Origin of the sequence: Occallatibacter sp., from assembly GCF_049510455.1 — a bacterium.
Taxonomy (GTDB): Bacteria; Acidobacteriota; Terriglobia; order Terriglobales; family Acidobacteriaceae; genus Telmatobacter.
The window spans coordinates 1-41,448 of sequence record NZ_JBEKYX010000025.1; the positions used below are offsets into that span (position 1 = coordinate 1).

Annotated in this window: 31 protein-coding genes; 19 read left to right on the forward strand and 12 right to left on the reverse strand. The window is 55.4% G+C overall.

What is annotated here, in order from left to right; translation table 11 throughout:
• The 14 genes from ABSG47_RS06585 to ABSG47_RS06650 all read left to right on the forward strand — a co-directional run.
• On the forward strand, positions 1 to 1,030 hold a 1,030-nt coding region (locus tag ABSG47_RS06585; RefSeq protein ID WP_424167982.1), incomplete at its 5' end, for a glycosyltransferase family 4 protein.
• A 272-nt stretch (positions 1,031 to 1,302) separates the two neighbouring features.
• Positions 1,303 to 2,682, forward strand: coding sequence for a polysaccharide deacetylase family protein (locus ABSG47_RS06590; RefSeq protein ID WP_424167984.1), 1,380 nt, complete (start codon positions 1,303 to 1,305; stop codon positions 2,680 to 2,682).
• 150 nt (positions 2,683 to 2,832) lie between these two features.
• Complete coding sequence (locus ABSG47_RS06595; protein ID WP_424167987.1) at positions 2,833 to 4,020, forward strand: FAD-dependent oxidoreductase; 1,188 nt, start codon at positions 2,833 to 2,835, stop codon at positions 4,018 to 4,020.
• Between the two features lie 126 nt (positions 4,021 to 4,146).
• On the forward strand, positions 4,147 to 5,262 hold the full coding sequence (locus ABSG47_RS06600) for a carboxylate--amine ligase (RefSeq protein ID WP_424167990.1): 1,116 nt from the start codon (positions 4,147 to 4,149) through the stop codon (positions 5,260 to 5,262).
• Positions 5,263 to 5,541: 279 nt separating this feature from the next.
• Positions 5,542 to 6,216, forward strand: a complete 675-nt coding sequence (locus ABSG47_RS06605; protein ID WP_424167992.1) for a hypothetical protein — start codon at positions 5,542 to 5,544, stop codon at positions 6,214 to 6,216.
• A 256-nt stretch (positions 6,217 to 6,472) separates the two neighbouring features.
• Positions 6,473 to 6,718: an acyl carrier protein gene (locus ABSG47_RS06610; protein WP_424167994.1), complete on the forward strand. Its 246-nt coding sequence runs from the start codon at positions 6,473 to 6,475 to the stop codon at positions 6,716 to 6,718.
• Complete coding sequence (locus tag ABSG47_RS06615) at positions 6,718 to 7,416, forward strand: acyltransferase (RefSeq protein ID WP_424167996.1); 699 nt, start codon at positions 6,718 to 6,720, stop codon at positions 7,414 to 7,416. Before ABSG47_RS06610 ends, ABSG47_RS06615 begins: the two co-directional genes overlap by 1 nt.
• A gap of 68 nt (positions 7,417 to 7,484) precedes the next feature.
• On the forward strand, positions 7,485 to 8,894 hold the full coding sequence (locus ABSG47_RS06620) for an ANL family adenylate-forming protein (RefSeq protein ID WP_424167998.1): 1,410 nt from the start codon (positions 7,485 to 7,487) through the stop codon (positions 8,892 to 8,894).
• The gene (locus ABSG47_RS06625; RefSeq protein WP_424168001.1) at positions 8,887 to 9,621 is read left to right on the forward strand and encodes an SDR family NAD(P)-dependent oxidoreductase; all 735 of its coding nucleotides are present in this window, start codon (positions 8,887 to 8,889) and stop codon (positions 9,619 to 9,621) included. The genes ABSG47_RS06620 and ABSG47_RS06625 overlap by 8 nt, the downstream gene beginning before the upstream one ends.
• Positions 9,618 to 11,423 carry a long-chain-acyl-CoA synthetase gene (locus ABSG47_RS06630; protein WP_424168003.1) on the forward strand — a complete coding sequence of 602 codons (1,806 nt, stop codon included), beginning with the start codon at positions 9,618 to 9,620 and terminating at the stop codon, positions 11,421 to 11,423. The genes ABSG47_RS06625 and ABSG47_RS06630 overlap by 4 nt, the downstream gene beginning before the upstream one ends.
• A 153-nt stretch (positions 11,424 to 11,576) precedes the next feature.
• Positions 11,577 to 12,836 (forward strand): pyridoxal phosphate-dependent decarboxylase family protein, encoded by a 1,260-nt coding sequence (locus ABSG47_RS06635; RefSeq protein WP_424168006.1) that lies wholly within the window; start codon positions 11,577 to 11,579, stop codon positions 12,834 to 12,836.
• Between the two features lie 92 nt (positions 12,837 to 12,928).
• Positions 12,929 to 14,212: an O-acetylhomoserine aminocarboxypropyltransferase/cysteine synthase family protein gene (locus ABSG47_RS06640; protein WP_424168009.1), complete on the forward strand. Its 1,284-nt coding sequence runs from the start codon at positions 12,929 to 12,931 to the stop codon at positions 14,210 to 14,212.
• A 45-nt stretch (positions 14,213 to 14,257) separates the two neighbouring features.
• Positions 14,258 to 15,337 carry a homoserine O-succinyltransferase MetA gene (gene metA, locus ABSG47_RS06645; protein WP_424168047.1) on the forward strand — a complete coding sequence of 360 codons (1,080 nt, stop codon included), beginning with the start codon at positions 14,258 to 14,260 and terminating at the stop codon, positions 15,335 to 15,337.
• 112 nt (positions 15,338 to 15,449) lie between these two features.
• Positions 15,450 to 16,709: a prenyltransferase/squalene oxidase repeat-containing protein gene (locus ABSG47_RS06650; RefSeq protein WP_424168011.1), complete on the forward strand. Its 1,260-nt coding sequence runs from the start codon at positions 15,450 to 15,452 to the stop codon at positions 16,707 to 16,709.
• 20 nt (positions 16,710 to 16,729) lie between these two features.
• Here the strand turns inward: ABSG47_RS06650 and ABSG47_RS06655 are convergent, their stop codons facing one another.
• The 3 genes from ABSG47_RS06655 to ABSG47_RS06665 all read right to left on the reverse strand — a co-directional run bounded on the left by ABSG47_RS06655 (position 16,730) and on the right by ABSG47_RS06665 (position 23,896).
• Positions 16,730 to 18,103, reverse strand: a complete 1,374-nt coding sequence (locus tag ABSG47_RS06655; protein ID WP_424168013.1) for an aminotransferase family protein — start codon at positions 18,101 to 18,103, stop codon at positions 16,730 to 16,732.
• A 221-nt stretch (positions 18,104 to 18,324) separates the two neighbouring features.
• A complete protein-coding gene (locus ABSG47_RS06660; RefSeq protein WP_424168015.1) occupies positions 18,325 to 21,408 on the reverse strand; it encodes a beta strand repeat-containing protein in 3,084 nt (1,027 codons plus the stop codon).
• An 808-nt stretch (positions 21,409 to 22,216) separates the two neighbouring features.
• Positions 22,217 to 23,896 (reverse strand): trehalase family glycosidase, encoded by a 1,680-nt coding sequence (locus ABSG47_RS06665; protein ID WP_424168017.1) that lies wholly within the window; start codon positions 23,894 to 23,896, stop codon positions 22,217 to 22,219.
• 950 nt (positions 23,897 to 24,846) lie between these two features.
• Here ABSG47_RS06665 and ABSG47_RS06670 point away from each other — a divergent pair.
• Together ABSG47_RS06670 and ABSG47_RS06675 are read left to right on the forward strand one after the other, a co-directional pair.
• Entirely contained in the window at positions 24,847 to 25,317 is a 471-nt protein-coding gene (locus ABSG47_RS06670) for a type II secretion system protein (RefSeq protein ID WP_424168020.1), read from the forward strand.
• 2 nt (positions 25,318 to 25,319) lie between these two features.
• Positions 25,320 to 27,671, forward strand: coding sequence for a polysaccharide biosynthesis protein (locus ABSG47_RS06675; protein WP_424168023.1), 2,352 nt, complete (start codon positions 25,320 to 25,322; stop codon positions 27,669 to 27,671).
• Here the strand turns inward: ABSG47_RS06675 and ABSG47_RS06680 are convergent.
• Together ABSG47_RS06680 and ABSG47_RS06685 are read right to left on the reverse strand one after the other, a co-directional pair.
• Positions 27,629 to 28,330, reverse strand: coding sequence for an urea amidolyase associated protein UAAP2 (locus tag ABSG47_RS06680; protein WP_424168025.1), 702 nt, complete (start codon positions 28,328 to 28,330; stop codon positions 27,629 to 27,631). The two genes, ABSG47_RS06675 and ABSG47_RS06680, sit on opposite strands and share 43 nt — an antisense overlap.
• An 85-nt stretch (positions 28,331 to 28,415) precedes the next feature.
• Positions 28,416 to 29,459, reverse strand: a complete 1,044-nt coding sequence (locus ABSG47_RS06685; protein WP_424168027.1) for a Vgb family protein — start codon at positions 29,457 to 29,459, stop codon at positions 28,416 to 28,418.
• Between the two features lie 508 nt (positions 29,460 to 29,967).
• On the opposite strand from ABSG47_RS06685, the gene ABSG47_RS06690 reads away from it, so the two are divergent.
• Genes ABSG47_RS06690 through ABSG47_RS06700 form a run of 3 tightly spaced genes read left to right on the forward strand, consistent with a single transcriptional unit; the run spans position 29,968 to position 34,875 of the window.
• Positions 29,968 to 31,890 carry a CRTAC1 family protein gene (locus ABSG47_RS06690; RefSeq protein WP_424168029.1) on the forward strand — a complete coding sequence of 641 codons (1,923 nt, stop codon included), beginning with the start codon at positions 29,968 to 29,970 and terminating at the stop codon, positions 31,888 to 31,890.
• A gap of 59 nt (positions 31,891 to 31,949) precedes the next feature.
• The gene (locus ABSG47_RS06695) at positions 31,950 to 34,325 is read left to right on the forward strand and encodes a tetratricopeptide repeat protein (protein ID WP_424168032.1); all 2,376 of its coding nucleotides are present in this window, start codon (positions 31,950 to 31,952) and stop codon (positions 34,323 to 34,325) included.
• A complete protein-coding gene (locus tag ABSG47_RS06700) occupies positions 34,312 to 34,875 on the forward strand; it encodes a hypothetical protein (protein WP_424168034.1) in 564 nt (187 codons plus the stop codon). The genes ABSG47_RS06695 and ABSG47_RS06700 overlap by 14 nt, the downstream gene beginning before the upstream one ends.
• A gap of 22 nt (positions 34,876 to 34,897) precedes the next feature.
• On the opposite strand, the gene holA is transcribed toward ABSG47_RS06700, so the two are convergent.
• The 7 genes from holA to ABSG47_RS06735 form a co-directional block, all read right to left on the reverse strand.
• Complete coding sequence (gene holA, locus ABSG47_RS06705) at positions 34,898 to 36,025, reverse strand: DNA polymerase III subunit delta (protein ID WP_424168049.1); 1,128 nt, start codon at positions 36,023 to 36,025, stop codon at positions 34,898 to 34,900.
• A 138-nt stretch (positions 36,026 to 36,163) separates the two neighbouring features.
• Complete coding sequence (locus tag ABSG47_RS06710) at positions 36,164 to 37,783, reverse strand: ArnT family glycosyltransferase (protein ID WP_424168036.1); 1,620 nt, start codon at positions 37,781 to 37,783, stop codon at positions 36,164 to 36,166.
• Positions 37,784 to 37,882: 99 nt separating this feature from the next.
• A complete protein-coding gene (locus tag ABSG47_RS06715; protein WP_424168038.1) occupies positions 37,883 to 38,170 on the reverse strand; it encodes a HigA family addiction module antitoxin in 288 nt (95 codons plus the stop codon).
• A gap of 2 nt (positions 38,171 to 38,172) precedes the next feature.
• Positions 38,173 to 38,454, reverse strand: coding sequence for a type II toxin-antitoxin system RelE/ParE family toxin (locus tag ABSG47_RS06720; RefSeq protein ID WP_424168051.1), 282 nt, complete (start codon positions 38,452 to 38,454; stop codon positions 38,173 to 38,175).
• 177 nt (positions 38,455 to 38,631) lie between these two features.
• The gene (locus ABSG47_RS06725) at positions 38,632 to 39,735 is read right to left on the reverse strand and encodes an ABC transporter permease (protein ID WP_424168040.1); all 1,104 of its coding nucleotides are present in this window, start codon (positions 39,733 to 39,735) and stop codon (positions 38,632 to 38,634) included.
• 143 nt (positions 39,736 to 39,878) lie between these two features.
• Complete coding sequence (locus ABSG47_RS06730) at positions 39,879 to 41,015, reverse strand: CPBP family intramembrane glutamic endopeptidase (protein ID WP_424168042.1); 1,137 nt, start codon at positions 41,013 to 41,015, stop codon at positions 39,879 to 39,881.
• Between the two features lie 58 nt (positions 41,016 to 41,073).
• Positions 41,074 to 41,331 (reverse strand): type II toxin-antitoxin system RelE/ParE family toxin, encoded by a 258-nt coding sequence (locus ABSG47_RS06735; RefSeq protein ID WP_424168045.1) that lies wholly within the window; start codon positions 41,329 to 41,331, stop codon positions 41,074 to 41,076.
• Positions 41,332 to 41,448: the final 117 nt, after the last annotated feature.

The following is a 41,448-nucleotide window of genomic DNA, read 5'->3' on the forward strand; positions in this document are numbered from 1 at the left end:
AGATGGAATTCATATCTACCGTCACCCTATGCCGAAAGAAGGAAACGGGGCATTTGCATATATATGGGAATATTTTTGTGCCCTGTTCTGGGAATTTTTACTCTCGTGGTGGATTTATTTCCGGCGCGGATTCAATGTGATACAGGCGTGCAATCCGCCGGATACTATTTTTCTGGTGGCGCTTCCGTTCAAGCTTTTTGGGGTAAAGTTTATTTTCGATCATCACGATGTAAATCCGGAATTGTATCTGGCGAAATACGAAAGAAGGGATTTTTTATATAAAGCTCTGGTGTGGCTGGAGAAAATGACTTTTCTAGTTAGCGACGTTGTTATCGCGACAAACGATAGCTACAAGGAGATCGCAGTGACCCGGGGCGGTAGAGCCCCCGAGCGTGTATTTGTGGTTCGCAATGGGCCGAACCTGGCGACGTTTCGTCCTGTCACGCCAAATCCCTCGTTAAAGTACGGCAAACCCTGCCTTGTTGGGTATGTTGGCGTTATGAGTGCTCAGGACGGCCTGGACATCCTTTTAGGCGTGGCTGAGTACATCAAGGCATTGGGAAGGCATGACGTTCACTTCACTTGTGTAGGCAGTGGTCCGGCCTTCACGGAACTACAGGAAATAGTCGCCGAAAAGAACATTGCCGATATTGTGAATTTCACAGGGAGGATTCCGGATAAGGATCTCCTTGAAATCCTTTCCACGGCGGATATCTGCGTCAATCCTGATAAACCCTGCCGTATGAATGATATTTCAACCATGATCAAGATCATGGAATACATGGCTATGGGAAAGCCGATTGTTCAGTTTGACCTTAAGGAAGGAAGAATCAGCGCTCAGGATGCGTCACTTTATTGCGACAAAGAGAATCAAGTCGCGGATTTTGCAGAGAAGATACTGTGGTTGGTTGATCATCCGGAAGAGAGGCGACGGATGGGAGAATTTGGGTATACGCGCGTGCAGACAGAGCTTGCTTGGAGCTATTCCGTTGGAAATTTACTTGCTGCTTATGAGAAAGCTTTTAGCTAAAAACGTCGAAAAAGTGAGTTTCAGAGTAGCCCATCGGGATTATAAATCGAGATTCCGAGCGCGACTGGAGCATAAATTGGATACGGGAACGTTTTGCAACTGAAGAGCAGTGGGACACAAAAATCTGGAGCTGATTAGGTCTGCTTTTTTTACCTGGTACCGGCCCGCGCGTGCGTCAATTGTCATTCAAGATGATGATGTAACGTTCCGATGAATTGCGTAACTATATTCACGGTGTCTATCTGAAGTAGTCATTGAGATCTGCTAACGAGATGAACAACTACCTAGCTGATTATTATCGCTGCCCGGAACAATATGCGCACCTTGCATTGAAAGAGAGTCCCCTGGTGTCACGCGGATACTTTCGTTTCGGAGACTGCGGCACATACTTCGGAAAATATTATGGGCGGCGACTTGCGTCACTTGTCACCGAGACGCTTCACGATGGTTTGATCGACGCTGCTATCGAAGGGGACTCAGTCTCTCTTTGTTTCGATCCAGCCGAAGTCATCGAAAATCTGCGCCAAGAACTCTATACGGATGATCGCAGCGAAGGAGCATCTTCTTTATTAGCACAGGTCTACTATTTTGTGCGACCATTGCTCCCTGTAAGCGTGCGGAGCAAGCTCCAGAAGTTCCGTCTAAGAGGATGGAACAAGCTGAAGTTTCCGCAGTGGCCGGTCGATTGCTCAGTGGATCTTCTGCTTGAGCGCTTATTACTGTTGTCGTTGCGGGCTAACAAAATCGAGCGAATCCCATTCATCTGGTTCTGGCCTGAAGGGAAATCAAGCTGTGCAATCATGACGCACGACGTCGAAACGAAGGTCGGAAGAGACTTCTGCTCAGTGCTGATGGATATCAATGATTCATTTGGAATCAAAGCATCCTTTCAGGTAGTTCCGGAAGAACGTTACGATGTCTCTAGAGAATTTCTGGACTCCATCCGCCAACGTGGATTCGAAGTTGTTGTACATGACCTGAACCACGACGGTCGCCTGTATAAGAGTCGCAAGCAGTTCCTGGAGCGCGTGGCAAAGATCAATTCCTACGGCAGACAGTTTGAGGCTAAAGGATTTCGTGCCGGAGTTCTGTATCGGAAGCAACCGTGGTATGACGCGTTCGAGTTCTCCTACGACATGTCTGTCCCGAATGTGGCCCACCTTGATCCGCAGCGAGGTGGCTGTTGCACGGTGATGCCATATTTTCTTGGAAATATCCTGGAGATACCTGTAACTACGATTCAGGACTACACACTATTCAACATTCTGCATGACTATTCGATCGATATATGGAGACAACAAATCAGTCTTATCATGGCGCGTCATGGACTGATGAGCTTCATCGTGCATCCAGACTATGTAATGGGACAACAAGAGTGCAGTATCTACCAGTCCTTGTTAAAGCACTTAGCAACATTGCGAGACGAAACATCTCTTTGGATTACCACACCTGGGGAAGTTGACAGTTGGTGGAGGCAGAGAGCGCAGATGCGAGTAGTCAAAGAGCAAGATGGTTGGAGCATCGAGGGACCCGGCAAGGAACGTGCCATTCTCGCATGGGCAAGCGAGAAAGACGGGCGACTTGTTATGAGTCTGGATGGCGCAAATCAATCCGGTTTGCAAAATCCCTCGAAAATGGCAGAACAGAGCTGACAGTCGGAAACGACTTCAAAATAAAATCCATTGTTCGTAGGTATTTTCCTCAGGCCGAACCTTTGCCATCCGATCTAACGAAAGTAAAGCTAGTTCAGATCGGGAGCAATACATCTCGTACGAAGCAGAGCGAGAGAGAAGGAAAGGGAGATGGCAGGTAGTTCACCAGACATTGATATCGCTATTATCGGCGCGGGCCCGTATGGATTATCTGCGGCAGCTCACCTGCGTGAAGCGGGGATAGACGCACGGATCTTTGGCAAACCGATGGAATTCTGGGCTGACAAAATGCCGGCAGGAATGCTTCTGCGGTCACCGAGGCCGGCTTCAACGATTTCAGATCCTCGGTCCAATTTCACCCTGGAGGCGTATGAATCGGCGAACAATATAACTCCGGCTCAGCGCACTTCATTGGAGACATTTGTAGGCTACGGAAAATGGTTTGGGCAACAGATAGGGTGTGACCTTGACCAACGGAACATAAATACGGTCCAAAAAGAGAATTCCTCATTCAAGCTAGTGCTTGAGGACGGTACCCAAGTCACGGCGCGCCGTGTCGTGGTGGCCGCAGGCGTTGGAAACTTCCGCAGGATCCCCGCGACGTACGCGAAATTATCCGAAAAGGCTTGCTCGCATTGCTATGACGGTCGCAAGTTAGTCGGACTGGGCAAGCGTGTGGCGGTAATAGGTGCGGGGCAGAGCGCTTTGGAATGCGCGGCTTTACTTGGCGAGGCTGGAGCGGAGGTGGAAGTGATTTCCCGAATTCCCGTGCTCCGCTGGATTGGAATGCATCCTAAGCTACATCGACTTGGGCCGATCTCCAAGATGCTCTATTCGAAGCATGACATTGGACCAATCGGGATTAGCCGGCTGGTTGCTTACCCGGATATGCTTTACCACTTTCCGCTGGAGTGGAGAGATCGCATCCGAACTCGCGCGGTACGCTCGGCCGGTGCGCCGTGGCTAATTCCAAGGCTTGGTAATGCAAAGATTACGACTGGGCGCAATATCGTCTCTGTTACCGAGATTGGGGATGAGGTGAAGCTCTTGCTTGATGACGGCAGCGAGAGGCGCGTAGATCACGTATTGCTGGGCACAGGGTATAGCGTGGATATCGCGAAATATAGTTTCCTCGCTCCGGATCTGATACAGGCGATCGAACAGTTCAAGTTCAGCGGATATCCCAAAGTTGGACGGGGACTGCATTGTTCGGTGTCTGGACTGCACTTCCTCGGAGCACCGGCCGCGCGGAGTTTTGGTCCACTACTTAATTTCGTTACCGGGACGGAATTTGCATCGAATGCGCTGGTCTCCAATTTATCCCGGAAGCTGAACTGAGGAGAGCACATTCAGAACTCGGATAAAACGGAGATTTTAGCGGAGAAGGCCGCGGGTGTTGTTGTTGTCGGTGGAGATCATTCCGGCCTGGCTATTGTGCGCAGTCTGGGTCGGCGCGGTATTCCTGTGTACGTTTTGGATAGTCAGTACTGCATCGCGTCGTGCTCAAAATATGCCACGCGCGTGGAGAAAACGCCCAATATCCTGGATGAGCGCGCGACTCTCGATGCTGTGTTGGAGTTGGGGCGGAGATTCCAACTCCAAGGCTGGGTTCTATTTCCCACGCGAGATGAAACGGTTGCAGCGTTTTCAAGGAATCGGAACGAACTCGCTGATTTCTACAGGGTTACGACCGGGGAGTGGGCAAGTGTGGAATGGGCCTGGGATAAAGCCAAGACTTACGAGTTGGCGGAGAAACTCGGTATTCCGTGTCCGCAGACCTTTGTTCTGAATGGGATCAATGAATTGCAATCGCTTAATTCGCGATTGCCGCTGGCGATTAAACCGGCCATTAAAGAAAACTTCTTTTATGCGACTGGTGCAAAGGCTTGGCGAGCAAATACCGCAAAGGAACTTGAGCAGCTCTACGAGGATGCGAACCGTCATATCTCGACACAAGAGATACTGGTGCAGGAGATCATTCCCGGGGATGGGCGTGAACAGTATTCCTACTGCGCTTTCTATCAGAATGGACGTCCACATAGTACGTTGATTGCGCGTCGTGCGCGGCAGCATCCGCGCGAGTTCGGGCGGGCCGCGACGTACGTGGAGACTGTCGAAAAGCCAGAAATTGAGGAAATCTCCGAAAGGTTTCTGGGGGCGATCCAATACCACGGCTTAGTGGAGATCGAGTATAAGCGCGATCCGCGGGACGGAAAGTACAAACTGCTAGACGTGAATGCGCGAGTATGGGGATTTCACGGTCTTGGGGCCGCATGCGGAGTAGATTTCCCCTACTTAGCGTACGCAGATCAGATGGGCTGGCCGATTGAACCGGCACGAGCGAAGTCCGGGGTAGGTTGGGTGAGGATTCTTACTGACGTGCCGACGGCGCTAGCTGACCTTGCGCATGGCTGCCTCAAGCTACGTACATATATGCAGTCCATGCGTGCCGCACGTACGGAATCTGTATTCAGCTGGGATGATCCATTGCCGTGGCTGGCCGAGATCGTTATGCTTCCATATCTCGTGTCTAAGAAATACGCACAAACAGCTCGCGATCTTTTCAGAGTGCCCGTGTAAATCATGCGCAATCGCCAATGTTCGACCAACATGCGGTATTTCTATTCAGTATCCCAGATCGAGAATCCATAACACTTTTCGGTAGTTGGGCTTTTGCCCTAAACGGGTTCATCATAGATATGGTTCAGACGGCACATTTCCGAGACGAAGGCGTGGCTATTGTTTCAAGTTCAGTCTTTGTAAGGTTCTGATACAGGAGAGTTTGCATCGGCTATTGCATGATTCATCGCGATGGCCTTTTATCCATAAGTTTCAACCAAGCCAAGGAGGCTTTTGCGTATGAGCACCGTTGCAACACCAGATCAACTGCAGGTTCAGGGACTTGAACTTGAAGTTCAGCAGAAGATTGAGAGCATTATTGATGAGATGATCGCTTCTCTGCCCGATGTCCACAAGCTAACCAGTGCTGAGCGGCGCGGAATCATTGCCCGCTATAGCTCTGTACTCGAAGGCAACTTCATCTATTGGATGACAGCAACCCTCATGGCTGCCAAAGCTGCGGAGGTGGCACCTATCCTTCTTGACAACCTTCTCGAAGAAGTGCGTGATGCTCATCCGAACATGTTGCGGAAGTTCGCGATCGCAGCGAATGCCTTCCCGAACGACCAGGATGCGCTCTCCGCGAATGAAGAGTTGATGGATGTTCGTATCTTCCTTGGCCGCCTGAATGGAGTTCAGTCCCTGGTAACGATGGGCTTCTTTGAAGGATTCATCCAGAAATTCATGCCGTTTCTAGCCAGTCTTGCAGCGGCAAATGGATCGACAGAGATGGAATATACGGATGTGCATGGAGTTTGCGACATTGAGCACACCGCAGGGCTTTTCCGGGCGCTCGGCTTGGAAATGGCAGTCAAACCGGCTGACCCAGGGACAGATTTATATGAGGGAGTCTATCTTCTTCGTACGCTGATTGAACGCACCATCGATCCCAAGTCAGCATCGGTTTCTGCTTAATTAGTAGATCAGAACCGATGATGTAGTTAGCAACGACGCAAAGTAGCCTCCGAACGAGAGAGCGGGTATTTTGCAAGGTTGTGCAAAGCTGATAAAGCGGCAACCTTGCAAAATACCCGCTCTGCGCGTTAGCTCGCGAGGCCAATACAGCCGGATTTCTGGCTTGGCGATGCTTCGTTGTCCTCAAACTTATGAATTGCTGTATCATAGGTTTCCTTGAGCGAATCAAATCTAAAACAAAAAAGAGGATTAGCCCGTGAGTACACGCGCTGAAATTGTCGAGCAGTTCGAAAAAGTTGCGCAAGAGCACAGCCGTTCAATACCTGCTCTGACTGATGATCTGCCGCTTGTCGGATGCGGACTGGACTCTCTCTGTTTCGCCATTATTGTCACCCGTCTGGAAGACAAGTTCGGCGTCGACCCATTCGCTGCCGAAGATACTCTCTTTCCGGTAACTTTTGGCGAGTTCATTCAGCTATATGACACTTCTGCGAGATCGTGATGAGCGCTTCTGCCGGGGAGTCGGTATTATCAAAGAATCATGCTGCTGAGCGCGACGGCCAGGCCAATGCTGCGTCGTCGGCGACACCCCCCGCTGGCGTAGAGAATAGTAACCAGGTCAGCTCCAAGATGGATGCGCTGCAAGAAATCAGTGGCGATTGGCAGGAACCTGAAGAGAGCTCGCTACGAGGGTCACTTGGGCGGATATTCCAGATTCTGGCTAGAAGCATGCCAGGAGCAAAGACTCTGCGCGTAATGCTGCATCGCGCCCGCGGGGTGAAAATCGGAAAAGGGGTATGGATTGGATACGATGTGATACTAGATACAGCCCGTCCTGACCTGGTCACGATCGAGGATGGCGTAGCCATTAGTATGCGCGCTACCATCATTGCGCACTTCAAGGAATTTCGAGGTGTCCGGATTGAGCGAGATGCATTTATCGGTCCAGGCGCAATTATTCTTCCCAATGTCGTGATTGGTCGTGGAGCAGTTGTTACAGCGGGAAGTGTAGTGTCTCAATCGGTGCCTCCGATGACTGTGGTGCAGGGAAATCCAGCGGTGCCAATTGCCCGTTGCGGAGTTGCATTCAGGCAGGATATCTCGCTGAAGAAGTTTTCAAGAAATCTCAAGCCGCTGGTTCCGCCAAAGCCGGTCTCGCCGAAGGATTCGGGCGGAACTCAATCCACTTCTGTAAAGTGAAGCTGTTGGAAAGATTTCCCGATTAAGCTGTATTTGATTCTCGCTATTTCCAGATTCTGGAGAAATCTATGTCCGTGACAACACCGCAAGGTAGATTTATAAGCTTATCCGGCCTGCTGCGAGATTCAGGGTGTGCGCCCGGCAACCTCATCCAGGACCCTGAGCAACGCATCGAGTGGTTAGATCTGCTTGAGGGGTCTGTCCTGTACAGCCGGGGTGATGAGCTTCAGGGTCGCTCTGTATTGATCGCTGTCCAGAGCCAACTGGCAACGATTGCCGCGTTGATGGAATTGGACGGCATTGCCCAGCGGGTCGTCTTATGTCCGCCTGATCTGCAATTCGAACACCTTCCCTATGTGATTGATACCGCGCAGGTGGATGGAATCGTCACCGATCAAGTGATGGCGCAACTGGGTAAGCCACGTTCTTTGCTTTTCAGTGCGCTGAGCCGCAGTATCCAGCCCCGCGAAAATTATGAACGGGAAGAAAAGGAGACGGAGTGGGTCCTGATGACATCTGGAACCACCGGCTTGCCAAAGCTTGTTGCCCATACTCTTGGGAGCCTGACGGCTGCAATTCAACCGCGAGGCACGATGAGTACCCAGGTGATCTGGAGCACGTTCTATGACATTCGCCGATATGGCGGACTCCAGATTCTGCTCCGTGCCGCTCGGACCGGTGCATCCCTGGTTCTTCCGGGTGCAGCTGAATCCACTGGCGATTTCCTGGGCCGCGCCGCCTCCTTCGGCGTAACTCATATTTCCGGAACGCCTTCGCATTGGCGACGAGCATTGATGTCCTCGGCAGCCCATCTTCTCAAGCCCAAATATGTCCGTCTCTCAGGCGAGGCCATCGATCAAGCCATTCTCAACAATTTGCGCTCCGCATATCCTGAAGCTCGGATCGTGCATGCGTTCGCGTCTACGGAGGCTGGAGTAGCTTTTGAAGTGACGGATGGAGCTCCCGGATTCCCGGAGGATATTCTGGAAGCCAATCCAAGTGTGGACATGCATGTGCAGGATGGCACGCTGAGAATTCGCTCGGCAGGAACCGCAAGCCGCTATCTTGGGGACAATGCACCGGTGCTGAAGGATCAAGATGGATTTGTAGATACGAACGACCTCCTTGAACTGCGGGAAGGGCGATACTATTTCGCCGGTCGACGTGACGGCGTGATTAATGTGGGCGGCCTCAAGGTCTACCCTGAGCAGGTAGAAGCCGTCATCTCCAGGCACCCTGATGTACAAATGTGTGTTGTCCGGGCGCAGAAAAGCCGCATTACGGGCGCGTTGGTTGTTGCGGATGTGGTTTTGCGAAAAGATTGTACGCCGATTGAGCATGACGAGTCCCTGATTCAAGCGGATATTCTGCAGCTTTGCCGAGAGCAGTTACCTGCCTACAAGGTGCCAGCAACCATCAATATCGTTCCGATGCTGGGACTAGGCGGGGCTGGGAAGGTTTTGCGCCGGAATGCGTAATGTACTGGTGACGGGCGCGAGTCGAGGTTTGGGGCTTGGGATTGCCCGCCTACTTGTTTCTGAGGGATATCGAGTCATTGGTGTTGCTCGTAATGACAACAGCGAGTTTGCTGAGGCCCGAGCACAGGCAGAAGCCTTCAATTCCGGCTCCTTTGTTTTTCGCTGCTTTGATCTTGCCGAAGTTGAGAAGATTCCATCTTTCGTGTCGCAGTTGCGCAAGGATCATGGGCCAATCTATGGGCTCGTAAATAATGCAGGCATCAGCTTCGAGGGCGCATTAGCTATGATGCCGACGGCACAGATAGAGCGGCTCGTGCGCCTGAATACTCTTTCGCCAATGGTGCTCACAAAATATGTTGTCCGAAGCATGATGAGCCAGGGTGAAGGCCGCATTGTGAACTTGTCGTCGATTATCGCGACCACGGGCTACAAGGGACTTTCTGTTTACGGCGCAACAAAATCCTCTCTTCTCGGCTTTTCCAGATCGCTGGCGCGTGAGGTCGGCGAGATGGGCATCAATGTTAATTCGGTAGCACCGGGTTTTGTTGATACCGAGCTTACGCATAGCCTTGACCAGGAAAGCCGGAACAAGATCGCGCGGCGCAGCGCTCTTCGCCGATTGAGTGAAGTGAAGGATGTGGCGAACGCCGTGGAGTTTCTTCTGAGCGATAAGGCGAAGAACATTACCGGAACTGTGATCACGGTGGATGCTGGGAGCACGGCGTGACCCAAAGCGCTTTTGCTGCATCCGAACAAGCAGAAAAGCCGGCGCGGGCATGGTTGCGGGCTCTTGAGCGGACTGCGGACATTCCTCGTAATCCCCATCGTCTGCTGTCATCGATCCTGGAGGGACTTGCCGACAGATTCGGGGATGCTCCTGCTCTGCTGTCGGATCGGGAGAGCTTCACTTACTCGGAAGTGCTCGCAAGAGCAAACCAGTACACCCGGTGGGCACTCGAGCAAGGCCTGAAAAAAGGCGAGGCCGTGGGTCTGTTGATGACGAACCGGCCAGAATATTTTGCTTGTTGGCTTGGAGTTGCAGCGGCAGGTGGTGTTGTGGCCTTGCTTAACACCAACCTTATCGGCTCGTCGTTGTCCCATTGCATCAACGTTGTGCAGCCCAGGCACTTGATCGTAGCGGGCGAATTCGTCGAATCCATGACGTCAGCGATGGCGGGTCTTTCGTGTGAACCGCAAATCTGGATTCACGGAGTTAGCTGCGGATCGCTCCCGCGTATCGATCATCACATTCAGCAGTTGCCGGCCAGCAATCTGACGGATACAGAGCGGCCAAGGCTTTCCATCGATGATGTTGCGCTCTACATCTATACGTCTGGCACAACCGGCTTGCCGAAGGCTGCTAATGTCAGTCACGCGCGTATTCTGCAGTGGTCCCAATGGTTTGCTGGAATGCTCCATGTTCAGCCGGATGACCGAATTTACAATTGCTTGCCGATGTATCACAGCATTGGAGGTGTACTCGTTCCCGGCGCCGCGTTGACAAGCGGAGCCAGTGTTGTGGTTCGCGAGTCTTTTTCGGTCAGCCAGTTTTGGGATGATGTGGTCCGTTGGGATTGCACGATGTTTCAGTATATCGGGGAGTTCTGCCGCTATCTGCTTCACGGATCGCGGGTACCGAACGATCTGAATCATCGCATCCGGATAGCCTGCGGTAACGGCATGTCGGCAGATACCTGGCGCGCGTTTCAGGAGCGGTTTCATATCCCGAGAATTCTAGAATTTTATGCTTCCACTGAAGGCGGGTTGTCCCTATTCAACGTAGAGGGAGAACCAGGTGCAATTGGCCGCGTCCCGCCCTACCTGGCGCATCGATTCTCGCCGGTCCTGGCTACATTTGATTCTGAGCGCGCGGAGCTTGTGCGCAATGCACAGGGTTTCTGCATTCCGTGCGCGTCCAATGAAGCGGGAGAAGCTCTTGCCCGGATGGTCAAAGATCCATCGCAGGTGGGTAGCCGCTTTGAAGGCTACACGGACGCAGATGCATCTGAAAGCAAGTTGTTGCGGGATGTATTTGAGCCTGGTGATGTGTGGTTTCGCACTGGCGATCTGATGCGGAAGGACGAAAAGGGGTTTTTCTACTTTGTCGATCGCATCGGCGAGACATTTCGATGGAAGGGCGAGAATGTTGCAACGACTGAAGTCGCAGAAGTTCTTCGTGCATTTCCCGGCGTCAAGCATGCAATTGTTTATGGTGTAAAAATTGCGGGCGCAGAGGGTAGGATCGGCATGGCTGCGCTTACTGTCGATGGCGTTCCGGACCTGGAAGCACTTCGGCAACACTGCGCGGAGCGCCTCCCATCCTACGCGCGCCCGGCATTCATTCGTCTTCAGGAGGACTGCGAGACAACCGGAACGTTTAAGTATTCGAAGAACGAATTGATACGCCAGGGGTATAATCCAGACCTGACATCTGATGCCATCTATTTCGGCAATCCTGAGACGCAAGCATTGCAGCTACTCGACAGGGATATGTACGAGCGCGTACAGGCCGGGCAGATCCGTCTGTGACTAAAGCTTGCTTTCTCTGCTTAGTGGTAGCTTTGTCAATTTAACTATTCCATGTTTATTGATCCAATTCGACGTGAGTTTGAAGCAACGCAGGCCCTTATCGATCAAGGGCAGGTTTGGCCAGATGTATCTCCTGAAGAAATTCGAGAGCATTTGGCGGCTCGATACGATTTCAGTCGTGCGATTCCTCTGGAAGAGGTTGCCGCTGATGTAGAGGAAATGTTGCGCCACTGGCAGGTGCAGATCACGCACCCTCGCTATCTGGGCTTATTCAACCCAAGCGTCACTTTCGCTTCCGTTGTTGCGGATGCGCTGGTGGCTACCTATAACCCACAGCTTGCAGCATGGCGGACTGCTCCCGCGCCGAACGAAATTGAGCGGCATACGCTTGGCTGGCTTACTACCAAGTTTGGCCTACCTTCCAATGCGATCGCCACCTTCACAAGCGGTGGGGCGGAGGCGAACCTGTCTGCTGTCGTCACGGCGTTAACCCATGCGTTTCCCGACTACGGTGACGATGGTCTGAGAAGCCTGACTGCTACTCCCGTCATTTATCTTTCCGCTGAAGCGCATCATTCCTTCAGCAAAATTGCTCATATAGTGGGTTTGGGGCGCAAATCCGTGCGAGTGGTACCGGCCGACTCCGATCTGAAGATGAGTTCTCGCGAACTCGCTAGCAAGATCAGCGAAGATCGCGCGAACGGATTTGCTCCTCTGATGGTGGTTGGAACCGCCGGCACAACGGCCGCGGGCGCGATCGATCCCTTGCAGGAAATAGCTAAGCTCTGTCGAGATGAGGGAATGTGGTTTCACGCGGATGCTGCATGGGGTGGGGCGGCAATTCTCTCGCCTTCGTTGCGAAATCACATTGCCGGCATTGAATTCGCGGATTCGATAACGTGCGATGCTCACAAGTGGTTCTCTGTCTCGATGGCCTGCGGAATGTTCTTTTGCCGTCATCCAGAGACAGTGGCGCGGGCCTTTCGAGCAGCCGCCTCTTATATGCCGGGCAGCGCCGGATCGACCACTTTTGATCCATATACAAATTCAGTTCAGTGGTCACGCAGATTCACCGGACTGAAACTCTTTATGAGCCTCGCTGAACGTGGTGAATCCGGTCAGGCAGCCATGATCGAGCACCAGTCTCGAATGGGCGAAATTCTGAGAGAATCGCTTTCCGCCGCAGGTTGGCGAATCGTAAACAATACGCCATTGCCGGTGGTCTGCTTCACAAGGGATGGTCTCGATGTCGCAAGTCTTCTGGCAGATCTTCGCCAGGAACAGACAGCCTGGATGTCTGAGGTCCAGATCAATGGTTCTTCTGCGGTGCGCGCATGCATTACCAGTTTCAAAACCACGGAGGCCGAGATACAGGACATTGTTCGTGATATCACTCGCCTCATCGCAAAATAAGATGTTCGCGCTGGTCAGTAATCTCCAGCGCTTCGGCCAAAGACAACGACACGCTACAAACGACGCTCTCTTTTTTGCGTGCAGGAATGAAGATGAAACCAGAGACTATCGCTATTCACAGCGGCTATCAAGTGGATCCGACAACAAAGTCCGTTGCCGTCCCAATCTATCAAACTGTGGCATATGCATTTGACAGCGCCGATCATGCTGCGGCGCTTTTCAACCTGGAAGCAGAAGGATATCGATATACCAGAATCGGAAATCCGACGACAGATGTTCTGGAGCGGCGCATTACCGCCCTCGAAGGAGGCGTGGCAGCACAGTGTCTCGCCAGTGGGCAGGCGGCTGTCTCGTATGCACTCTTCAACGTAAGCTCGCTCGGCACCAACATTGTCTCTGTGCCCCAGTTGTATGGCACCACACACACGCTGCTTGCCCACCTGCTTCCACAGCAGGGAACTCAGGTGCGCTTTGCGAGTTCCGATCAGCCGGAAGCTATCGAATCTCTGATCGATGAGCAGACTCGGGCAGTCTATTGTGAGAGTGTCGGCAATCCCGCTGGGAATGTCTGCGACATTGAGGCGTTAGCTGAAGTGGCTCACGCGCATGGCGTGCCGTTGATCGTCGATAACACAGTGGCAACGCCCATCCTTCTTCGTCCGATTGATTATGGCGCCGATATCGTAGTGCATTCACTTACGAAATTTCTCGGTGGCCACGGAACGACGCTCGGTGGCGCGATTGTAGACGGCGGAAATTTCCCCTGGAAAGAACATGCGGCACGGTTTCCGATGTTCACGCAGCCCGATGCCTCTTATCACGGTCTGGTTTACACCGAGCACTACGGAAAGGCAGCCTTTATTGGACGCTGCAAGAGTCTTTATCAGCGAACTACAGGTGCGGTGCTCTCGCCCTTCAGCGCATTTTTGCTGTTGCAGGGGATTGAAACAGTTGCGCTGCGAGTGGAACGCCATGTAGAAAACGGACGGCGTGTCGCAGAGTTTCTGCGCGATCACCCGCAGGTGGAATGGGTGAATTATCCAGGCTTCCCTGAAAACCGGTATCACCTTCTGGCGAAAAAATATCTGGGCGGACGTGCGTGTTCACTCATATCCTTTGGAATCAAGGGCGGCTTTCCCGCTGCAGTCAAATTTCATGACGCGCTCAACCTGGTCACCAGGCTGGTGAATCTCGGCGATGCCAAGTCTCTCGCTTGCCATCCGGCTTCCACAACGCACCGTCAGATGTCGCCTGAAGAACAACGCAGCGCAGGTGTTACACCGGAGATGGTACGCCTCAGTGTCGGCATTGAGCACATTGACGATATCGTTGCCGATCTCGAGCAGGCGCTCGAAGCTGCGGCGCAGCACAGCTAATTACAAGTCTTTCTGCAGCCTCAGGAGAACCTCATGCCAGTTACGATGGCTCTACCTTCTTCGAACGCGAAATATTCACGCTGTAGCACGGGTTGCGACAGCCCGTCTGCTCAGTGCATCGAAAGCGAGAGCAGAAATCTGGCAATTGGGCTGGTAAATAACATGCCGGATGGAGCTCTTCTTGCCACGGAGCAGCAGTTTCTCTCCCTGCTGAATGCCGCCTCTGGCGAGTTCTCTGTCAGCCTTTCGCTCTACTCGCTTCCGAATATTCCGCGCGGTCCATCGGCGCAGAATCACATCGATCAGAATTACAAGAGCGTTGAATCGCTTTGGGATACGGAACTGGATGGACTGATTGTCACGGGCAGAGAACCAATTGCCGCCAATCTCTCTGACGAGCCTTATTGGCCGAACTTTGTGAATCTTCTTGAGTGGGCTCGCGAGAAGACCTATTCCACAGTCTGGTCATGTTTGGCAGCGCATGCCGCCGTTCTGCATATAGACGGTATTCAGCGTGTGAGAAGCGGCCAAAAGCATAGCGGAATCCTCGATAGCACCGGAGTCGCAGGGCATCCGATCACAGCAAATCTTCCCGCGCAGTTTCGACTGCCACACTCACGCTGGAATGGCTTGCAGGAGACAGACCTCACCAGTTCGGGATACCAGGTACTTATCCGGACTGACGGAAATGGTGCCGACTGCTTCATCAAGCAGGAGCAGAGTTTGTTCCTTTTCTTTCAAAGTCATCCTGAATATCAATTAGATTCTCTTCTGATGGAATATCGTCGCGATGCAATCCGCTTTATCCGGGGGGAAACGGGTAACTATCCGAATTTTCCTCAAGCCTACTTCGATCTTCAGACTGAGCAAGCGTTATTGGATATGCAACGCGAGATCCCCGCGCGACCGCATGAGGGAGACTTTGCACGGCTTGAAGAAATCCTGTCCTCAGCCCAAATAGAGAACAGTTGGCACGGGGTTGCTGAGACCCTTTACAGCAACTGGCTGCAATATATTTCCGCTGAGAAAAGGGCATGTATGCAGAAGAAGCATGCCGAAATGGAGACGCTTTTGAGTTCATCGAAGCAGTTAACGCTGGACCCGGCGGCGCTTATTTCGCTATAGTAGGAAATTTCTTTCAACAAGTAATACTATGGAGTCTCGGGCCTCATGATTTTTGTTGCCGTACTGGCGAAAATCATGGGGCATTGATTTTTGGGGTACACACGGGGAAAGCATGAAGCGAATACTTCTCTACACAACTTCGATCGTTGTTCTTGGCGTTCTGGGGCTGGTTCTGTGGGCCGCCTTTCGCGTCCGCGCTTCGTCAACGCATGCTGACGGCTCCGGCCGTAACGAGTGGAGCCCTGCAGCAGCAGCAAGCTATCTCGACGATCGAGAAGCCTGGTGGCAGGCATGGGAGCCTGCACAACTGGAGAAGGGAACAGTCTGTATTTCCTGTCATACAGTTGTGCCGTATGCGTTCGTTCGTCCGATGCTCCGTCGGCAGTTGGGCGAAGCAGCGTTGACGCCTTATGAAACGAAAATGCTTGGAAGCATTGAGACCCGGGTCAATGAGTGGCCTCGGATGAAGCCGTACTATACCGACGCTGCTCACGCTATGCCCTCGCACTCCACGGAAGCCGTGCTCAATGCAGTGATTCTGGCGGCATACGATCGCGGAAATCAGAAGTCTGACCCGTTGGTTCGCCGGGCTTTTGACAATGCATGGGCGTTGCAGAAAACAGGTGGTGAAAACATTGGAGCCTGGGACTGGCAGGACTTTCATGAAGCGCCGTGGGAGTCATCCGAATCCGGATACCAGGGAGCAGCGATGATGGCAATCGCTGTGGGAATGACGTCGGAGCAGAATAGCAACGACAATGCAATACGCCATCATGTCGAGCGCCTGCGCGATTACTTGCTCAGGAACTATTCCGCTCAGCCTGCATTGAATCAACTCTATGTTTTGTGGGCTTCCGCTGAGATGCCTGGACTCCTCAGCGATGTTCAGCGCAAAGACTTAATTCAAAAAGTTGCCAGTCTGCAAAATGCGGACGGCGGATGGTCATTGTCGGTTCTGGACCGGCAGGAGGCTCTGAAGCCTGCAGTGCTTGGCCTGTTCAAGCGCGCGGATCGTGTGGATGGCAGCGACGGATGTGCCACTGGCCTTGCTGTCCTGGGCATGAAGAAGGCGGGCGTCAGTTCGACGGATGCTGCTTTGCAGCGCGGGCTGGAGTGGCTCAAATCACATCAGTCGCAGAAGGGCAGTTGGTGGGCTTCCTCCATGAACGGATTTCGCGATCCGGCCAGCGGCATGGGGCATTTCATGAGCGACGCTGCAACTGGATATGCGGTTCTGGCGTTGGAAGATGCGGAAGACCAGACGATCAAGCCGAATTCCACTCACAGCGGAGATGCCACGGATATGGGCACAACTGCAACATTGCAGCAGGCCGTGCATATTTCAAAGCATGTTTCAAGGCTATCGATGTAAGGGAGGCACGGACCCGGCGGCTAGCGGCGAAGCACGGTTTCGACTGACTCCTTTGTCACTGCGACCATGTGATGGATCTGCTCTTCATTGATAATCAGCGGCGGCGCAAAGAGTACCTCGTCGCCCGGTAGTGGATGCTCGCCAATAACGGGGCGGGTGCGTGTGAGGACCCCTCGATCTATCATCTCTATCCGAAGCTGCGCGCCAAAATCTTTTTGGGCAGAGAAATTCTTCCGGGTTTTGCGATCCTCCACAAACTCCACGGCAGCTAATAACCCTTTTCCTCCGCGAATATCGCCCGCATTCGGATGATCCTCGAACGCATCCTTGAGTGCTGTGAGCAGAAGATCGCCCATTTTTGCTGTGTTTTCGAGCAGGCCCTCACGCTCGATGATTTCGATATTCCGGAGAGCGACCGCACAGCACGGCGGATGGCCTGAATTTGTATAGCCATGCATCCAGCGGTTTGCCGGTTCGACGGAATCGAGCGCGTCCTTGATCTTCTGATGGACGATAATTCCGCTGAGCGGCAGGTATCCGGAGGTCACGCCTTTCGCGAAGGATAGGATGTCTGGCTTGACGTTCCAGTGCTCCAGTCCAAACCAGCGGCCCGTGCGTCCAAATCCCGTAATAATTTCATCCGCAATCATCAGCACGTCGTAGCGTGTGCATATTTCGCGTATGCGCGGCCAGTAATCGTCTGTGGGATAGATTGCGCCGCCCGCGCCGTGAATCGGCTCGCCGATGAAGGCAGCAACGGTATCGGGTCCCTCCCGAAGGATCGCTTCTTCCAGTTCGCGCGCTGCGGCCTCGCCAACTGTTACGCCCGATTCAACAGCTTCGAAACGGAATGGATAGCAGGTGGGGATATGAATGAAGCCGGGCACGTGAGGGCTAAACATCTTCTTGTAACTCGCCATGCCCGTCGCGGTCATCGCCTGCAAGGTAACTCCGTGATAACCATGGATGCGGGAGATGATCTTGACCTTTTCAGGTTTGCCGGAGACTTTCCAGTAATAGCGAGCCGTTTTGAATGCCGATTCATTTGCTTCGGCTCCGCCTGAGCTGAAGAACACCGCTCCCATTGAGGGCGCCAATTGAATCAGGCGTTCCGCCAGTACGATCGAAGGTATTGTTGTCGATCCCGCATACCCTGAGTAGTATGCCAATCGTTTCATCTGGTCGGCAGCAACATTCGCCAACTCGTCCCGCCCATGACCTACATTGACATTCCACAGCCCTGAAAGGCCGTCGAGATATTCCCGGCCCTCCGTGTCTCGAACGTATATTCCGTTTCCACTCTCAAAAATCAAGCTGTCAGTGGTTTCAACCGGATGATGTAGTGAGTGAATCTGATGCTGCCGATCCAAACTTGCCAAGTCCTTGGTAAGCATTCAGCAAACCCCTTCTTCTACCTTGTACTGTGGCGATAATACTAGGCTAATCCGTTATTCGTTGGGCAATTATTTGAGTCATTGCAGAAGTTCTCAGTTGAGCGGCCGGCTCTGTCGAAAAGGAGGAATTCTTGTTCAGAATTTTCAGGCAGATGGCGATTGCAAAAAAAATGGCAGGGACTGTTCGTGAGAACCGTCCCTGCCGTGAGTGAAATCAGCGTTTACGGAATTAATGCGTTGAATGTGCTGGAGGGCACGCTCTGGTTGCCTTCCGCATCGACGCTTACGACGTAGTACATGTAAGAACTTCCATCCGCTACGGTGGTATCTGTATAGGCGGTTGAGGCATCCAAAGACGGATTCACTATGCTGTAGGAAGAAGTGCCGGAGTTTGCGCGGTAGACGTTATAGCCAACCACTGGGATGGAAGAGCTTCCCGGCGCGTCCCAGGTAAGGGAGACTTCGAACGGTACTGCCTGACCTGTCCCGCTCAAGGCGACGGTCGAGGTGGTTCCAGTCGAAGAGTTGCTGGTCAGAACTACCGAGCCGGTTGTCGCGCCTGCGGTAGTGGGATCGAAGCTGATTGCGAGGGTGGTTGTCTGTCCTGCAGTAAGCGTTAATGGAAAGCTTGCCCCGGAGAGAGTGAAGCCGGTGCCGTTCACGGATGCGCCGCTTATCGTCAGCGAAGCCGTACCCGATGACGTCAGAGTCACTGACTGAGAGGTAGTCGAGGATACGTTTATGGTTCCGAAGTTCACGCTGGCTGAGCTTATGGTCAGTGTGGCCGCCGTCGCGCCCAGGCTGAGCGAATAACTCTTTACCGTACCGGCGACACTCGCCGCCAGCGTTGCCGTCTGTGCCGAGCCTACAGATGAGATCGACGCCTGGAAGCTGGCGCTGGTTGCGCCGGCTGTCACGGTCATCGAAGTCGGCACTGTTACCGCCGTCGAGCTGCTCGACAGGGTGACTGCCTGGCCGCCGGCCGGCGCGGCGGCGTTGAGGGTCACTGTGCAGATATCCGTCGTTGCGCCTGTTACCGAAGCGCTGGCACAGCTCAAGCCGCTCGGCACCGCTTGCCCTGTTCCGCTCAGAGCGATGGTTGAGGTCGTTCCCGTGGAGGAGTTGCTGGTCAGGATTAACGAGCCGCTGGCTGTGCCGGCCGTGGTGGGATTAAAGGCGATTGCGAGAGTGGCTGACTGTCCGGCAGTGAGCGTCAATGGGAAGCTCGCTCCGGAAAGTGTGTAACCTGCGCCGCTCAGGGATTCGGCGCTTACCGTCACCGAGCCTGTGCCCGATGAGGTCAGCGTGACCGATTGGGAGGCAGTGGAAGCTACGTTTATCGTTCCGAAGCTTATGCTGGTGGCGCCTACGGTCAGCGTGGACGTCGTTGCTGCGGCGCTCAGGCTGATCGAATAACTCTGCGCCGTTGTGCCGACGGTGGCCCTGAGCGTTGCCGTCTGCGCTGTGCTCACTGCTGCGACGGTAGCCGGGAAGCTGGCACTGGTGGCGCCTGCGGCAACGGTCACCGAAGACGGCACTGTCACTGTTGAAGTACTGCTCGATAAGCTTACTGCCTGGCCACCCGTGGGCGCAGCCGCGTTGAGGGTTACCGTGCAGGTATCCGTCGCCGCCTTTGTCTCCGAAGCGCTTGCACAGATCAGGCCGCTCGGTATCGCTTGTGCCGTTCCGCTCAGAGCGATGGTCGAGGTGGTTCCCGTGGAGGAGTTGCTGGTCAGGATTAACGAGCCGCTGGCTGTGCCGGCCGTGGTGGGCTTAAAGGCGATTGCGAGGGTGGCTGACTGTCCCGCAGTGAGCGTCAATGGGAAGCTTGCTCCGGAGAGTGTGTAACCTGTGCCGCTCAGGGATTCGGCGCTTACCGTCACCGAGCCTGTGCCGGATGAGGTCAGCGTGACCGATTGGGAGGATGTGGATGCTACGTTTACTGTTCCGAAGCTCAAGCTGGTTGTGCTTACGGTCAGTGCCGGCTTTGTTGCCGCGCCCACGCTGATCGAATAAGTCAGCGTCGCCGTGCCAACGGTGGCCGTCAGTGTAGCTGTCTGTGGAGTGCTCACGGATGTGACGTTAGCCGCGAAGGTGCCTTTCGTGGAGCCTGCAGCGACAGTTACCGAAGGCTCCACCATCACGGCAGAAGTACTGCTCGATAAACTTACTGCCTGATTGCCGGCCGGCGCAGCCGCGTTGAGGGTTACCGTGCAGGTATCCGTCGCGGCCTTTGTCTCCGAAGCGCTTGCGCAGCTCAGGCTGCTCGGCACCGCTAGTCCCGTTCCGCTCAGAGCGATGGTCGAGGTTGTTCCCGTGGAGGAGTTGCTGGTCAGGGTGAATTTTCCACTCGCCGCACCTGAGCTCTCAGGACTAAACTCAATGCCCATTGTTGCTGATTGACCCGCGGCCAATGTGAAAGGCAGCCCAGGTCCGGAGAAGATGAAGCCGGCGCCACTGATCGACATAGCACTTATTGTCACCGAACCTGTGCCCGCTGAGGTCATCGTGACGTGCTGCTCGACGCCCCCCCCGACATTCACCGTTCCGTAGCCGATGCTGGTGGTGCTCAGCGTCAGCGTAGAGGCCGATGCCGCGCTAAGATCGATCGAGTAACTCTTGACCTCCGCGCCAACGGTGGCTTTCAGCGTTGCAGTTTGCGCGGTGGTCACTGCTTTGACGGTAGCTGGGAAACTGGCGCTGGTGGCGCCCGCGGCGACGGTCACTGAGGCCGGCACCGTCACTGCCGAAGAGATGCTTGCCAGGTTTACTTCCTGGCCTCCGGTGGGCGCGGCTGCGTTGAGGGTTACCGTGCAGGTGTCCGTTGCTGCTTTCGTCTCCGAAGCGCTGGCACAACTCAGGCTGCTCGGTATCGCCTGTGCTATTCCGCTCAGAGCGATGGTCGAGGTGGCTCCCGTGGAGGAATCGCTGGTCAGGATGAACTTTCCGCTCGCCGCACCGGCGCTCTTCGGACTAAACTCAATGCCCATCGTTGCTGACTGACCCGCGCCCAATGTGAACGGCAGCCCAGGTCCAGAGAAGATGAAGCCGGCGCCACTGATCGACATAGCACTTATTGTCACCGAACCTGTGCCCGTTGAGGTCAGCGTGACGTGCTGATCGATGCCCCCTCCAACATCCAGCGTTCCGTAGCTAATGCTGCTGGTACTCAGCGCCAGAGTAGATGTCGCCGAGTCTGAACTGCCGCCAGTTGAACCGCCTGAACCGCCTGAGCTGCCAGAACCGCCCGTCACGGCGCTCTTAGGCAGCTCCGCGCATCCGGTTACCGCCAGGTTTGCCATCATGAGACCGCACAGGAGAGCCAGGAATAAAGCCCTGGCGCGCTTAGTGGAACAGAAACTTGTTTGGACATGCGCTTCATTGCGCAGTGCGGAAAAGTTTCGAATATACGGTGCGGCCGAATTAGAGCCATTGCCGCACAAAAAGAGAAAAATGGATCTCTTTAACATAAGTTTCTCCTGATGACGATGTCCACCAAGACAGAACAGCAAACCAGCCGGTGTTACTAGGCATATCGAACGATTGGGCAGTGCCCATCAGTTTCTTTGTTACTTCGGTCATCAACTATTTATGAAGATTAACCCAATAGTACCACAAAAATAGCACTACGGTTCTATCTCAAGGTAACTTGAGTACTTCGAGGGAGATAAACAATTAATTAAACCAAGGGGGGAGAATATTTTGTTTGGTTCTACATCATTTCGTCGACGATTTTTGAACCTGTTTTATCGGAAACCGAGGTTTACTCCAGAGAAAAATGGCTTGAAAATTATGACCAAGGGGATTGTCTTTTCGGATATTCGCATAAGTACTATTAAAACCAAGTAAATAAGACTCTGAACAATTGCCGTTATGGCGCATTTGCGCGGCTCACTCAAACAGCTTGAACCTGCAAACCAGGAATATGAGCGACAGGTGTTTATGAAATATGTGTACAACTAAAGGGGAGTACAAGGCAAGCGAATTTTATATTAAAGCTGCTTGCGGGTAATCCGCGCGAACGCAGAGAGATAAAGCGAGCCATCCGATACGCAGAAAAAGGCAGTCCGGTTGTGACCGGGCTGCCTTTTGTGTTTTATGCAGTCTTCGAGGCTATGGCTCCTGCCGCATGAGCAAAGCTTTCATTTTCAGATAGACACCGTTCGTCCAGCCGAAGCCGACGACATTTTCCGAGTAGCCGGCGGCGGTTGGATGAAATTCAGATGAGCCGTTCACGACGTTGTACTTTTCGCGAATCGCGCGATCGCGGGCGAAATTTGTGCGTACCACATCAGTAAACTTTCCGGAGATACGCTGCGCATCCCTTATGTCACCGTATCCGGCGAGTCCATCGGTGACGAGCCAGATGACAGGCGCCCATCCATAGGGCATGTCCCACTGCACGCCGGACTCCCGTGTGCTCATGGCTAGACCTCCGGCCCTCTCAAAATCCGCCAGGTGGGCTTCTACAAGCTTTGCCTGCTCCGGAGTGGCGGCTGCGGCCCACAAGGGATAGAAGGTTGTGAGGTACTCATAATCCGATTGTTGTTGGCGGGGCGCGGTGTAATCGTAATCGAAGTACATGCCCTTGCCTGGATTCCATAGATATTTGTCGATGGCACGCCTGCGGGCATCGGCAAGCGCCTGCCACTGCTTCATTTCGGATGGCCTGTGTAGTTGCCCTGCTATCCATGCCAGATCCTGCTCGTATTTGTAGAGCAGGGAATTGAGGCATACCGGCGCGTAATGGTGCGTTGAGCCGCTGAAGAAGCCGAATCGGAAAGTGGTGTCGAAGCCCGATTCCCGCATCGCACGGTCGCCTTTAAAGAAATCCTTGCTCAGCCAGTGCGTGCCGACGTGGGCATGGGCGCATACCTGGGAGGTTGTGGGGTCGCAACTCACCAGGGCGATTCGGGCGCGGTCGGCAGGACCCGGATTTGCGGGGCCGTCGATCAGATACGTTGTGCCGGCTCCAGGATGCGAGAGCAGCCATTGAATCACATCCGGGTAGTAGGTGTCGGCGTCCGACATCTCCGGCACCGGTCCTTCACCAAAGTCGTAATAACGGGCAAGTCCGGTGCTTCCGGCGCGATGTGCCGCGGTCATCCAGAGAGCGTGATCCTGAACAGCATAGGCGTAAGCATGGGCCAGCCATGCCGTGTCGTTCTGGCCGGAGATGGCTTCAGCGTCATATATGGAGCGGATCATGGAGGTGAGGAACGGCGGCTGGGAGCGGGTGAGGTAATAGGTGCGGTTGGCGTTGAGGATGCCGCCGTAATGCTCAATTTCGAAGAAGAAGTTTTCGACTATGCCGCGGGCGAGATCGATGCGGTGGTCCTGAATAAGGCCGAGAAGGATGAAGTAGCTGTCCCATCCGTACATCTCGTTGAAGCGGCCGCCGGGGACGACGTACTTATTGGGGAGATAGAGAAGCCCTTCGGCCGGCAGACGGATGGGATCTCCAATGTGCCGAATACGAACCGGCAGACGCTCCACGTCGACGGCGCACTGGCTGGTTAAAGCCTTGACTTCATTGGGTTCGGGGAAGTCTTGCGGAAGGTAGAGGACTGGGCTGGTCTTCAATTTCGGGTCGATTTTTGTGTCGGTGAGCGAGGCGCAATCGGTCATGGAGCGCGTCAGGGTATCCCATGATGCGTGAATGTAGGAATCGATGGAGGCCTGGCCGGAAGAGCCTGGATTTGCTGCGGTTTTCTGCTGGTGAGACTGACATGCGACGAGGAGGCATATTGCGCAGAACGCGGTTCGAAGGGCAAGAGCTCGCAGCTTCGGCATATTTTGATGGCCCTCAGGCGATGGCTGGAAACACATTACTGTACAGAGTCAGATGCCGTCGGGGCTGTTAGCAAACTGGCCTGTGGAAATCTGGCTGTCTCGCATTGCCAGATCTGATAATTTTCTCCTTTTGATGCGTATGTCTTTTAATTTCTGATAGGTAATGCGGATTTGACGCCAGGATATGCCTGCTATGGTGAAGCGAAAAAGTGGCATTTTCGATCTGCCGGGTAATGGCTCAGTTTGAAAAAATCCCGCAGGGGCTAAAGCCCAAAAACCTTGTAAGCGACTGTTTCGGCACGACTGAAGTCGTGCCCTGTTACAAAGCTGGTCCGATTTGAGTTTTTCCGCAAGCTGTGAAGGCGTGCCCTGTTACAAAACAATTCAAACTGAGCCAGTACCGATCTGCCGGACTGTTTACTACTTAAATATAGGAAGCAGGTTACCAAATTTTTTTAAAAATTTGCACTTGCAGTTGTAAATAACTGTTTCTAAAAACCTTACGATTCATTTTTGATGCGCGGAGTTTTGTTCGCCTTTTGTTCTCTTTTCTTGGGTGCGGTTGCAGATTATCAGAGCTTCTTTCGCGTTTTCGCCACGCATGAAGGCCCGAATCCAAATGAATTCGGGCCTGCGCTTTTTCTCTCTGATTTTGAGTATGGCAGATTCCGCGAAATAATGTGCAAACTGGACGAAGTTTTTTGCTGTTTAGAATCAGAGATTTAGAAACTATTTTTCGAAAAAGGGCTTGACAAGCTTTTAGGCGAAGCGGAATCCGGCGAATTTTCGTCAGTTATACGGAATGGGAACTATATCCGTTACTCTTTTTAGCGAGTTAGCCGCGCTTTGCGCGATAGCGGGTTAGCAAGTCAGCCTGAGAAAAAAGACGAGGGAATTTACGTATATAGTTCCCTAAGGAATCATCCGGTTCCTGACCGGATACCACGCATATGCCAAAGAAGCTTTACAACAAGACGAATGGACAGATGGGCCTGACCCTGGTGGAGCTGGTGGTCACGGCCGGGATTCTTGCCATTCTTGCCACTGCAGCGGTGCCGATTGCTCGTTTTGCCATTCGGCGTGAGCAGGAGCGCGAGCTGAAATACGACCTGGCGCAGATACGTTCTGCGATTGACGAATATAAGAGAGCCGCGGACGCCGGCGCCTTTCAGATAAAAATCGATAGCTTTGGCTATCCGCCCGATCTCGATACGCTGGCGGCGGGCGTGGAGATACAGACTAAGAAGGTGAAGTTCCTGAAGCGGATTCCGGTCGATCCGATCACGCATCAAGCGGATTGGGTCATGCGATCCATGCAGGATGAGCCGACGACCGATTCGTGGGGCGGCCAGAATGTCTTCGATGTCCATTCGAAGTCGGACGGTGTGGGTCTGAATGGAATTCACTACCGGGAGTGGTGACCGTGGACAGGGCCGATCCGTTTCCCCCGTGGCCGCATTTTGACGACGAAATGATTGCTGCGGCTGAGGCCGTTCTGCGCTCCGGCAGGGTGAATTACTGGACCGGGCAGGAGGGCGTTCAGTTTGAGCGCGAGTTTGCGGAGTTTACAGGCTGCTCCCATGCGCTGGCCGTAGCCAACGGGACTCTCGCTCTGGAAGTTGCGCTGCGCGCGCTTGGCATTGGTCGCGGGGATGAAGTGATCACCACGTCGCGGACCTTTATTGCCAGCGCCGGGGCGATTGTGGCGGTGGGCGCGCGGCCTGTCTTTGTGGATGTGTATCCGTGGTCGCAGACCATTCTGGTTGAGGCGATCGGCAACGCGGTCACAGCGGCGACTCGGGCGATTCTTGCGGTGCATCTGGGCGGATGGCCTTGCGATATGCAGGCCATTCTGGGCGTGGCGCGGAAGCACGGCTTGCGAGTGGTGGAAGACTGCGCGCAGGCGCAGGGGGCTACGCTCGATGGCAGGCCGGTTGGGTCGTTTGGGGATGTGGCGGCCTTTTCCTTTTGCCAGGACAAGATCATGACGACGGCCGGCGAAGGCGGCATGGTCTGCACTTCCGATGAGCAGTTGTGGAAGAAGATGTGGGCCTACCGCGATCATGGCAAGGACTTTGATGCGGTGCATGCGGAGCGCATATCCGCGAGCTTTCGCTGGGTGCATGAGTCGTTCGGCAGCAATCTGCGTATGACGGAGGTGCAATCGGCGGTGGGACGGGCGGCGCTGCGGAAGCTGCCGGATTGGCTTGAGCGCAGGCGGGCGAATGCACGCTATCTGGCGCAACGGCTGGGCGGGATTGCCGCTTTGCGAGTTCCGGTTGTGCCTGAGCATGTGGGCCATGCGTACTACCGGTTTTATGCGTTTCTGCGCAGCGAGATGCTGGTTGAGGGGTACAGCCGGGACCGAATTCTTGAAGAGCTTGCGGCGGAGGGCATTCCATGTGGCAGCGGAAGCTGCAGCGAGGTTTATCTCGAAAAGGCATTTCCGGTGGAGTGGCGTCCAGCGCAGTGTCTGCCGATTGCGCGTGAGCTTGGCGAAACCAGTCTTGCGTTTCCGGTGTACCCCACGCTTGGCCAGCAGCATGTGGAACGCATCTGCGATGCGGTGGAAATGGTGCTGCAACGCGCTTTGAAAGATGGCTATGGGATTGTGCCGCGGAAGTGGGGCGCCTCTGCCGCGACCGGTAATGTTGCCGCAAATCTTCTCGACCTGAATGAGTTGCCGGTTCATGACTCTGTGGCTGAGGAATCGAGCTGTGAGAATGCGGCTCTGCGTGGACGCGTTGTGATGGTGACGGGGGCAGCCGGCTCCATCGGCTCTGAGCTGTGCGCGCAGATTCTTCGCTCGAAGCCGGCGAAGCTGGTATGTCTCGATCAGGCCGAGACGCCGCTTTTTCATCTGCAGGAGAAACTGCCGGGGCATGCGGATACTGAAAAGGCTTTTGTTGTGGCTGACATTACCGATCGCGAGGCCATGCGGCATCATCTTGTGCAGCATGGCGTTCAGGTGATCTTTCATGCCGCGGCGTACAAGCATGTATCGCTGTGTGAGGCGAATCCATGCGCGGCGCTGAAAAACAATGTCTTTGGGCTGATGGATCTGCTTACGTGCGCGGATGGGTGTGGATGCGATGATTTTGTGCTCATCTCCACGGACAAGGCTGTGAATCCGGGCGGCGTGATGGGCTGCACGAAGCGCCTGGGAGAGATGATTCTGGGAGCGAGGCCGTTTGCGCGGATGCGGTGCGTCTCTGTGCGGTTTGGCAATGTGCTTGGATCGCAGGGAAGCGTGGTTCCGATTTTTCAGGAGCAGATTCGCCGCGGAGCGCCGATTACGGTCACGCATGCGGAGATGACGCGCTACTTCATGACGATTCCGGAGGCGGCGCTGCTGCTTGTGCAGGCGTATGGCGTGGGAGATCACGGAGACATTCTTGTGCTGGATATGGGCGAGCCTGTGCGCATTGTCGATCTGGCAGGAAGGCTGATTCGCGATTTCGGCAAGAGCGAAGATGAAATGGAGATTGAATACATTGGCGTGAGGCCCGGAGAAAAGCTGCATGAAGAGCTGTTCTACGACTCAGAGACGCCGGAGCCTACGGCTGCCGCCAAGGTTCAACGCGCGAAGTGTTTTGTGCCCGCGTGGCCGCAGTTGTCGAGAGAGTTGAGTGAACTGAGGGAATGCTTGCCGACGTGGGATGAGGATCGCATTCGAGAGAAGCTGAAGGCGATCATTCCTGAGTACACGTGGGTTGCCGCGCGGGATCGAGCTTACTCGGCCCACACCAGCACTTCAGCGGGTGTGGGATTGTAGGCATTGCAGGGATTGTTGAGCTGCGGGCAGTTCGAGATCAGCATGAGCACGTCCATCTCGGCGCGCAACTCGACATATTTGCCGGCTTCAGAGACGCCATCTTCGAAGGTGAGGCCGCCTTCGGGCGTGACGGGCACGTTCATGAAGAAGTTGACGTTTGCCGCAATGTCCTGCTTGCCGAAGCTGATTCCCGCAGATTCAGCCCATTGAAGCGCGCCCATCATGAAACTCTGACGGCAGGCGTGCATGGGCTTCTTTTCGATTGCGTAACGAACCTGGTTGGATTCCTGCGCGCACGCGCCGCCGAGTGTGTCATGACGTCCGCAGGTATCGTCCACAATCGTCAGCAGGACGTTGCCGTTGGTTGAGATCAGCTTTGTTCCAGTGGTGAGATAGATGTTTTGCTGCTCGCGAATGGTGTCCTGGGCGCTGTAGCGGTCTGCCGTGTCATGCGCGTTGTAAAACAGGGTGTCGATGGCCTGGTTTCCCTCAAGGTCCACAATCCGTACCCGCTGCCCTTTCTTGATGACGCGTGTAAAGTGGCCGCCGGCCTCCACGATGGCGCGAAAGATCGGTTCGGCCTGCTGAGTGGCATCGTACTGCGCCGTCTCAAGGGGTATAGCCGGCTCGGCGCTGGAAAGAATTGTGGGGTTCGGCAAGGCTTACTCCTTCATGACGGAGGGGAATTGAACAACCCGCGCGGGGCGAGGAGCAAATTTCCGCGCAAAGATGGCAGTGTAGCAGCTAGTTCTGCTCCGATGGAATCCTCCACACATTTTGCTGCATGAGGTTCGAGAGCCATACGGAGCCGTGGCCGAATCGCACGCCGTCTCCGCCCTTGCCGGCCCATTGTTTGACGACGGCGTTGGTCTTTGGGTCGACCTGCGTGAGGGGGAAATCGAAGAGCGCGGCCCACACGTAGCCCGCGCCGAAGGCGATCTCGCCGCCTTCACCCTGGAGGCCGCAGGGAATGCTGGCTACCATTTTGCCGGTCTTTTCATCGACGCGCGTGATGGTTCCGTCGCCCTGGTTGAGCGTCCAGATGGAACCGGCTCCGGCGGTGAGGAAGCGCGGCTTTGGTCCGACGGGAATGGTGGCGACGATCCTGTTTGCTTTTGGGTCAACCTTGAGCAGCGAATCGTGCTCGAAGGATGAGACCCAGACAAATCCATCCGCGAAGAAGGGGTTTTCGGAGCCGGAGGGGAGTTCGATGGAGGCAGTGACCTTGTTTGTTGCCGGATCGATGCGAACGAGTGTGGAGGGTTTGGCGACGATCCAGACGGAGCCTTCGCCGATGGTGATGCCGCCTTCGGAGTTGGCAGGGACGACGGGGATGGTTGCGACAGGCTTTGCGGTAGCGGGATCGAGGCGCACGAGGACGTGGTCTGAGCAGCTTGGGACCCAGATGGAGCCGAAGCCGTCCGCCAATCCGGAGCAAGGGCGTTTTACGTCGGCGGTGAGGCCCACGGTGTTTGTGGCCGGGAGCAACTGCACGACGTGGTTCAGGCGCGCAGAGGCTACCCATACCGCATCGTTTGTAACGACGCTCCAGTCCGGGCTGCCTGCCACGGGAAAGACCGCGCCGGGGTGCAGATCGGCGAGTGGGCGTGAGACGCCGGGCTTATTCACGCCGGTTGCCGCGACTCGTGGGGGCCGGTTTGCCGGTGGTGTACCGGAGGGCGCGGGTGCGGGCGCTTGAGCGGCGGCGATACAGCATCCGGCAAGCGCCGATGTGCAGACGAACCGGAAGCAGAGGCGCCTGAAAAAAGTATCTTTCAACAAGGACATACGCGCGAGATCTCCACGAAAAATTGGATAGAAGAGAACAGAACACTGGTGTTGAGTACATAAAAGTATCAGGCCCAGGCCAGGAGCGGAAGCGGGCAGGAACCGGCTCTTTCTACTGAAGCAACCAAGTCAAGAGGATTGCGCCCACAGGGATATTTTCTATCTGCGACCTGGAGGAAACAGGGCCGATAGCGATTATCTATACCCCTGATCAGGCTTATTCATGGTGGGGTCTGCGCGGCTGCGATGCGCTGCTGCCTGGGCTGTCTGGCAGCCATGTTTCGGCTATTCCTGATGGTATGTCTGGAGGGGTAGAATGCTATCTGCTTAAAGTCGACTCTAGTTCGCTTTTTCCTGCCGGTTTTTTGTACTGTGGCGCTGTGACTTGCCATTGCGTCTTCTCCACCCATCGGATGAATGTCTTATCCGCCAAAGTGGTGGTGACAGTGCAAGAGCGCATCAGGAAGAATACGAGATTAGAGACTCCCCAGTTCGTGAGGTCATTTGAATGAGATTGTGTGCCGCAAGGTTTTCTCTGCAAGTTCTGGCTGTAACCGGAGCGCTCGTTACGCTGTTTCCGCTGTGCGCTCAAGCGCAGCAGAATGAGCCTCCTGGGCAGCCGCCGCTGTATGGCGGAAAGGGCAATGCCGCATCCGCGCCGCAGGGCGGCTCTGCTACGGCTGGTGTCTTTGCTCCGGTACTGGACTCAGAGAAGCGGCCGATTACCGCCGGCGGATTCGTCAAGACGGGCCCGGTTGTTTTTGAGGACATTTCGCAGAAGGCTGGGCTCACGAGCTGGAAGCACAAGATGGGGACGCCGGAGAAGCCTTACATCCTGGAAGCTATCGGCTCGGGTGTGGCTCTGCTTGACTACGACCACGATGGCTGGCTGGACATTTACATTGTCAACGGCTCTACGCGGGATGCGCTCGACGGCAAAGAGGCTCCGCCGAAGGCCGCGCTCTTCCACAACAATCATGACGGCACATTTACAAACGTTGCCGAGCAGGCCGGCGTGACGAACGAGCGCTGGGGCTTTGGCGTGGCTGTGGGTGACTACGACAACGACGGATGGCCCGATCTTTACGTGGCGAACTACGGCAAGAACCGGCTTTATCACAACAACCATGACGGTACGTTTACCGATGTGGCGGAACAGGCGGGCGTTACGCTCGGCAACTGGTCTACCGGGCCCAGCTTTGGCGACTACGACGGCGACGGACGGCTGGATATTTTCGTTCCCGGCTATGTTCACTGGGATATGAACCGGCTTCCGATGGCTGGATCAGCCGCTGTTGGCTTTGCGAATTGCTCTTTCCGCGGCGCAACGACCATGTGCGGGCCGCGCGGACTGCCCGGCGAGCCGGACCATCTCTTCCACAACAATGGTGACGGCACCTTTACGGATGTGAGCGAGAAGGCGGGCGTGAGCGACAAGCGCAAGTATTACGGCTTCTCGTCCACCTTTGTGGATATCAATAACGACGGCAAGGTGGATTTGATTGTGACAGACGATTCCTCGCCCAACTATCTGTACATCAATAAAGGCGACGGAACGTTCCAGGATTCGAGCTTCTTTTCGGGCTTTGCGCTTAACCAGGACGCGCGCGAGACGGCGGGCATGGGCATTGCCGTGGGCGATTACATGAATAATGGCCGGATCGATATTTACACCACCACTTTCTCTGACGACTACAAGGCTCTGTATCGCAATGACGGCGATGCAAACTTTGTAGACATTACTCCGCAGATGGGCATGGCCGAGCCTACCTATCCGTTCCTGAGCTGGGGAGATGCATTCTTCGACTTTGACAACGACGGGTGGAAAGATCTCATGTTCGTCAGCGGCCACGTTTATCCGCAGGTGGACCAGCACAACTGGGGCACCTCATGGGCAGAGCGGCCCATGCTCTTCCATAACGTGAATCAAGGCAAGAAATTTGAGGTGATGCCGCCGGTTGAGGGCTCAGGCCTTGCCGACGTGATTCCTGCACGCGGTGCTGCATTTGGCGATCTCTTCAACGACGGCAAGATTGACGTGGTCATCAACTGCATCGATCACACACCCGTTCTGCTGCGGAATGTGAACAAGGACAGCAACCACTGGGTCGGATTCCAGCTTATCGGCGGGCCAAAGAGTCCGCGCGACGCGATTGGCACAAAGGTTTTTGTCACTGTGAACGGCCAGCGCCAGCGCAGCGATGTGATGAGCGGCGGCAGCTTTGAATCCTCAAATGATTTCCGGCTTCACTTTGGCCTCGGCCAGTCCACCAAGGTGGACAAGGTTGAGATTGAGTGGTCAGACGGCAACAAGGAAACCATAAGCCCTGCTTCCGTCGATCGTTACTTCACGGCGGAAGAAGGCAAGGGAATCATTCCAAGCGTCTACGACAATCCTGCTACGTATAACGCCTTCGGAAAGAAGATGTAAGCCGGATTTCTGTTAGGAATGCGCATAAACCGGTCACAGAAAAACAGGACACCAAATCCATGACCAAACAATTTTTTTCGAGGCTGATACTGTTCGCACTGGCGCTTACGGCGGCATTTGCCGCCTGCGCCCAGGCGCAGCAGACGCAACAAAGCGTGAATCCGGCTGACCCCGGCACCAGTGAGCTTGCGCCGCCGCCGGCATATACGCCGAAGCCAAAGGACGCGCAGCCAACGCCGGACACGGATGCGCAGCTTGCTTCCATGGCGCGCTTCAAGGCTCGCGCGGACGAGAAATTCGCCGCCGATCACAAGGCGTATAACGACCTGGTGACGCCTGCCTACAATTTTCACTACGGCAAGGGCAACCCCTACGTTCCGGGCAACATTGAACCGGTGGGACAGGGCTTTATGCAGCCCGGCGCGTATCCCAGCGCGGAGTACTGCGGCACATGCCACCAGGAGGCTTATTCCCAGTGGCGGCAGGCGCTGCACTCGAACTCGTTCCGTACGCCGTTTTATCGCACCAGCGTGAATCTGCTGATCCGCGACAATACCCGCGGAATGGCGTTTGCACGCTTCTGCGATAGCTGCCACAATCCCATCGGCGTGCTTGGCGCGGCCCTTACCGAAGATGGCAAGGTGGATCGCGCGAAGTTCGACTCAGACGGCCTTACCTGCATGACCTGCCACTCGGTGACCAGCATCGGTGACGCGATGAAAGGCGGATCGGTGAACGGCAATGCCGCGGTAGTCATTGGCGTGCCCGCTGTCATGGTGGATGAAAAGGGCAACCGGATTCCAGGCCAGGTGCCTTTCGATATGATTCTGCAGCATCCGGAGCGGCATTCCGCGGCTGTGATGCATGACTTTCTGCACAAGCCGGAGTTCTGCGCTGCCTGCCACAAGGCAAATCTGCCGGCGCCACTCAACGACTACAAATTCATCCGTGCCTTTACCGCTTACGACGAGTGGCAGCAGTCGAAGTTCTCGCACCGCAGTCCGCTTCCCTTCTATACCGCGGACTTCAAGACCTGCCAGACCTGCCATATGATGCGTAATGCAATCACGCATCCTGACTATGGCGCCAAAAACGGCACACTTGCCTCACATCGCTGGCTTGCCGGCAACACGGCCGTTCCCTACTACTATGGTTTTAAGGATCAGCTCGACAAAACCATCGAGTTTCTCAAAACCGGAAATTACCTCAAGGTCGATATCTTTGCGATCAAGCGCAACAGCGATGAGAAGCTGATCGCGCCGCTTGGCAAAGTCTCTTATAAGCTTGCCCCCAGCGACGTGGTGGAGGCCTGGGTTGTGGTTCAGAGCACGGGTATAGGCCACTCGCTCATTCCCGAGGTGCGGGATCTTTATGAGGGCTGGCTGGAGTTCAGCGCCAAGGACGCAAATGGCAAGGAGATTTATCACTCCGGGTTCCTGAAACCCGACGGAATGATCGATCCCCGCGCGCACAGCTTTACTAATCGCCCTGTTACCGATGAGGGCAACTTTGTGGACAACCACAAGGTGTGGACGATTCACTCCGTGGCTTACGACAACTCCGTGCAGGCCGGCCGCTCGGTTCTGGTGCGTTATCAGTTCCGCATGCCGGCCGATATCACGGGCGCGGTCACTGTTACGGCAAAGGTCAACTATCGCCACCTGCGCCAGAGCTATCTCGACAATATCTTCGGCAAGGATGACCATCCGGCGTATCCGTTGGTCGAGATCGCCTCGCGTACGCGCGTGCTGAAGATCGGCGAGAACAGCCCTGAAGCGCCGCAACCGAACGATAACGAAGACTGGATGCGCTGGAACAATCTGGGCATTTCGCTGCTGGATCAGTTCCAGTACAAGGAGTCCGTTGACGCATTCGACGAAGTGGTGAAACTGCGCCCCGACTACGCCGATGGCTATACCAATATCGGCCTAACGGAAATCGTCTGGGAGAAGTATGACTCTGCGCGCATGGCGATCAGTCATGCGCTCAAGCTGGACCCGGCAAGCGCACGCGCACACTATTACGACGGTCTGCTGCAGCGCAGGGCCGGCAACTCGCCGGCTGAGATCGCCGACTTCCAATATGTCGTCGAGAAGTTCCCGGAGTCGCGCGATGCGCGGCAGCAACTGGGCATTACGTATTACCAGCAGAACCGGGATAAGGAAGCCACGGAGCAGTTCGAGGCGCTGCAGACGATTGACCCCGACGACCTGATAGCGCATTACAACCTGTCCATTCTGTATCGCCGCGCGGGCAGAATGCAGGAGGCGCGCGATCAGCAAGGCATGTTCGCCGACAAGAAAGTGGATCCGGGCGCGCCTACTTATTCGCTAGACTTCCTGCGCGCTCATCCGGAGATCTCCGCGGAGAGCATTCCGTGGCATGTTCACTCCGACATGACGGAGACAGGAGGCATGCACAATGGCGGCAAGTAAATGGACTCTTCGCATCTTGCTGGCCGTGGTTGTGCTGCTGATTCCTGCCAGTGCGCATGCCGCGAATAACTGCCCCTGGCTGACGGAGGCGACGGTTGGTGGGCTATTGGGCGGTGATGCCGTGGGAGCTTATACAGCCGGGCCGGCGGTGACGACGTCAACGTCGGCGACGATCACTGCGGATGCCGGGCCGACGGTGCGGATGGATCAGCCCGGGACTTGCATGTTTACGTCCAAGGGGGATGGTGGTGTGCGCGAGCTAATCGTCACGATGGAGGTGAGCACGGATGCGCATGCCAAGCTGGCGGGCATGATGCAGGCCTGCGGGGCGAGCTCACAGCTTTTGCAGGCGATTGGCAACGAGGCGGCGGTGTGCGCGATGGATGCTCACAAGAAATCCGTGAGCGAGCGCGTGGTGGGCCGCGTGCGCAACCAGATATTTACCATCACGATCCACAGCACGGTCAAGGATGATCCGGTGCTGAATACTTCGTCGCTGATGACGAGGATCTACACGGCCTCCGAGCAGGTGGCTGGAAATTTATTCTGAGCTGCTGAGTTCAGGATTTGATTCAGGATTCAAACGTGAATTGGTTTGCAGCCCAGGCTGATTGTGGCTTTGGCTCGGATGCCAGATCGTAAACCAGACGCTCCAGCACCAGCCGCTTGTCCGGCGGTGAGGAGCGCAGTTCCAGATCGGCGCGCGCGATCAGCCGGATGGCGCGTGTCAGCTCACGGCGTGATTTGTAGCGGCGAGCCTGGCGGATGAGGTCGTCTGCCGCGAAGGGCGGAATGCGAAAGCCCTGCCACAGAGCCTGCCAGATGGCGCGCGAGTCGCGCACGTTTTTCTCAAGGATGACGAGCATCTGACGGAAGGTGCGGGCCAGCATGTAGAGGTGTCCGATGGCCGCATCCTCGCCGGCTTCGGACGAATTCAGCAGACCGTGTAATAGAGCTAATGCACGCTTGGGCTGACGGGCGCTGATGGCATCGGTCAGCTCGTAGAGGGATCGCTGCTTTGCGCCGAGCACCATTGTTTCCACATCGCCGAGGGTGATGCGACCGCGGCCCTGGGTGTAGAGCAGAAGTTTTTCCAGCTCGGAGGCAATGAGCATCATGTCCGCGCCGAGCGCGTCTACGAGTTCGCGGGCTGCGTCGGGATCTAGTTTTGTTTCGTTCTCCTGCGCTGTGGATACGGCCCAGCGCATGGCGTCTTCTTCACCAACGCGGGTGAGCTCGACCATGCCGCAGTGCTCGCCCAAGGTTTCTGTGAGGCGCTCATAGCGGGTTTTGTCTTCCATCTCCATGCGGCGGATGTCTGCCGGAATGCGGATGAAATCGGCTACGAAGATCAAGAGAGCTTGCGGATTCGGCGAGCGGAAGTAGCGGTCGAGCGCGGCAAACTCATCCTTCTTTGCGCCGCGGGTGTAGAGCTGCCGCACGTTGCGAATGAAGATCACCTGGAACGGGGCCATCAGCGACGGCGTCTGCGCGCGGTCCAGCGTTTCAAAGATAGATGTTGATGCAAGATCGATGTCGGAGAGGCAGAAGTCCCTGAGATCGGCGGGGACATAGGCGCGCAGTACGGCGGCGCGGCAGCGTTCCTGGAGAAATATCTCGTCGCCGGCAAGGACATAGCCCGGTTTCAGGGGAGTGTTGTCTTTGGCGGCGGCTTCGATTTCAGAGACGAAGCGTCCCATGGCGGAAAAGCCCGCGCCCCAGCGTGAGCCGCTCAAAGTGTGAGCCTCCGGGAGCTGCGGCTCCGGTTGGGGGTGTGCGTCATGCGTCTACAGAATAGCAGCGGTTGGACTTGTGGACGATTGTGGGAATTGGTATTTTTATTCGTCTTCAGCATCGACAGAGACTGTAAATTTGTCGTCGGGCAGCTTTACGCGCAGGCTGAGCCCGACGTTTTCGCGTATCTTGCCGTTGGGCAGGGGATGCAGCTTGAAGAGCACGAGGACGTTGCGGTCGGGGTCGTCGAAGGCGGGGAAGCTGGCTACCTGTTCGAGCGAGTAGTGGGTGTGCAGGTCTTCGAGCGTGCCGGGATCAAGGGAGTTCCAACCTGCCCACCAGCCTGGTTGATATTTGCCGAGCCTGTCGGAGAAGTCCATGGTGCCGAAGTCGTCACACATTGTGGGCAGGTGCGTGATCATGGTCATTTCGTCGCCGCTGATGGAGACGACGAGGCGTTTGCCGTTGGGGTGGTCATTGACGTACCGGGTCAGATTCCGCGCGGCGGTGACCCATGTGTATTCCGGATGCATGGCGTAGGTGAGCGTGGTTGCGGCATTCGACCCTGCCGCCAGCACTGCGACCGCAATTGCGCCACTGCCCAGCCACAGCACCCAACGATGCGTGTTGCTCTTGCTTACATTCACAAGAGCCTCTGCGCCCTGCACCAGTACAAAGATGGAGAACACGCCGACTACGGTGAAATACCTTGGCTGCGGGTGGTTCTGATAGGTCATGAAGAGGATGTAACCCGCCGCTGCGAGCACGGAAGCGCCGAAGACCGGGTCGGATAGAAGTTTGCGTCCCCACTGAGTGCGGAATGCGGCGACCGCTATGAGAAAGACCACACCGGCGAGGGGAATGAGAATGTGATCTACCCACAGCCCGCCGTGGAATGACCACCAAAGGCTTACCAGCGGCCAGTAGAACTCTTTCGGCTTGATGTACTTGTTGATGAAGAAGAGATAGCGGTAGTCGGTGAGCAGTCCGCTGACGATCACAAGCGCCATCCACAGGCCGAAGGAGATTGCGGCGGAAAGCGCTGCTGCAAGTGCGCAGCGAATGGCTTCACGCGTTGGCTTCCACCACTTTGGGCCTTTGCCGAAGGAAGCCAGAATCGCCCAGCCCAACGCGGGTAGCAGAAACGCCGCCGAGGTCTTGGTGAGGAGCATCAGGGTGTATAGCAGTCCGATGCCGATCGAGGCGGCGATCGGGCGTTTCAGCCGCGGTAGCCGCACGGCGAGGTTCAATGCTGCCAGGAAGAATGCCGTCAGCATGGGTTCGAGAATTGCGAGCCGGCTGAAGGCGTAGAGAAACGGGCTTGTCGCGATCAACGTCAGCGCCAGCAGCGCCATCCACCGTGTGCCGCGCACGCGCAGCAGGGTGTAACTCAGCAGCAGATTCACTACAAAGAAGCTGACAGCCAGGGCGCGAGCCGCCTCAATGTTGACGCCGGTGAAAAAGAAGAGCAGCCACTCCAGAAATGGCCACACCGGGACTGCGGGTGCGGGATTGAAGTCGCCGGTCATGTACCAGTTGCCGTAGAGGTGCGCGCGGACCGCGGCGTTGCCGTACCAGCCCTCGTCGGTGTACTTGGCCCAGTCCATGAACCACGGAGTGTGGTTGGGAAAGTCCGCGCTCAGGTGCGCGAAGTGAAGCAGCGCGAATGCCGCAATGCATAGAATCCACGCCGCCTCTGCCAGGCGCTTGAGGGAAACACTCAAATTTAGCTACTCCCAAGGGTCTTAAAAGGATGGGGTCAGTATATAGGGACGAGTGGCGAAGGACGAGGGACGATTTGAGTTGCAGTGCGGGGAAGATGCTTATGCGGCCGCGTTCAGGCGTTCAATTCGGGGGCGCTTTTTTTGCCTGGCCTGCCACATATCGAAGGATGCCTGCATGTCGTACCAGAACGACGGATGCGTGCCGAGCGCATCGCCGAGACGCAGCGACATTTCGGCGCTGATACCGGATGCTCCATTCAGAATGCGGGAAAGCGTGATGCGCGAGATGTGCAGGTGCCGCGCCATTGCGGTTACATCTATATTCCCCATGTACTCGCGCAGAACGAACCCGGGATGCGGAGGGTTGAACATTTCGCTTTTGGCCATGGTTACCTCCCGTGATAATCCCGATAGTCCACTAAGATCACATCCTCGCCTTCAAAGCGTAACGTGATACGCCAGTTTCCGTTCACCTTGATAGACCAGTGACCGGCTAGATTGCCCTTCAAAGGATGCAAACTCCAGCCGGGCCGCGCAAGGTCCGATGCCGATTTTGCATGATCGAGCGCGAAGAGCTGCAGGCTGAGTTTTTCAGCATGCACAGGCTGAATGCCGCTTTTATTTCCGGTCCGATAGAACTTCTCAAGCCCGGCATGCCTGAAGTTCTTAATCGCTTGTAAAGCGTATCGTTACGCTTGGCAGGCGTCAATCCTGCCTTGCTTACGGTAGTGTCTCAGTTTGAAGAAACTGCCTCAGGGGCTAAAGCCCAATTTCATTTTTATGGCCGTTTCGGCACGACTAAAGTCGTGCCCTATCACAAAGCGATTCAGATTGAGACACTGCCTGGCTTACTCATACGCCAGCGCATCGAGGGGGTCTTTGCGGGCTGCCATCCATGCGGGGTAAAGCGCTCCGCATAGAGCGCCTATGAAAGCGATCAACATTCCGCGCCCGATCCATCCAGCCGTGATCTCAAAGTTCAGGGTGGGGAAGACGTGGGCGAGCAGCAGCTTGACTCCGAAAGACCCCACAATGCCGAGGGTGACGCCAGCGATGGCGACAAGCGCTGTTTCGCGCAGCACTACTGAGACTATGTCCATCTTGGATGCGCCCATGGATTTGAGAATGCCGATCTCGCGCGTGCGCTCCAGAACCGCCGTGTACATAGATTGAAAAATAACGAGGAAGCCGACGATGACGGCGATGCCGGTGACGGTGGTGAGGGCGATGTTGAAGCCGGGGAGCTTATCAGGTGTCATTGTGGCCAGCCACTCGTCGATGCTCTGGATCGGGTAGTCTTCCAGGCCTTTGGTTGCATGGATTTCGTTTCTTACCGCCTCAAGATTAGCTTTATCGTCCACCTTGATATAGAAGACCGAAGCTCTGCCCACGGAGCCGGTCATCTCGCCCATCGTGTCAATGGGAATCAGCTTACGGCTGCCTTTGCCGTGCTCCACGATTCCGGAGATGCGGAAGGGATGATCCATAATTTTGATGGTGTCGCCTACATGGAGTGCCGGTGTCGAGTTGGCCTGGATATCATCTACGATTGCGTCATATGGCGCCTGAAACGGTCCTCCGCCGATAAATACGAAGGGCTTGAGAGCGTCAAAGCTCGCATAGTCGACTCCATAGATGAGCTCGATCTTGCCGGCGGTGTTGAGCTTTTGAATTACAGGCGAGGCAGCGGTCACATGCGGCAGCTTCCGCAGCACATCGGCAATTTTGGCGGACATGGGCGCGCCGCCCACGCCGTTCATATAGCTGGAATTTGAAGGCCAGAGCATCAGGTCAGCGCCGGTGCCGTTCGTGCGTGTCTTCTGGTCATTCAGCATGCCCATGAAGACGCCTGCGATCGAGAGGATCATGATGACCTCAATGGCGACGGCAAGCACGCTGATGATGGAGCGTAACGGGCGATGAAGCAGATTGGCGAAGACAAGCTTGTTCATTTCTGAATACAGGTTACAGGTTGGGGGTGACGGTGACCAGAAGATCGAGCATCGGGTAGTGTCTCAGTTTGATTGAAAAGCATCCCTCAGGGGCTACGTGTTTAGTCCCACAGTGCGTATCGCCGCATACTGACTGGCCAAAGTCAGTATGCCGGCTCAGTATTCCTTACACGCCTATATTGCACCAGCACAATCGCCAATATCAGCAAAATCGCCGGCAGCACCAGCAGGCTGCCCTCCGGTCCATCCGTCCCGCCGGACCAGAGCGCCGAACCGGAAGGCGCAGTGGTGAGAAAGTGGCCTTTGGCAGCCATGCCGCTGTCTGCCGTGCCGTAGAAAAAAGTCTCCGCCCAGTCCCATGCCGCGTGGGCGCCAATTGCCCACCACGCCGAGCCTGTCACGTATACGCTCACGCAGAAGACAAAACCAATCGCGGCAGCGGCAAAGATGCCGATCCAGTTCTCGCCGTTATTACTTGTGTGAATAAAACCAAAGAAGGTGGAAGTCGCCCAGGCCGCATACCAGAACGAGCTTCGCCGCGCTTTCCGCAGATACAAGCCAAGACAAGGCAAGAGACCTGCCGCGGCAAAGAACCACACGCCCCACGCGCTCTCATTTTTGTATTGCGGCGCTAGAACGGCGCACAGCGCCACGACCACACCCAGCGCCCACCAGAAGTTGATGCCGCGCGTCAGGGTGAACTGCAGATAGCACCGGCAGAAGCCTTCTTCTGTGAGACCGACAAAGAGAAAACCCGCCGCCCACAGAGCCGCGTACTCAAATATCTGAGCGCCAGTGAGCGCGACGGGACCGAAATGGAGCCATCCGCCCAGGTAAAGTCCGCCTATCAGGGCCGAAAGCGCAGCAAACCCGGCAATAAAACCACTTGCAAAGCGCACAACAGGGCTCGGGCCACGCAGATTGTAGTCAAGAATGCGCCGCCGCTCGATCAGAGCCATCATGGCGCCAGCGCAGATGAGGGCAAGCAGAACGGAGGCTTCGCCAATAATGGAGCCGATCGGCGTCATGGCGGCTCCAGAGGCGGCCTTGTGGTGCAGCAGGCCTGCAATGAGCCGCGCGAGCCCGCCGATCAGCAGCAGCAGCGAGAAAAAGAGCGCAAAGAAAATAGCTGCCGACCAGCCGGCTCGCATTCCCTGCGGGCCAATAAAGATGCGGCGCAGAGTGCCTGGCGGCTGAGGCGTTAAATTAAGCTCGGGCTGCGGCAGTCCCGCGTCAACGCTTATTGTTTGATTCTCAGATGGCAGATTTTCGGAATCCATGGACGCTCCCTTAAATATTCCAACAGCTACGGCCACTTCTGCGCCCCATGCAGAATGGTCACTGCAGAATGGTCACTAGGAAAATTGTCTCTTCCAGAATCTCGTATACGACGATATACGGCGTACTGGGAAGGACAAGTTCTCTGGTCTCTTCCTTCTTTCCTACGCGGCCTATGTATGGCATTAACGCTGCACGGTCAATCGCCGCATGTATGCGTTCCACCGTGCTAACGGCAGCGTCCTCGTTGTCCTGCACAATGTATACGAAGATGCTTTCGAGATCAAAGGCCGCTTCATCGGACCACCGTATGTTCACGCGGTCTTTCGCCTTCTTGCACGCGCCTTCTGGATGAATGCATTCATGCGTTGCATGACAACTTCATGATCGACAACCCTGCCTTGCCGGATATCTTCAAGGCCTCTTTCGATTTTC

What these genes read in the sequence shown, in the direction of transcription:
- ABSG47_RS06590 (WP_424167984.1), top strand. Translation starts at nt 1,303, where the DNA reads ATGAACAACTACCTAGCTGATTATTATCGCTGCCCGGAACAATATGCG.
- ABSG47_RS06595 (WP_424167987.1), top strand. Translation starts at nt 2,833, where the DNA reads ATGGCAGGTAGTTCACCAGACATTGATATCGCTATTATCGGCGCGGGC.
- ABSG47_RS06605 (WP_424167992.1), top strand. Translation starts at nt 5,542, where the DNA reads ATGAGCACCGTTGCAACACCAGATCAACTGCAGGTTCAGGGACTTGAA.
- ABSG47_RS06615 (WP_424167996.1), top strand. Translation starts at nt 6,718, where the DNA reads ATGAGCGCTTCTGCCGGGGAGTCGGTATTATCAAAGAATCATGCTGCT.
- ABSG47_RS06620 (WP_424167998.1), top strand. Translation starts at nt 7,485, where the DNA reads ATGTCCGTGACAACACCGCAAGGTAGATTTATAAGCTTATCCGGCCTG.
- ABSG47_RS06625 (WP_424168001.1), top strand. Translation starts at nt 8,887, where the DNA reads ATGCGTAATGTACTGGTGACGGGCGCGAGTCGAGGTTTGGGGCTTGGG.
- ABSG47_RS06640 (WP_424168009.1), top strand. Translation starts at nt 12,929, where the DNA reads ATGAAACCAGAGACTATCGCTATTCACAGCGGCTATCAAGTGGATCCG.
- metA (WP_424168047.1), top strand. Translation starts at nt 14,258, where the DNA reads ATGGCTCTACCTTCTTCGAACGCGAAATATTCACGCTGTAGCACGGGT.
- ABSG47_RS06650 (WP_424168011.1), top strand. Translation starts at nt 15,450, where the DNA reads ATGAAGCGAATACTTCTCTACACAACTTCGATCGTTGTTCTTGGCGTT.
- ABSG47_RS06655 (WP_424168013.1), bottom strand. Translation starts at nt 18,103, where the DNA reads ATGCTTACCAAGGACTTGGCAAGTTTGGATCGGCAGCATCAGATTCAC.
- ABSG47_RS06660 (WP_424168015.1), bottom strand. Translation starts at nt 21,408, where the DNA reads ATGATGGCAAACCTGGCGGTAACCGGATGCGCGGAGCTGCCTAAGAGC.
- ABSG47_RS06665 (WP_424168017.1), bottom strand. Translation starts at nt 23,896, where the DNA reads ATGCCGAAGCTGCGAGCTCTTGCCCTTCGAACCGCGTTCTGCGCAATA.
- ABSG47_RS06670 (WP_424168020.1), top strand. Translation starts at nt 24,847, where the DNA reads ATGCCAAAGAAGCTTTACAACAAGACGAATGGACAGATGGGCCTGACC.
- ABSG47_RS06685 (WP_424168027.1), bottom strand. Translation starts at nt 29,459, where the DNA reads ATGTCCTTGTTGAAAGATACTTTTTTCAGGCGCCTCTGCTTCCGGTTC.
- ABSG47_RS06690 (WP_424168029.1), top strand. Translation starts at nt 29,968, where the DNA reads ATGAGATTGTGTGCCGCAAGGTTTTCTCTGCAAGTTCTGGCTGTAACC.
- ABSG47_RS06695 (WP_424168032.1), top strand. Translation starts at nt 31,950, where the DNA reads ATGACCAAACAATTTTTTTCGAGGCTGATACTGTTCGCACTGGCGCTT.
- ABSG47_RS06700 (WP_424168034.1), top strand. Translation starts at nt 34,312, where the DNA reads ATGGCGGCAAGTAAATGGACTCTTCGCATCTTGCTGGCCGTGGTTGTG.
- holA (WP_424168049.1), bottom strand. Translation starts at nt 36,025, where the DNA reads ATGGGACGCTTCGTCTCTGAAATCGAAGCCGCCGCCAAAGACAACACT.
- ABSG47_RS06715 (WP_424168038.1), bottom strand. Translation starts at nt 38,170, where the DNA reads ATGGCCAAAAGCGAAATGTTCAACCCTCCGCATCCCGGGTTCGTTCTG.
- ABSG47_RS06725 (WP_424168040.1), bottom strand. Translation starts at nt 39,735, where the DNA reads ATGAACAAGCTTGTCTTCGCCAATCTGCTTCATCGCCCGTTACGCTCC.
- ABSG47_RS06730 (WP_424168042.1), bottom strand. Translation starts at nt 41,015, where the DNA reads ATGGATTCCGAAAATCTGCCATCTGAGAATCAAACAATAAGCGTTGAC.